51 protein-coding genes, 2 rRNA genes and 2 riboswitches (1 of these 55 running past the window's edge) are annotated in these 57,671 nt (G+C 38.2%); of the genes, 6 read left to right on the top strand and 47 right to left on the bottom strand.

The window, feature by feature from the left end; genetic code table 11:
* The 3 genes from JIN86_RS20795 to JIN86_RS20785 form a co-directional block, all read right to left on the bottom strand.
* A protein-coding gene (locus tag JIN86_RS20795) for a SpoVR family protein (RefSeq protein WP_202342766.1) crosses the window boundary here: on the bottom strand, positions 1-1,074 show its 5' portion. The gene continues 330 nt to the left of window position 1, outside the view; only the first 1,074 of its 1,404 coding nucleotides appear in the window; its start codon is at positions 1,072-1,074; the stop codon falls past the left edge of the window.
* Between the two features lie 44 nt (positions 1,075-1,118).
* Positions 1,119-2,276: a sporulation protein YhbH gene (gene yhbH, locus JIN86_RS20790; protein ID WP_048394843.1), complete on the bottom strand. Its 1,158-nt coding sequence runs from the start codon at positions 2,274-2,276 to the stop codon at positions 1,119-1,121.
* Between the two features lie 283 nt (positions 2,277-2,559).
* The gene (locus tag JIN86_RS20785) at positions 2,560-4,455 is read right to left on the bottom strand and encodes a PrkA family serine protein kinase (RefSeq protein WP_039884612.1); all 1,896 of its coding nucleotides are present in this window, start codon (positions 4,453-4,455) and stop codon (positions 2,560-2,562) included.
* Positions 4,456-4,667: 212 nt separating this feature from the next.
* On the opposite strand from JIN86_RS20785, the gene JIN86_RS20780 reads away from it, so the two are divergent.
* Together JIN86_RS20780 and JIN86_RS20775 are read left to right on the top strand one after the other, a co-directional pair.
* A complete protein-coding gene (locus JIN86_RS20780) occupies positions 4,668-5,663 on the top strand; it encodes a M23 family metallopeptidase (protein ID WP_004225652.1) in 996 nt (331 codons plus the stop codon).
* Positions 5,664-5,925: 262 nt separating this feature from the next.
* Positions 5,926-7,620 carry a methyl-accepting chemotaxis protein gene (locus JIN86_RS20775; protein ID WP_004225653.1) on the top strand — a complete coding sequence of 565 codons (1,695 nt, stop codon included), beginning with the start codon at positions 5,926-5,928 and terminating at the stop codon, positions 7,618-7,620.
* A gap of 56 nt (positions 7,621-7,676) precedes the next feature.
* On the opposite strand, the gene JIN86_RS20770 is transcribed toward JIN86_RS20775, so the two are convergent.
* From JIN86_RS20770 to JIN86_RS20745, 6 genes are all read right to left on the bottom strand, one after another.
* Positions 7,677-8,351 carry a hypothetical protein gene (locus tag JIN86_RS20770; protein ID WP_202342765.1) on the bottom strand — a complete coding sequence of 225 codons (675 nt, stop codon included), beginning with the start codon at positions 8,349-8,351 and terminating at the stop codon, positions 7,677-7,679.
* A gap of 137 nt (positions 8,352-8,488) precedes the next feature.
* A complete protein-coding gene (locus JIN86_RS20765; RefSeq protein WP_202342764.1) occupies positions 8,489-9,979 on the bottom strand; it encodes a sodium:solute symporter family protein in 1,491 nt (496 codons plus the stop codon).
* Positions 9,980-9,999: 20 nt separating this feature from the next.
* Positions 10,000-10,752, bottom strand: coding sequence for an SDR family NAD(P)-dependent oxidoreductase (locus JIN86_RS20760; protein ID WP_202342763.1), 753 nt, complete (start codon positions 10,750-10,752; stop codon positions 10,000-10,002).
* Positions 10,742-12,493, bottom strand: a complete 1,752-nt coding sequence (locus tag JIN86_RS20755) for a methyl-accepting chemotaxis protein (protein ID WP_202342762.1) — start codon at positions 12,491-12,493, stop codon at positions 10,742-10,744. Before JIN86_RS20755 ends, JIN86_RS20760 begins: the two co-directional genes overlap by 11 nt.
* A gap of 106 nt (positions 12,494-12,599) precedes the next feature.
* A riboswitch (cyclic di-GMP riboswitch) is annotated at positions 12,600-12,685 on the bottom strand.
* 209 nt (positions 12,686-12,894) lie between these two features.
* Entirely contained in the window at positions 12,895-13,089 is a 195-nt protein-coding gene (locus JIN86_RS20750) for a hypothetical protein (protein WP_004225659.1), read from the bottom strand.
* A 141-nt stretch (positions 13,090-13,230) separates the two neighbouring features.
* Positions 13,231-13,725 carry a YehS family protein gene (locus JIN86_RS20745; RefSeq protein WP_202342761.1) on the bottom strand — a complete coding sequence of 165 codons (495 nt, stop codon included), beginning with the start codon at positions 13,723-13,725 and terminating at the stop codon, positions 13,231-13,233.
* A 185-nt stretch (positions 13,726-13,910) separates the two neighbouring features.
* On the opposite strand from JIN86_RS20745, the gene JIN86_RS20740 reads away from it, so the two are divergent.
* Positions 13,911-14,114, top strand: a complete 204-nt coding sequence (locus tag JIN86_RS20740; RefSeq protein ID WP_004225662.1) for an alpha/beta-type small acid-soluble spore protein — start codon at positions 13,911-13,913, stop codon at positions 14,112-14,114.
* Positions 14,115-14,184: 70 nt separating this feature from the next.
* Here the strand turns inward: JIN86_RS20740 and JIN86_RS20735 are convergent, their stop codons facing one another.
* Together JIN86_RS20735 and JIN86_RS20730 are read right to left on the bottom strand one after the other, a co-directional pair.
* The gene (locus tag JIN86_RS20735) at positions 14,185-15,381 is read right to left on the bottom strand and encodes an MFS transporter (protein ID WP_202342760.1); all 1,197 of its coding nucleotides are present in this window, start codon (positions 15,379-15,381) and stop codon (positions 14,185-14,187) included.
* A 303-nt stretch (positions 15,382-15,684) separates the two neighbouring features.
* Complete coding sequence (locus tag JIN86_RS20730) at positions 15,685-17,022, bottom strand: trypsin-like peptidase domain-containing protein (RefSeq protein ID WP_202342759.1); 1,338 nt, start codon at positions 17,020-17,022, stop codon at positions 15,685-15,687.
* Between the two features lie 293 nt (positions 17,023-17,315).
* Here JIN86_RS20730 and JIN86_RS20725 point away from each other — a divergent pair, with 293 nt between their 5' ends.
* Complete coding sequence (locus tag JIN86_RS20725) at positions 17,316-17,636, top strand: YflT domain-containing protein (RefSeq protein WP_202342758.1); 321 nt, start codon at positions 17,316-17,318, stop codon at positions 17,634-17,636.
* Between the two features lie 340 nt (positions 17,637-17,976).
* On the opposite strand, the gene JIN86_RS20720 is transcribed toward JIN86_RS20725, so the two are convergent.
* The 4 genes from JIN86_RS20720 to JIN86_RS20705 form a co-directional block, all read right to left on the bottom strand.
* A complete protein-coding gene (locus tag JIN86_RS20720) occupies positions 17,977-18,132 on the bottom strand; it encodes a hypothetical protein (RefSeq protein ID WP_202342757.1) in 156 nt (51 codons plus the stop codon).
* 313 nt (positions 18,133-18,445) lie between these two features.
* Positions 18,446-19,414: a tRNA dihydrouridine synthase gene (locus JIN86_RS20715; protein WP_004225675.1), complete on the bottom strand. Its 969-nt coding sequence runs from the start codon at positions 19,412-19,414 to the stop codon at positions 18,446-18,448.
* Positions 19,415-19,720: 306 nt separating this feature from the next.
* Positions 19,721-20,704, bottom strand: a complete 984-nt coding sequence (locus JIN86_RS20710; RefSeq protein WP_202342756.1) for a bile acid:sodium symporter family protein — start codon at positions 20,702-20,704, stop codon at positions 19,721-19,723.
* An 11-nt stretch (positions 20,705-20,715) separates the two neighbouring features.
* A complete protein-coding gene (locus JIN86_RS20705; protein WP_202342755.1) occupies positions 20,716-22,101 on the bottom strand; it encodes an FAD-binding oxidoreductase in 1,386 nt (461 codons plus the stop codon).
* Between the two features lie 225 nt (positions 22,102-22,326).
* Here JIN86_RS20705 and JIN86_RS20700 point away from each other — a divergent pair, with 225 nt between their 5' ends.
* Entirely contained in the window at positions 22,327-23,052 is a 726-nt protein-coding gene (locus JIN86_RS20700; protein WP_004225682.1) for a FadR/GntR family transcriptional regulator, read from the top strand.
* A 234-nt stretch (positions 23,053-23,286) separates the two neighbouring features.
* On the opposite strand, the gene rlmD is transcribed toward JIN86_RS20700, so the two are convergent.
* The 16 genes from rlmD to JIN86_RS20625 form a co-directional block, all read right to left on the bottom strand.
* The gene (gene rlmD, locus JIN86_RS20695) at positions 23,287-24,654 is read right to left on the bottom strand and encodes a 23S rRNA (uracil(1939)-C(5))-methyltransferase RlmD (RefSeq protein WP_202342787.1); all 1,368 of its coding nucleotides are present in this window, start codon (positions 24,652-24,654) and stop codon (positions 23,287-23,289) included.
* Positions 24,655-24,763: 109 nt separating this feature from the next.
* Entirely contained in the window at positions 24,764-24,886 is a 123-nt protein-coding gene (cydS, locus tag JIN86_RS23830) for a cytochrome bd oxidase small subunit CydS family protein (RefSeq protein ID WP_004225690.1), read from the bottom strand.
* Positions 24,887-24,899: 13 nt separating this feature from the next.
* A complete protein-coding gene (locus tag JIN86_RS20690) occupies positions 24,900-25,925 on the bottom strand; it encodes a cytochrome d ubiquinol oxidase subunit II (RefSeq protein WP_004225693.1) in 1,026 nt (341 codons plus the stop codon).
* Positions 25,922-27,268, bottom strand: coding sequence for a cytochrome ubiquinol oxidase subunit I (locus JIN86_RS20685; protein WP_202342754.1), 1,347 nt, complete (start codon positions 27,266-27,268; stop codon positions 25,922-25,924). Before JIN86_RS20685 ends, JIN86_RS20690 begins: the two co-directional genes overlap by 4 nt.
* 461 nt (positions 27,269-27,729) lie before the next feature.
* The gene (locus JIN86_RS20680; RefSeq protein ID WP_004225701.1) at positions 27,730-28,644 is read right to left on the bottom strand and encodes a diacylglycerol kinase; all 915 of its coding nucleotides are present in this window, start codon (positions 28,642-28,644) and stop codon (positions 27,730-27,732) included.
* Positions 28,645-28,717: 73 nt separating this feature from the next.
* Complete coding sequence (locus tag JIN86_RS20675; RefSeq protein ID WP_202342753.1) at positions 28,718-29,281, bottom strand: thioredoxin family protein; 564 nt, start codon at positions 29,279-29,281, stop codon at positions 28,718-28,720.
* Between the two features lie 157 nt (positions 29,282-29,438).
* On the bottom strand, positions 29,439-30,866 hold the full coding sequence (gene gatB, locus JIN86_RS20670; RefSeq protein WP_009374262.1) for an Asp-tRNA(Asn)/Glu-tRNA(Gln) amidotransferase subunit GatB: 1,428 nt from the start codon (positions 30,864-30,866) through the stop codon (positions 29,439-29,441).
* Between the two features lies 1 nt (position 30,867).
* On the bottom strand, positions 30,868-32,331 hold the full coding sequence (gatA, locus tag JIN86_RS20665; protein WP_004225706.1) for an Asp-tRNA(Asn)/Glu-tRNA(Gln) amidotransferase subunit GatA: 1,464 nt from the start codon (positions 32,329-32,331) through the stop codon (positions 30,868-30,870).
* 24 nt (positions 32,332-32,355) lie between these two features.
* The gene (gatC, locus tag JIN86_RS20660) at positions 32,356-32,643 is read right to left on the bottom strand and encodes an Asp-tRNA(Asn)/Glu-tRNA(Gln) amidotransferase subunit GatC (RefSeq protein ID WP_004225708.1); all 288 of its coding nucleotides are present in this window, start codon (positions 32,641-32,643) and stop codon (positions 32,356-32,358) included.
* A 233-nt stretch (positions 32,644-32,876) separates the two neighbouring features.
* On the bottom strand, positions 32,877-34,016 hold the full coding sequence (locus JIN86_RS20655; RefSeq protein ID WP_004225709.1) for a CamS family sex pheromone protein: 1,140 nt from the start codon (positions 34,014-34,016) through the stop codon (positions 32,877-32,879).
* A gap of 122 nt (positions 34,017-34,138) precedes the next feature.
* Positions 34,139-36,142, bottom strand: coding sequence for an NAD-dependent DNA ligase LigA (gene ligA / locus JIN86_RS20650; protein ID WP_004225711.1), 2,004 nt, complete (start codon positions 36,140-36,142; stop codon positions 34,139-34,141).
* A 14-nt stretch (positions 36,143-36,156) separates the two neighbouring features.
* On the bottom strand, positions 36,157-38,409 hold the full coding sequence (pcrA, locus tag JIN86_RS20645; RefSeq protein WP_004225713.1) for a DNA helicase PcrA: 2,253 nt from the start codon (positions 38,407-38,409) through the stop codon (positions 36,157-36,159).
* 32 nt (positions 38,410-38,441) lie between these two features.
* On the bottom strand, positions 38,442-39,131 hold the full coding sequence (gene pcrB / locus JIN86_RS20640) for a heptaprenylglyceryl phosphate synthase (RefSeq protein WP_202342752.1): 690 nt from the start codon (positions 39,129-39,131) through the stop codon (positions 38,442-38,444).
* A 111-nt stretch (positions 39,132-39,242) separates the two neighbouring features.
* Positions 39,243-39,563 (bottom strand): YerC/YecD family TrpR-related protein, encoded by a 321-nt coding sequence (locus JIN86_RS20635; protein WP_004225717.1) that lies wholly within the window; start codon positions 39,561-39,563, stop codon positions 39,243-39,245.
* Positions 39,564-39,578: 15 nt separating this feature from the next.
* Positions 39,579-40,634 carry a DUF3048 domain-containing protein gene (locus JIN86_RS20630; RefSeq protein WP_004225719.1) on the bottom strand — a complete coding sequence of 352 codons (1,056 nt, stop codon included), beginning with the start codon at positions 40,632-40,634 and terminating at the stop codon, positions 39,579-39,581.
* Between the two features lie 69 nt (positions 40,635-40,703).
* Positions 40,704-42,425, bottom strand: coding sequence for an adenine deaminase C-terminal domain-containing protein (locus JIN86_RS20625; RefSeq protein WP_004225722.1), 1,722 nt, complete (start codon positions 42,423-42,425; stop codon positions 40,704-40,706).
* 199 nt (positions 42,426-42,624) lie between these two features.
* Here JIN86_RS20625 and JIN86_RS20620 point away from each other — a divergent pair, with 199 nt between their 5' ends.
* Positions 42,625-43,050: a YgaP-like transmembrane domain gene (locus JIN86_RS20620; RefSeq protein WP_202342751.1), complete on the top strand. Its 426-nt coding sequence runs from the start codon at positions 42,625-42,627 to the stop codon at positions 43,048-43,050.
* Positions 43,051-43,156: 106 nt separating this feature from the next.
* Here JIN86_RS20620 and purD read toward each other — a convergent pair whose 3' ends face one another.
* The 16 genes from purD to JIN86_RS20540 form a co-directional block, all read right to left on the bottom strand.
* Positions 43,157-44,413, bottom strand: a complete 1,257-nt coding sequence (purD, locus tag JIN86_RS20615) for a phosphoribosylamine--glycine ligase (protein WP_202342750.1) — start codon at positions 44,411-44,413, stop codon at positions 43,157-43,159.
* An 81-nt stretch (positions 44,414-44,494) separates the two neighbouring features.
* Positions 44,495-46,021 carry a bifunctional phosphoribosylaminoimidazolecarboxamide formyltransferase/IMP cyclohydrolase gene (gene purH / locus JIN86_RS20610; protein ID WP_004225728.1) on the bottom strand — a complete coding sequence of 509 codons (1,527 nt, stop codon included), beginning with the start codon at positions 46,019-46,021 and terminating at the stop codon, positions 44,495-44,497.
* Between the two features lie 113 nt (positions 46,022-46,134).
* Positions 46,135-46,704, bottom strand: a complete 570-nt coding sequence (purN, locus tag JIN86_RS20605; protein WP_004225729.1) for a phosphoribosylglycinamide formyltransferase — start codon at positions 46,702-46,704, stop codon at positions 46,135-46,137.
* A complete protein-coding gene (purM, locus tag JIN86_RS20600; RefSeq protein WP_009374267.1) occupies positions 46,704-47,759 on the bottom strand; it encodes a phosphoribosylformylglycinamidine cyclo-ligase in 1,056 nt (351 codons plus the stop codon). Before purM ends, purN begins: the two co-directional genes overlap by 1 nt.
* An 84-nt stretch (positions 47,760-47,843) precedes the next feature.
* Entirely contained in the window at positions 47,844-49,268 is a 1,425-nt protein-coding gene (purF, locus tag JIN86_RS20595) for an amidophosphoribosyltransferase (protein WP_004225733.1), read from the bottom strand.
* Positions 49,244-51,478, bottom strand: a complete 2,235-nt coding sequence (purL, locus tag JIN86_RS20590; RefSeq protein WP_004225735.1) for a phosphoribosylformylglycinamidine synthase subunit PurL — start codon at positions 51,476-51,478, stop codon at positions 49,244-49,246. The genes purF and purL overlap by 25 nt, the downstream gene beginning before the upstream one ends.
* Entirely contained in the window at positions 51,465-52,148 is a 684-nt protein-coding gene (purQ, locus tag JIN86_RS20585) for a phosphoribosylformylglycinamidine synthase subunit PurQ (RefSeq protein WP_048394895.1), read from the bottom strand. Before purQ ends, purL begins: the two co-directional genes overlap by 14 nt.
* A gap of 2 nt (positions 52,149-52,150) precedes the next feature.
* Positions 52,151-52,399 carry a phosphoribosylformylglycinamidine synthase subunit PurS gene (gene purS / locus JIN86_RS20580; RefSeq protein ID WP_004225741.1) on the bottom strand — a complete coding sequence of 83 codons (249 nt, stop codon included), beginning with the start codon at positions 52,397-52,399 and terminating at the stop codon, positions 52,151-52,153.
* 2 nt (positions 52,400-52,401) lie between these two features.
* Positions 52,402-53,112, bottom strand: coding sequence for a phosphoribosylaminoimidazolesuccinocarboxamide synthase (purC, locus tag JIN86_RS20575; RefSeq protein WP_004225744.1), 711 nt, complete (start codon positions 53,110-53,112; stop codon positions 52,402-52,404).
* Between the two features lie 129 nt (positions 53,113-53,241).
* Entirely contained in the window at positions 53,242-54,537 is a 1,296-nt protein-coding gene (gene purB / locus JIN86_RS20570; protein ID WP_004225746.1) for an adenylosuccinate lyase, read from the bottom strand.
* Between the two features lie 13 nt (positions 54,538-54,550).
* A complete protein-coding gene (gene purK, locus JIN86_RS20565; protein ID WP_004225748.1) occupies positions 54,551-55,675 on the bottom strand; it encodes a 5-(carboxyamino)imidazole ribonucleotide synthase in 1,125 nt (374 codons plus the stop codon).
* On the bottom strand, positions 55,672-56,160 hold the full coding sequence (gene purE / locus JIN86_RS20560; protein ID WP_004225751.1) for a 5-(carboxyamino)imidazole ribonucleotide mutase: 489 nt from the start codon (positions 56,158-56,160) through the stop codon (positions 55,672-55,674). Before purE ends, purK begins: the two co-directional genes overlap by 4 nt.
* A gap of 214 nt (positions 56,161-56,374) precedes the next feature.
* A riboswitch (purine riboswitch) is annotated at positions 56,375-56,473 on the bottom strand.
* Between the two features lie 93 nt (positions 56,474-56,566).
* Positions 56,567-56,761, bottom strand: coding sequence for an NETI motif-containing protein (locus tag JIN86_RS20555; RefSeq protein WP_004225753.1), 195 nt, complete (start codon positions 56,759-56,761; stop codon positions 56,567-56,569).
* A 139-nt stretch (positions 56,762-56,900) separates the two neighbouring features.
* Complete coding sequence (locus tag JIN86_RS20550) at positions 56,901-57,167, bottom strand: hypothetical protein (protein ID WP_004225754.1); 267 nt, start codon at positions 57,165-57,167, stop codon at positions 56,901-56,903.
* Positions 57,168-57,315: 148 nt separating this feature from the next.
* Positions 57,316-57,431: ribosomal RNA gene (rrf, locus tag JIN86_RS20545) — 5S ribosomal RNA — on the bottom strand.
* A 115-nt stretch (positions 57,432-57,546) separates the two neighbouring features.
* Positions 57,547-57,671 (bottom strand): 23S ribosomal RNA (locus tag JIN86_RS20540); the annotation flags it as partial.

The raw sequence follows: 57,671 nt of genomic DNA, 5'->3' as shown, positions 1-57,671 counted from the left end.
CTTCGTTAAATCCTTTGTTAAATAGTTTCGAATAAAGGAAATATCTGATTCTACTTCTCTTACCTCAAAAATCTTTTCACGTCCCGTATTTGGCAAAACACCTAACCGTTTCATTTCCTCAGTAGGGTTATTATAGCGATTTTCAATATCCTCGAAAATTTTAATCCCAAGATAATATGGATTAATCGATGTTTTGGAGGGCTGCACAACCCCCGCATTTAATTTGGCATATTCGATAGTTTCAGCAGTAGTTAACTTTAGCTCCCGCATGATTCGTTGATGCCAGAAAGAGGCCCAACCCTCATTCATTATTTTAGTTTCTAATTGAGGCCAAAAATAAAGCATTTCCTCTCGCATCATTGTTAATATATCTCGTTGCCAGTCTTCCAATTCACGGCTATGCTCCTCTAAGAATAACAATAGGTCCTTTTCTGGCTGAGGAGGAAATTGCTTTAATCTGCGTCGGATTGGTTTATAAACTTTTTCTTTTTCTTCTATACTCCATAAATCATCATACGGTGATTTTGTTGGTGGTTTTTCCTCCTCAAGCTCATCCTCCTCACTCCAGGATAGCTTCGGTCTTAAAATGGATGGATCAATATGTTCTTGGATAGCTAAAACAGCATCTAAAAACTTCTCCACCTCATCTTTACCATACTCTCTCTCATAGCCAGCTATTCGCTCAGCAGTTGCGGTCATACTTTCTACCATATCTCTTCTTGTATTAGAAAAACGTATATTATTTTTGAAGAAATCGCAGTGCGCTAGAACATGGGCAATAATCAATTTATTTTGGGTTAAAGTATTAGTATCGAGTAAAAATGCATAGCAAGGATTTGAATTAATGACAAGCTCATAAATCTGACTAAGTCCTAAATCATATTGAAGCTTCATTTTATGAAATTGTTTTCCAAAGCTCCAATGGGAAAAGCGCGTGGGCATACCGTAGGCGCCAAATGTATAAATAATATCCGCTGGACAAATTTCGTAACGCATTGGATAAAAATCTAAGCCAAAGCTTGAGGCAATTTCGGTAATTTCATCTATTGCTCGATGAAGCTCTTTTGTGTTCATTTTACGCCCCCTCCTTTGAACGTGGTGCTAAGGATACTTCCATGTTACTCTTCACTTTTCTTGAAAAAGCTCTTTAAGGCGTCATAGACATCGCCTTTTTTTCTCAAAATATGGTATCTGAATTTAGGATCATCAATTTTTTTATACGTATACATAAGCGTTGAGAATCGGTTATGCTGATTCACCTCACCATAGCCAAACATGCTGGATACGTCCATTAACTCCCCTACTAGCTTCAGGCACTTTTCATTGTCCATCGATATATTTTCACCGTCTGAAAAATGGACAGGATAAATATTGTAGCGAGACGGATGATATTTATCCTGAATTAATTCCAATGCCTTTTTATAAGCTGAAGAACAAATAGTGCCACCACTTTCGCCCTTAGTAAAAAACTCCTCTTCTGTGACAACCTTTGCCTCAGTATGATGGGCAATAAATTCAATTTCTACTGTTTCATATTTTGACCGTAAAAACTTCGTCATCCAAAAGAAGAAGCTTCTCGCACAATATTTTTCAAATGCTCCCATTGAGCCACTTGTATCCATCATGGCGAGCACTACTGCTTTGGATTCTGGCTTCTCCACTTCATCCCATGTTTTAAAACGTAAATCGTCATTGTGGATTGGCGTTATTTCTGCTTTCCCATGCATCGCATTGCGCTTTAATGCATTTAAAATGGTACGCTTTTTATCGACATTACCCATGAGACCTTTTTTTCGAATATCATTAAACTCTATTTTTTCTGTTTTGATATCTGCCTTTTCTTTCTGCTGTAAATTTGGTAATTCTAGTTCATGAAATAAAACATTTTGAATTTCCTCAATACTGACTTCTGCTTCATAATAATCTTGGCCAGGCTTGTCACCCGCTTCTTTTCCTTTACCGGGAGCCTGATTGGCCTTACTGCCATCGCGCGCCACTACATCTCCAACACTACTATCCCCTTGTCCCTGCCCTACATGCTTAGAATTATCATAGTTATATCGTATTTTATATTCATCAAGTGACCGAATTGGTATCTTAATAACCTCGCGACCATTGGACATCACAATACTTTCTTCGCTAACTAAATCAGGTAAATTATTTTTAATCGCATCTTTCACTTTTTCCATATGGCGTTGTTGGTCCTGGTGCCCTTTACGATGGAGGGACCAATTTTCCTGAGAAATGACAAAGCGTTTATTTTCGTGTTCAGTCATTTTTATCCTCACCCATCTATCAAATTCGCTTTTTCTATACTATGCTTGTGAGCCAAATTTTTGAACTTTTTTCATAAAATCAATTGTATATCTATTAATCACACCTCAATGCGTCCAGATTTTTTTGTCCATGAACGAAAGTTTCTCTTCAAAGTCTCGGACATCCTCTGGAGCTTTTTTGTTGATTCCGTCAAATCAGAAATCTCTCCTCCTGATAATAAAAGGAGTGCCCTAAAATTGGGACACTCCTATCTGACTTGGAACAATGAACATCAAGTTATCGTTATCGATTTAGCAAACTTCCTACATACTGTAGCAACTCATTTGCTGATGTTGTATTATAGCCATGTTCATCAACAAGCCTTGCCACAACCTCATTAATCTTCTTCAGTTGCGATTCATCTGGCATTTTAGAAGAAGTAGTAATTTTCACGATATCTTTCAAATCTGCAAATAATTTCTTCTGAATGGCTTCTCGCAATCTTTCATGAGAATTATAATCAAAACGTTTACCTTTTCGTGCATAGGCAGAAATTCGAATGAGAATTTCTTCACGGAATGCCTTTTTAGCATTTTCTGAAATGCCAATTTGCTCCTCAATCGAGCGCATTAATTTTTCATCTGGGTTCATTTCTTCCCCAGTAAGTGGATCATAAATTTTATTTTTATTACAAAATGCTTCTACATTATCGAGGTAGTTGTTCATCAATGTTTTTGCCGATTCCTCATAGGAGTACACAAAAGCCTTTTGTACTTCGTTTTTAGCAATTTCATCATATTCTCTACGAGCAACCGCAATGTAATTCATGTATTTTTCCCGATCCTCTTGAGAAATAGATGCATGCTGATCTAACCCATCCTTCAATGCTCGTAAAACGTCTAATGCATTTATCGATGGTATCTCTTTGCGGATAATAGCAGAAGAAATACGGTTAATAATATAGCGTGGATCAATACCGTTCATGCCTTCATTCGGGAACTCCTTCTTCAGCTCCTCTAAGTCAACGGAATTAAATCCCTCCACATTTTCTCCGTCGTACAAGCGCATTTTTTTAATTAGATCCACACCTTGTTTTTTCGGAACTTCCAAACGAGTGAGAACCGAAAAGATTGCTGCGGCCTTTAAAGCATGCGGTGCAATATGGACATGGGACATATCGCTCTCTTTTATCATCTTTTCATAAATATGCTCTTCCTGACTAACTTTGAGGTTGTAGGGAATTGGCATAACGATAATTCGAGAATGTAATGCCTCATTCTTTTTGTTCGAAATAAATGAACGATACTCTGTTTCATTTGTATGAGCAACGATTAACTCATCTGCACTAATTAAAGCAAATCTTCCTGCTTTGAAATTTCCTTCCTGTGTTAGCGATAATAAATTCCATAAGAATTTTTCATCTAATTTTAGCATCTCCTGGAATTCCATCATTCCTCTATTGGCCTTATTCAGCTCCCCATCAAAGCGGTAAGCTCGAGGATCCGACTCTGAACCAAATTCACCGATTGTAGAAAAATCAATACTTCCAGTTAAATCTGCAATATCTTGTGATTTAGGGTCTGATGGTGTAAATGTCCCTATACCCACACGTTTATCTTCTGAAAAAGTAATACGTTCAATCATTACATTTTCAATGCGTCCATCGTATTCCTTTTCAAGACGCATTGTATTTAAAGGCGATAAACTTCCTTCAATTCTAATCCCATATTCCTCAAAGAACTCATTACGCAAATGATGTGGAATTAAATGGAGCGGATCTTCATGCATTGGACATCCCTTAATTGCATAAACTGCACCTTCATCTGTTCGCGAATATTGCTCTAATCCGCGTTTTAGTAAGGTAACAATAGTTGATTTACCACCACTAACTGGTCCCATTAATAATAAAATACGTTTTCTAACATCTAACCTGCGTGCTGCTGGATGGAAATATTCCTCCACCAGTCTTTCAATTGCTGTTTCAAGCCCAAAAATTTCTTGTCCGAAAAATTTGTACATTTTTTGCCCATCGCGTTCCTCTACACCAGAACTTTTTATCATATTGTAGACGCGTGAATGGGCTGTTTGAGCAACTTCAGGTCTTTCCCTAATGATGTTTAAATAATCTGCAAATGTCCCTTCCCACTTCAGCCTGTTTTCTTCTTCGCGATAGTTTTTCACTTTATCTAAAATGTTAATAGCCTTCCCTCCATTCAGGGCTTGATTTATAACATAGTATGAAGTTAATGGCATGATGATACCATTACTTTTTCTTTGATGAAGTTTCTTCTTATTATTTCTATTTTTTGGGGCAAAAAAATTGCGGATATATCAACTGTTTTCAAACATAGAACCTTACTGAATGAAGATAAAAATTTCGGTTATTCTAACGTTAGAAAGGAGGTCCATCATTGCATCGCCATTTTATATTTCTTTTCACATTTTTATTTTTAGGGATTATGTTGTACCCTTCTGCCTCTTTTGCTAAGGAGGATCTTACAGAAGAAGAAATTTTACAGCAGCGTATGTCCTATTATGTACAATTCGATGAATTACTCATTCCATGGCATTTTTTAGCTGCTATCGATCAGTATGAGAGAAACCTACAATCAGTTCGTAAAGACATCCCTAAACGAGAAGGCTATTTGGCTATCCAATTTTCTGATGAATACTGGTCAGGTGCATTAAATCCTGTAAAGGAAGACACTTCTCCTGAGACAATTAGCTATTTCGGAGGAATGGGCCTTGATGGTAATCATGATGGAATCGCTAGTCCAAAGGATGATGAGGATGTCATATTTTCGATGGCTAGTTATTTAGGGAAATTTGGAACGACTGATGAGGATTTTAAATTAGCTTTATGGGAATATTACGGAAGCGAAGAAGCAGTCAATCAGATATTTACCATCTCCACATTGTACAGACATTTTAAAACCATTGAACTTGATGCACATACCTTCCCGCTAAATATCCGATCTGATTACAGTTACCGGGGCACTTGGGGCGCCAATCGCGGTTGGGGTGGACGCCGTATTCATGAGGGAACTGATATTTTTGCCAGCTATGGAACACCTGTATTATCTACCTCTTTTGGAGTTGTTGAGGTAAAAGGATGGAATCAATTTGGTGGCTGGCGTATTGGTATTCGCGACAATCATAATTCCTACCACTATTATGCCCACCTCGGTAGCTATCATAAGGAAATTGAAGTAGGTACAATTGTAAAACCTGGTACTGTTCTTGGCTATGTTGGAAGCTCTGGATATGGAAAAGAAGGTACATCGGGCAAATTCCCTCCACATCTTCATTATGGTATTTATAAATTTAATGGAAAAACTGAATGGGCTTTTGACCCTTATCCTTCCCTTCTACAGTGGGAGCGCAAGGCGAAAAATCAAAAACAATAAAGAATATTTTACTTATGGCACTTGAAGCATTTTGCTTCAGGTGCATTTTCTTTCTACATAGGAAATTATACATAAATATTTAAAATAGTTGTTAGACATCTATATATATTTAACTATTAATAAAAGGAAAATAATTATATCATTGTACTAAAAAACTATTTTTAAATATTTCTATCGAAAGGCTTATTAATACGCATAATTAGTTATAAAATAATACTTGTGTTGAAAAAATTTCTCAATGAGATAGTAAAGGGATGGGAAAATGAAAGGCATTATCAAGTTTAAAACACTTAAAACTCGAATTTTAAGTGCATTTATTCTTTTGTTAGTTTTAGTAGTTAGCTTTACAACCTACACTTACAATTCCAATACAAATATGGAAAAACAGGCAAAAGATTTAGTAAAAGAAGATTTAGTTGTTCTAAATGCAAGTAAAAATTTAGCACTCTCTATGAGTGTCCGCCTATCTGCAGCGTTAAATTATGTGTTGACAGGTGACGAAAAATACAAAGAATCATTTGATGAGTATCGCAAAATGGCTGAGGAAAATAACGCTATTCTAGACAAATATGAAAAATCAGATGAACGCGATCAACTTGTATCAATCGCCCGTGATTGGAGTACCCTTGTTAATACAGAGGTATTTGATATCTATCAAAAGGGCAATAAAGAATTAGCTTTAGAAAATTTAATGGATACACATGAACTCGTAACGAAAGTGCGATACGGTTACGAAAAACTGGCAGATGAACGTGCTAAAGCCATTACAGATGTTGGTAACGATGTTGTATCAACTAGCTCGGAGAATCGAACAATTGGTATCGCCTTTAGCTTGATTCTAACGATAGCTGGTATTCTAATTGCCATTATCACAGCCAGTACCATTTCTAAACCTGTTACAGTCGTAGCTGACCGAATGAAAGAATTAGCAGATGGAAATTTACAACTAGAGCCTCTACCTGTAAAAACGCGTGATGAAATTGGAACGTTAATGGTAGCTGCCAATGACATGAACGAAAAATTAAAACAAACGATCCATTCTATCTACACGGTTTCTGAAACAGTAGCAGCTAGTAGTGAAGAACTTGCTCAATCATCAAATGAGGTACAAGCAGGTACTGAGCAAATTACAGTAACGATGCAAGAGCTGGCATCGGGTACAGAAACACAGGCATCTACCACAGGTGATTTGGCAGAAACAATGACAGCATTTAAGCGTAGCATTCACGACACTACACAAGAGGGCATTGAATTAAGCGAACATTCTAGTCATGTTCAGAAATTAACGGTTTCAGGGAAAAGTTTAATGGTTCAATCTACCCAACAAATGGCTACAATAAATGAAATTGTATTAGACTCTGTGAAAAAGGTGGAAAATTTAAATGAACAGTCTGCTGAAATATCCAAGCTTGTGTCAGTTATCGATGATATTTCAAACCAAACAAATTTACTTGCATTAAATGCAGCAATCGAAGCAGCTCGAGCTGGTGAGCATGGCAAGGGCTTTGCTGTTGTGGCAGATGAAGTCCGAAAGCTTGCTGAGCAAGTACAGTTCTCTGTCACAGATATTGCAACAATTGTCCACCGTATTCAAGGTGAGACTGGCAATGTAACATCTGCCCTTCAGACTGGCTATGAGGAAGTAAAAAGAGGAACAACACAGCTAGATGAAACAAATGAAACATTTGAAAAAATTTCTGATGCTGTAGGAGATATGATTGATAATATTTCAACCATTTCAACGAATCTAAATCAGCTTGCTCAAAATTCGGAAACCATTAATGCTTCTATTGATGATATGGCCTCGATTTCACAGGAATCCGCTGCTGGCGTTGAGCAAACAACAGCAACTGTTGAGGAAACCGCCGCTACAATGGATGAAATCGCTAGAAGTGCAAATCAGCTTGCTGGAATGGCCGAGGAGTTAAATACGCAGCTACAGCAATTTAAAATTTAATCATCTAAACGACAAAGGCTATCTCACATTTTTCTATTTTGAGATAGCCTTCTCTCTTATTGCCAATGACTTATTGGCACTCGTTCCAGTTCATGACGTTTAATAATAACACTAATCTTTTGAAACCATTTCTCACAAAGCTCCATGGCTTCTTTATAGTCATCTTCCTCTTTTGATATGGGATCTTCACTATTATCCAAAAACATATATTCTTGAATAGGCTCTGATAAATGATCTACTACTAGCTTTAACGATAGCTGTGAGATTGTATCTTCTTCTACCTCCTCTTCTTCTACTTCCTCTGCTTCAGCAAGTAAGGAACCACTCATTAGATGATTCTTTGTTCTAACCGTAAATACTTCATCTTCCATGATGGCAACCTCATATATTCTGTTAAATGGAACCTCTATTATTTTTAGTTCTTCGTCTAAAGCTTCTCTTCGTGCGAAAATAAGCGTGTTTGTCTGCTCATTTAACAATAAAGCATTTAAAGCATCATTGGAAACTGTACAATGTGTATGAGGAATAGCCTTTATCTCCTCCTCACTAGCATCCGTCATGGCTGTCAAAGTTTGTATGGCAATATAACGCTCTTTTAAATAACGGATACTCCCTAGACCGACTAAAGCCAGCCCAATTAAAAAAAATAGTTGCTTAATAATGACTAATTCAATGGCATTTGCTAGATAAAGATAGACAATCCCTAATAAAATGAAGAAAATATTTTTCATTCAATTCCCGCCTTTATCAAGTTAATCACTAGAAAAATTCAGATGATGTACTAGCAATAGTATTCTTGATTCTATCTTTTCATTCTAATAAAAAACACGAATTCATTGAACTTTTCAATGAATCCGTGCTTTTGCTTTTAACGACCAATTAGCTCTTCTTTACTACTTACGTCGTCTAATGTTTTATCTTTTTCTATTTTGTGCATCTCAAGAACATGCTCAGATGGTGGAACGAGTAAGCTCACCACGATAATTGTGATACCAGTTATAACAACACCCGAAAATACAGGAGCCTGCCATAATTCATTTAATAGACCTATGAAGCCTTCTGATTGTATTGTCAGACTAGGGACGAATGTTAGTGATGTCACAATGTAATAAACCAAGCCAACGGAAATACTTGCCCAAACTGCTGGTGTACTGACACGTTTCCAAAATGGTCCTAAAACGATTGGCCAGAATATTGTTACGAATATAATATCCCAAGCTAAATAAGCTAAATCAATTACTTTTTGGAAGCTTACAGCTAGCACTAAACCTAATAAAGCACTAGCTAGAATAATAGATCGTGAAAATCTTAATAGTTTTTTAGGATCAGGATTATGATTAATAAAATCTAAATAAATATTCTTTGTCACAATCCCTGAAGTCGCTACATAACATGCAGCTACTGTAGACATCCCCATGGCTGCCATGGCTGTTAAGAAAATAGCTGCTAATAAAGGTGGAAAATAACCTTGTGCAAAGGTAAGCATCAATGTTTCCGGGTTTGTGCTCTCAGGATAAATAGACTTAAAGGCTTCCCCTAGCATCCCTGGAATCCAGCTAATTGCAATGACAATAATACCTGCAATAATCATGCTTCGTTGTGCCACTCGCGGACTTTTCGCAGCAGCTACCCTCTGCCCAAGGTCAACTGCAGGGATATCTCCAAGTGCTAGTACAAGATACAAAGTCCAGAATTCTGCTCCTGCTTTCTCAAATAATGTACTGATATTCCACCACTCAGGATTAAATGTAACGTCTGGATAGTAAAACAAAATAAAAATGGTAATACCCAAAATACCTGCCACTGCAAGCGCACCTTGTACGATTTCAGTATAGGCAACAGCCCATAAACCACCAATAACTGAATAAATAGCCGTTAGCGATACAAATAGCAGCGCCGCAGGTATAAAATCAATTTGCAACAATTGCTGAATAATATAAGTTCCACCAACTGTTAACGCCGCTGCATTAAAAACACCAAAAGCAATTGCCATAACAACCCCTGTATAGGCTCCTAGCTTTTTACTGCCATAGCGTAAACCGTAGTAATCTGCTAATGTCCAGCCCTTTAGACGTCGTAATGGCTTTGTCCAAATGAGTGCTCCAAGAATCATACAAGTCCCTAGACCCCCCATTGTTGCCGAACCTTCAAACCCACCACTTGTATAGCCAGAGCCTACCGCTGCAAAAAAGAAGGGTGCTGCTAATAAAGCAGCGACTAAACTACCCGTTACAACGGATAAAGGCATGCTCCAGCCAGCAACAATTAAATCCTCGGCTGTGTTGACACGCTTATAGCCTTTATAGCCAATATAATAGATAAATAATAAGTATAAGCTAAAGATAATAATATTTAACATTATTTACTCCTCGTTCTCCATTATCCGTTCATTACGACCCCACCATTTGGCGTTAATATTTGACCTGTATAGAAGTCAGCATGATTAGAGGCTAAAAATAATACACTTTTCGCAATCTCTTCTGGTTGCGCTAAACGTTTTAATGGATATTTTGCAGATTCTTCCTCCACATAGTTATCGCCAAACTCTTGTAGAATGTCCGTAAATGTTCCACTAGGAGCAACTGCATTGACAAGTATTGAAGGTGCTAATTCTCTTGCTAAAGCCTTTGTAAAAGCATTGATAGCACCCTTCGCAGCTGAATAATGCGTGAATTCTTCACAACCCAAGCTACCAATATCAGATGAAATATTGATGATTTTTCCTGTATTACGTTCCTTCATTCTTTTAGCTGCTTCACGGCAATTATAGAAACAGCCATATAAGTGAACTCTAATCATACGATCCCACTGCTCATCCGTTAATTCTGTAATGCTGGAACCCTGTGCAAATCCAGCGTTATTTACAAGAATATCAAGTTCCCCGAGATGCTCGTCCATAAATTGATGCATCGCCTGTACTTCTTGTGAATTAGAAACATCAGCATGGAATATTAAAGCTTTCCCACCAAACTTTTCCGCTTCTGCACGTACAGCTTCTGCCTCTTGCTCATCCCCAATATAATTAATTAAAATATTGGCTCCATGTTGTGCAAAGCCTAATGCAATGGCTTTACCGATTCCTTTACTAGAACCTGTAATTAAAACATTTTTCCCTGTAAAATTAATGTCCATTATGATTATTCTCCAATTTGAATTTTGCCACAAGACCTTGCAACTCTTCTGCTGTTTTGCCCAGTGATGAAGAGGCATCCTTTACTTCCTGCATGGTAGATAATTGCTCTTGTGTAGATTTCGAGACATTTGAAGAGAACTCTGCTGACTGCTCTGCAGATTGTTTAATATTATTTACAGATGCCGCCACTTCTTCTGAGGATGCAGAAATTTGTTGTGAAGCAGCGGAAATTTCACGTATTTGGCTAGCGACTTCTTCTGAGGAAGTAAGAATTTCTTTAAAGATTTCGCCTACTTCATTAGTAAATGCCATCCCTACCTTAACATCCTCTTTGCCTTTTTCCATAACCGTGATAGAAGCGTTTGAATCAGACTGAATAGAACTAATTAAATTGTAAATTTCTGTTGCTGATTGAGAGGATTGTTCAGCTAGGCGTCTCACCTCATCCGCAACAACGGCAAAGCCTTTACCATGTTCGCCTGCTCGTGCCGCTTCGATGGCAGCATTTAATGCTAATAGATTTGTTTGATCGGCAATAGCAGTAATTAAGCTAACAATTTCACTTATTTTTTTCGTATTAATATGTAGACCATTAATGGTTGTCCCTATTTGCTCAACAGAATCATTAATTAACTCCATTTGAGCAATAACTTGTTGGACAACTTCATTGCCTCGTTCAGAAGCCTGTGATGCTGAAATAGAGGATTCCGCAGCTACATTTGCAGAGTCAGCAATTTGCTGAATACCTGATGCAGTTTCTTCCATAGCAGCAGCAGTTTCCTCTGTCATCGTCATCGAGGCCTCAGCATTTTGTGTAATTTGATTCATGTCTAGTGCAATATTTGTTGAGCTGTTATAAGTTTCACCAGCATGTACCGTTAATTGATTGGCTGCTGAAGAGACGTGATTGGATGTATTGCGTATGTTTAAAATAATATGTTGCAAATTAGCCACCATTGTACGAATGGATTCAGATAATTTACCAATTTCATCCTTCGATGTCTCTAAATCCACATCTATTAATTCACCATTTGCCACTTGATTGGCAACGTTCACTACTTTTTTCAGTGGCTTTAATAGTCGATCTATAATTATGTAAACTAAAACTAATAAAATTAAAATGCCGATAATGGCAATGACAATTTGCTTAATGACACTTGTTTTAATAATCGTATTGATGTAATCAGCGGAGTAATCAATCCCTAATAGGGCAATTTGTTGACCATTATCATCTTTAATAGGACTAAAAACCGTTCTCCAAGAACCAAAAGGATCCTCGAAAATAGCAGTTACCTCTGTACTATTATTTTCAATAGCTAATTTTGCTGTTTCTACATGTTCATCCGCTAAATCAGTAAAAATTTCACCAGCTTCATATACTTCATTTAGATTAGAGGTATAGCCAATTGGATTGACGCCACCCTCATCCTTCACATCCCAAATATAACTCCAGCTCATAATACCTTGCTGGTCCTGAATCATATCAAGTTGCTTTTGGATCTTTGTAAACTTTGCGTTTGTTTCCCCTTTTTCGGACAGCAAATCTTTTACTTCATCACTGTCTAAGTTCATAGCTGTTAATAAACCAACACTTTTTAATTCTTGCTCTAAATCCACATTCATCCGATTATTCAATTCACTTATACTTTGCGTCGTAATAATAGCGATAAGCAGTAATACAACGATAGAGACTGTTAGTAAAAGCTTATTTTTTAATGATGTGTTTTTTAACAACTTCATTTCCCCTTTTCCTCCTTTGAACTTTACTTGCAAAAAAATAGCCTATTTCAAAAGAAATAGGCATAAAAGAACAAAAACTAGAATGAGAATGATACAACTAGCACTCTTTTGCAACCCAGCCGTCATAGCATTTATTGCCTTAGACCTGTAGCTTTGCGTCTCTACTTTTCAGTAAATTTGCCTATATTTCCCTACCAAAATTAACACAGTAGGTAAAAGTAGTCAATGCTCACTAGTTAAAACGCACATATTTTATACTAGCTGTTCCTTCATTAATAATTATATAAATTACTTAATTATGAAGGTTTTCTTCACTATTGAACAAACTAAAACAGCTACAACCTCAATTAGCGTTGTAGCTGTCAACTTTCATTTCACTTACCCCTAAGTGTTTGAATAAATTATACATTTTGTGTGACAAGTAATACGGATGGTATGAAGGATAACGCAAACATAGCGATATACCATACGGAAGTACGACGTAATGAAAAGCGCACTTTTTTTCGTTCTGCATAAAAAATATCTAACATAACTGCAACAATAAAAGGCATTGTAATACATGCAATAGCTACTAATAAGATGTCAAAATAAATCATACAAGCACCCCTTTGTCTGTGAACATTTTTCATCTTTTTTGTGAACATTTTGTGATAAATTTATTGTACACAATTTCGTCACAAATTGTCAACGAGTTTTAAAGAAAAAAATGGCACTTTATGATTGATATCCATTGTGCATTATGCTCTATATTTATATGTTAAGCCCCTTAAAAAATTTCGTACGAATGAATCGCCACACTCTTTATAATTACGATGACTTGGATTTCTTAAAATAGCACCTAATTCACCTTTTGTTACTTTAATGCCGCCGTCATATAAAATTTCAAGCATCTCCTCAGTTGTTAAAGCTAAAGCAATTTTTACTTTCTTTAGTAGCATATTATTTGGGCTTTCTTTACCTGACACAGGTAACGGTCCAACAGCCTGTCCTTCCCTTGGTTTCTGAGGCCCGCGTTTATAAGTAATTAATCCATTTAAAAATGCCTCTAACATTTTATTATTACATTTGATGTATTCTTCTGGTGCTTCTTCCTCATCATTAATCTTAATTAGCATATTTAATACTTCTTCCTTTGTATAATCCATGCCACCAAGTTTGAAAATTTCTACCATATCTACATTTTTTATATCGAACGCATAGCGTAAACGAATTAAGATATCATTATTCGTCATTATATGTTCCTCCTTTAATTAACCTTATATAGTAAAGAGCCAGGCTTAATTATAACAGAGAGTTTGCTGATTATTGCTAGCTTTCCACAAGTTGTTGTTGTTAGCAAATAGCGTGTGCATTTCCTACTTTTTAAATGTATGAAAAGTTTAATCGCAACCATTCTAAGGTCAAGGAGGTGAGAACAATGGCTAACAATAACCGCAGTTCAAATAAACTTCTAGTACCTGGTGTACATGAGGCAGTCAATCAAATGAAATATGAAATTGCACAAGAGTTTGGCGTTCAGCTTGGGCCAGAAGCATCTTCTCGCGCAAATGGTTCCGTTGGAGGAGAGATTACAAAGCGCCTTGTTGAAATCGCTGAAAAACGTTCAAAAGGTTTATTATAATTAAATACTAAAAAGAAAAGAACGAATCCCATTTACATAATTGGAATTCGTTCTTTCGTGCTCTATAAAATTATGCTGTTTGCAATTCCTTCCCTGAGCTCTTTAGCGTTAGCATAACGATAAAGGAAATACAATACAGCGCTGCTAAGTAAATCATCACGACGGTCATATCGTAGCTTTGTAAAATAAAGCCTACAAAGATTGGTGAAAACCCACCTATAGCTCGTCCAAAGTTAAAAATGGTGTTTGTTGCTGTACTGCGAATTTGTACTGGATAAAAGCTACTAATTAATGCACCATACCCTGCGAACATTCCATTAGAGAAGAATCCTACAACCGCACCGCCTACTAATATCGCTACTGCACCTGTTGCAAACGAGTAAAAGAATACAGCACCTGCAGAGGCTACTAAAAAGATCCCGAATGTTCGCTTTGCACCAAAACGATCCATAAATCTACCAAACGTCAGCATTCCAATGATCATGCCAACTGCGGTACTAATTGTCCACAATGCTGAGCTTGAAACCGATAAACCTTGCGATTTCTGTAACATCGAAGGTAGCCAAATCATCAGACCATTATAGCCTGCAATTTGAACAGTAGCCATTAGAATTAGGGAAAGTGTTGTCATGGTGATACGAGGTGAAGCAAATAATTGTGCTAATTTCCCGTTCTCTTGCTTATTATTTTGTTGTTTCTGCGCGGCTAACCATTCTGGTGATTCATCAATATTTTTACGTACGATAAAGGCGAAAATAACTGGTAGTAATCCTACAAAGAATAATGCACGCCACCCTAAAGTTGGTAAAATAATAGCACTTAATAAAGCGGCTAAAATGACTCCATATTGTGCACCTACACTGACATAAGAGGATGCTCTTCCTTGTTTATTCTTTGGCCAAGCCTCCGCCACAAGTGCCATCCCAATACCATATTCTCCGCCAGCACCTAAACCAGCGATAAATCTATAAACATAAACTTGTTCAATGCTTGTTGCTACTCCTGTTAAGGCCGTTCCGATGGCAAACAAAATAATCGTATACGTAAATACTTTTACTCGACCATATTTATCTGCTAACACACCGAAAACAATACCACCCAGTAGCATCCCAATATTTGTGATGGATGAAATCAATCCACCTGTTGCAAGATCAATATTAAATTCTGCAATAATCATTGTCATAGCAAAGGAAATGAACATAATATCCATTCCTTCTAACGTTAGCCCTGCCACTGAAGCGACCACGGTTTTTTTACGATAATCCATTCTTGTTAGCCTCCAATTTTCTAGTTGTCGATCTCTTTTAGTGAATGGATTATAGCTATCTTGTCCATTCTCTTTTGAAGCCTCACAGGACTTCCTTTAAAAGAGGAGTATGAAACAATAATAAAAGCCCTTCCGTCACAGAGGACAAAAGGGCATGACAAAGCAAAGATATTAGCTTAAAAATATCACATAGCCCTTTTCAGCCTCTCTGGACCGTATTAAAGGATTTATATATCGTTCATTTATACCGTTCTACATTCTATAAGATTAAGAAAGAAAAAGCAATGGTCGAATAGTGGAAATTCAACTCGGTAATTCTATAAAGTTTTGAGCAAACTGATAAATTTGATTGGCAGGTACAGCCAAATTAAGGTTTTGACCATCATCGAAGCCTGCAGTAATCAGACCAACCAATCGACCATGCATATCCAATAAGGCACCACCCGAACTGCCATTTGATATAGCGGCTGTAAATTGAATCATAGACATTTGCCGTATATCACGAAAACCAGAAACAATCCCATCAGAAACCGAGTTAAACAATCCTAAAGGACTGCCAATCGCCACAATTTTTTGCCCTCGAACTAATTGTCCATCCATTTTAACAGGTAAAGGGTGGCTTATTCTGTCTACCTTCAAAATAGCCAAATCATGCATATCATGATATTTCACAAATTGATGGGTTATATACTCGTTAGTATCATTTTCATAGAGCACAGAATAATATTTTCCACCACCCACAACATGCAAGTTTGTTAAAATATATCCATCTTGGTGGAGAATAACACCAGAGCCATAGCATAAAACCTTATCATCCTCCCCGAAGGTCTTAATCATCACAACAGATGTGGCTAAGGAGGCTAATTGCTCATAGCTCCACTCTTCTGTTACATTCGTTTTTTGAACAGGAATGTTCAATTGTCTTGCAGTACTTTGAATAGGCAATGTTATTTCCTTTTCATAGAAATGACGACACATATGTAAGGTAGATGAAGCTTCTATTATAGGGTACAAATTAGCAATATCTCCTTTAGGATTCATGTAACAAATATCGCACCCCAGTGACGATAAGAAATATAAAAATAGTAATTCATGCTGCGTAATGTCACCTATAAAAACAATTTTTGGGGACATTGGATTTTCCTCAGAAAAAATTTGTGGTAAATAATAATCCATCCAATACAAAAATTTAACTGCAAAATTTTTTAACAACGTTTCATTAGGATAAGGCTGATTTTCTTTAAATAGTTGAATCATCTGTTTAAATCTTAGCTTTTTTGTCCATTCAAGTTGATCACTCGCTAATGTACTGCACAAAGATAGCTTATCCAGTAATTGCGGGTTTTCAGCAACAGTCTGCCACATTCTCCAACTTTCTGACAATCTATCTACATCTTCCTTATTACGAATGACCTCAAGCTTATGCAGTCGTAAATAAAATAAGCTTTGCTTGGAGAAATACTCCTCCATTTTTAGAATCTCATCTTTATAAAAATCTACCGAATCAGGTATACCGATATAGCGTAGAAAAACTACTTCCTTCGTTAGGGAATGATTGTTGTGATGAATTTGCATAAACTCCTGAAAAGTACTTACTGATTTATTATATTTAATTTTTAACGGTCTAGTTGTCACAATCATCTTCATACAACTCCTATAAGCTCGTCATTACATATAATGGTACTCACTATACAATTCTCTGATGTTTCTCTAAATCCTCTATTGATGCAAACAAAAAAGCCCAACTCTATAAAGAATTAGACGTAGCTTTGGAATAAAGATTTAGAATAACAACTTCCATTGTTTTCGAGTGGTTCACTAGTATTCCATTAGTTGTTCATGCCACTCTAACATAATTAAAAACTAAAAAGATGTTTTATTCATTCAATTTAGTGGAATAGATTGAATGTGAACATATATAGGAGGGATCAATAATGACAGTCAAATTGACAGTAGAAAACGTAGTACAGGCGAAACAAGAAGTGGAGAAATTAGAAGCGCAAGGATATCTTCGAGATAACATTTACATCTTTGCTCACTATGAAGAACGTGAAGATGATATTAACGAAGCACTCGGGACAGAAGAAGCTGGTATTAGCGAGCAAGGGTTCCTGACTTCGTTAAAGAACCTGGTGAATTCCCGTGGTGATGAACTCCGCAATGAATTAGCTTCTGTCGGATTAAGTAAATTGGAAGCTGCTCAATTCGAAAAGGAACTGGATACAGGTAAATTGGTCATAGTTGCCAATAAGTAAAAACAAACCCGGGAAACCAATCCCGGGTTTGTTTTTCATTTTACAAGTCCTCCTCGTATTTCATCGACTCTGTATTCCACAAAGCCTTTCAACCAAGTCAGTATAAAAACTGTCAATGATCTGCTCGAGGAAATTATCATCTTCTTCATTAAAGGGTCTTCTTCAACAATATGGCCCTATTCATAAAGAATGGCGCTTTTCCTTATTACAGAAAAGCGCCCGATTGTTGAATAACTAATTTTTATTAATAATAGCGTTTTCTCAAATATTTCTTATTTAGTAGTTCAATGACTATTGAAGATAATTTCATAAAAAATTAGCACCACAGTAATTTTTATGTCTATTCTTTACAAAAATCGACAAATTTTTTTGCCTGTATTAAGGACATATCTGTTTGTTCTCTCACAAACTTCACCGCTTTAATTTCACCGACGGACTTTATTTTCTCTTTTACTAAGGCAATCAGTTCCTCATTATAGACTTTAGTATAATCCATTTTTCCGACCTCCTCTAATCTATAATACCTTATACGACTATTTTAACCATTTAGTTTCAATATATATTAATACCACTTAAAGAAATTTGTAAAAATAAGGATAAATCAATTGTGAGGGTTCATAATACTAGATAAAAACTACATTTAAACAGAAGAGCATAAAAACAAGCGTCCTTCCCCCCTAGCATTAGAAGCCAAAACCTCAATAGCGATAATTAAAAGGAGCAAAGAAAAGGAAATCTCATCCTCAAATCTTTGCTCCTACTTCTACTGTTATTTACTTGACTTTATTAGTAGTTCCATTATTTCATTGTCATTCAATATTGTTTGATTCAAAGTTGTCTAGCAATACACGCACTTCATCCGTTGATTTTGTGTTCATCAATTGACTTCTTAATTCACCAGCTCCTCTGAATCCTTTGACATAAATTTTAAAGAAGCGATGAAGTCCTGTGATGGAACGTGGCAGTTCTTCCGCATATTGATCTTGAAGATCGAGCTGCAGTCTTAAAAGATTAAGGTACTCTTTACTGCTATGTTCTTTTGGCTCTTTTTCAAAAGCAAAAGGGTTTTTAAAAATACCTCGTCCAATCATCACGCCATCAATACCGTATTGTTCAGCTAGCTGCAGTCCCGTTTGACGGTCAGGAATATCTCCATTGATTGTTAGCAGTGTATTAGGTGCAATACGGTCACGTAGTTTTTTGATTTCCGGAATAAGCTCCCAATGCGCATCTACTAGGCTCATTTCCTTTCTTGTTCGTAAATGAATCGAAAGGTTCGCTATATCCTGCTTTAAAATATGCGTTAGCCAATCTTCCCACTCATTTACATCCTTGTAGCCAAGTCGCGTTTTCACGCTAACAGGCAGTCCGCCCACTTTTGCTGCTTGAATCAATTCTGCCGCAACATCTGGTCGGAGAATTAGGCCACTCCCCTTCCCTCTTGATGCTACATTTGGTACAGGGCAGCCCATGTTAATATCAATGCCTTTAAATCCTAGCTCTGCCATGCCAATACTCATTTCACGGAAATACACAGGGTTATCTCCCCAAATATGTGCCACCATTGGCTGCTCATCTTCTGTAAAGAGCAAACGGCCACGCACACTTTTCTTTCCCTCTGGATGACAGTAGCTATCCGAATTTGTAAACTCAGTAAAAAACACATCTGGTCGACCTGCTTCACTTACAACGTGACGAAACACAACATCTGTCACATCTTCCATCGGTGCCAATACAAAAAATGGCCGTGGTAAATCACGCCAAAAATTATCGTTCATGTTATTTCCAATTCCTCTCACTATGGACATATTGATACATTTACCTCATTACCTAATAGAGGTAGAAGTATTCTTTATCAAGAACTAATGTAAAAATCAACAATGTTTATTTTAACGAAAATCCGTCCTAAATGATATTTTAAAAAATAAAAAAGCAGATGGATAGCTTGTTTCTATCTCATCTACTTTTATTATACCTAATTTTCATTTCTATATTTTTTCGAATGGATCCATTTGTGAGGTGGATTTAAACAAAATAGATAATATGACTGCAGTACAAGCCGTAGACATCGAATATTTACTCTCCTACATTTGAGTTCTTCCGTTATCTTCTTGTATCTGTATATTATGTTGTACCTTTAGTATCTCTGGTTTTTTCGACCAATAGGTAGCGAGAATTGGACCAGAAATATTATGCCAAACAGCCCCAAGTACACTAGGTAAGGCCGCTAAGGGACCGAAGTGGGCAGTGGCTAGCGCTACACCTAGACCAGAGTTCTGCATTCCAACTTCTATTGAAATAGCTCTTCGATTGCTTTCATCGAGGCCTAATAGACGAGCTGTTATATAACCAAATAACAATCCGAATGCATTATGAAGCACTACAGCTGCAAAAATAATGGAGCCTGCCGAAGCGATGGTATCCACATTACCAGCAACAACAGCGGATACAATAATCATAATAGCAACTACTGAAATAAGAGGAATCACATTAATACTTTTTTCTACGATTTGAGGAACAACTCTTCTTATAACAATCCCTAGGATAATAGGGATAATAATTACTTGAATAATTGAAGTAAACATTGCTATTGGATCAACTGGCATCCATTTACCTGCAAGTAATAATAGGATGAGTGGTGTGGCAATTGGAGCTAATAATGTCGAAAAGGATGTCATTGTGATGGACAAAGGTACATTTCCTTTAGCTAAATACACCATGACGTTTGAAGCAGTTCCACCAGGTACAGATCCAAGAAGGACTAGCCCCGCAGCTAATTCTGCTGGCAAGTTCATCATATAAGCAATTAAAAAAGCGGCAAGTGGCATGATAACATATTGAGCACATACACCAATAATGACTGGTACTGGATTCGTTATAACCAATTTAAAATCTACTGCTTTTAACGTCAGACCCATGCCAAACATAACAATGCCTAGCAAAATTGTGATATACCCTCCAAATATTAAAAAGGGCTCCGAAGCTATAAAGGCAATAACAGCAATACAAATAACCCAGATGGCAAAATATTTTCCAGCTATCGTACTAATCGCTTCTAAAATTTTCATAATTCCACTCCCTATATTTTTATTTTCAATATTTTATTCGGATTGAAAAGTGTGTCAGGGTCAAGTGCTTGTTTAATCTTTTCCATCACTAGAAGTGCTTTACCGTGTTCTTTCTCTTGATATTTCTGCTTACCAATGCCCACACCATGTTCTCCTGTACAAGTTCCTCCTCGTTCAAGTGCATACATCACAATCAATTCATTCAATTCATCAGCTTTCTTTATTTCTTTTGGATCATTCATATCAATCATTAATAGTACATGGAAATTGCCATCACCAACGTGTCCAACAACCCCACCTGTAAGCGCTAACATATCAAGTGCTTCTCTTGCATGTTCTATAGCACCTGCTAATTCGGATATCGGTAAGCAAACATCGGTTACCATTAGTTTTTTTCCTGGGTGTCCATGGACATAGGCATAAGCTAAATTATGGCGAGCTTCCCATAGCTGATTTCGGGCTGCATTATCCATCTCAAATTCAATATTTTCACAATTATGAGCCGCTACAATCTCTTTCATAAATTCTACATCTTGCCTTAAGCCAGCCTCATTCCCCTCAAACTCTAAAAATAAGGTTGGTTGTTCCTCATAAGCTGTTTGACTATACAAGTTCACTTGCTTCATTGAGGGTTCATCTACAAGTTCGACTCTTGCAATGGGAATTGCCGCTTGTAGAATACTCACCACTCCTTCCACAGCATCATTCACTGTTTTGAAGGATGCTCTAGCAGCCATTACACATTCAGGAATACCGTAGACTCTTAACGTCAATTCAGTAAAACAACCAAGTGTTCCCTCAGACCCCACGAAAAGCCCATTTAAATGGTAGCCTGATGAAGATTTTTCTGCTAAATTTCCTGTATGAATCACTGTTCCATCTGAGAGAACAACTTCTAAATCTCGAACTTGATCGCGCATAGTTCCATATTTAACAGATGTTGTCCCACTAGCATTTGTTGCCGCCATTCCTCCAATTGTTGCATCTGCTCCTGGGTCTACGGTGAAAAATAATCCATATTTCTTCAATTCTTTATTTAACTGAGAACGCGTTACCCCTGGTTGAACTTTCACAAGAAAGTCCTTCTCTCTAACTTCTACTATTCTGTTCATAAGTGAAAAATCAATCGTTATCCCATGATTATATGGGATGACATGTCCTTCTAAGCTTGTTCCTCTTCCAAATGGCACTATCGGTACTTTGTATTGATTTGCTATGTTAATTATTTTACTCACTTCTTCTGTCTTTGTCGGAAACACCACAATATCAGGAAGACTGGCGCTATGATAGGATTCATCACTGCTATGCTGTTCTAAAATCGTTTGATTGATTGTCACTTCAATTTCTGGAAGAACTCTACGTAGAGCCATCACCAATTCTGCATTCGTAGTAATCATTTTTACTTCCCCTTTTGCTCTCATAGTATTTGGATTGTTTAATTGATAAATTTATATGTCATACCAATTTTCTATATCATTAAAATTGGTCCAACCTTTTTTACATTGTACTAAATATTCAGAAAATATCAACTATTAATTTTTTTCTTAAATTGATAAACATGCTGTATTTCTGTATGATTAAAGCGTTTATAGTACTATGTATTTAAGGTGGTGAGATAGGTAATGCCTCAACCAAAGAAAAAAGCGTATCAAGTTATCGTTGATCAAATAAAGGAATATTTTTTAAATGGTGAATTACAGCCTGGGGATAAACTCCCGACAGAAAGAGAATTAGCGAGTCGTTTTAATGTCAGTCGAACATCGGTGAGAGAGGCACTTCGAAAACTTGAAATAAAGGGATTTATTGAAATTAAACAAGGCAGTGGTAGCTTTATTAAAACAGCTGAATCCCATACTTTAGGCGAAGAGCTTTCCTCTACAATTATAAATACTGAAAAAAAATTAATTTATGAAATGTTGGAGCTTCGCCAAGCACTTGAAGTAGAGTGTGCCTTTTTAGCTTCACGACGAGCTACTTCTGTAGACTTAGAACGAATTAGCAAAGCATTAGATATGATGGATCAAGGTAAAAATGATGTAGAATTAGGAATTCAAGCAGACCTAAGTTTCCATCTTAATATTGTACTTGCTTCACATAACTCAATATTTTTACAATTATTTCAAACCCTTAGTGAGCATATGCAAGACACAATCCGGGCTACCCGCAGACAACGCTTGGAAGATTCGGAACGAACGCAAGAGACTATCGATGAACATAAAAGAATTTACTTAGCCATCGCTTCTGGAGATGCGAACCAAGCTAAGCAACTCATGGAAAACCATATCACGCAAATAAGACGAGAACTGACAGAGTCCCTTTTAAGTCATATTGGAGAAAAAAACAATTAAAACTAGAGAAACACAATTATATATAGTTTATAAGTGATGAGATGTTTTGAATGGTTATTGTCAATGTGAATTGACTCAATTAATGAAGGTTTCAGATGGATGAAATTACATGGAAAAAACTCGGATTCGTTTTTGATCGAATCCGAGTTTTTATTGATAAACAAAAAATTATTTTAAATGAAATATGTCCTAAAACGGTAATTTTTTTATTGTGTAGGTGAGTTTAGTAATGGGTTACTCGTTTAACTTCAACCATGCTACTGCTTCACAATGCGTCGAATGTGGGAACATATCTACTGGCTGGATTTCCTGTGTGTGATAGCCGCCATCCTCTAAAATGCGTAGATCGCGTGCTAGTGTGGCTGGGTTACAGGATACGTAGACCACTCGTTTTGGTCGTTGCTCTAGAATAGTAGTTAGCAATGCTTCATCGCAGCCTTTGCGCGGTGGATCAACTACTAGTACGTCTGCTTCCTTGCCTTCTTTATACCATCTTGGGATAACTTCCTCTGCTGGGCCTGCTTCAAAATAAGTATTTGTAAAGCCATTAAGCAGTGCGTTGCGTTTGGCATCTTCAATCGCTTGTGGGACAATTTCCACGCCCATTACGGTCTTTGCTTTTTGAGCAAGGAATAAAGAAATCGTACCAATTCCACAATACGCATCAATGACACGTTCATCTCCTTGCAAGTCAGCATAATCTAGTGCTTGCTTGTAGAGGACCTCTGTTTGCTCTGGGTTGACTTGATAGAAGGAACGAGCAGAGATTTCAAAACGTACGTCACCAATTGTATCAATAATAACGTCTTTACCCCAAAGGTTGATTGTATCATCACCAAAAATAACATTGGTTTTCTCACTATTCACATTTTGCATAATTGATGTAACGTTTGGTACTAGCTTTTGGATGACTGCAATAGCTGCCTCTTTTTGTGGGAATTTTTGCTTTTTCGTTACAAGGACAACCATGACTTCGCCTGTTGCTCGTGCTTTACGGATAACGACATGACGCAACATGCCTTCATGTGTATGCTCATTGTAAGAGCGAATGCCTAACGTTGCTAATTCCTTTTTCAAGCCTGCAAGAATTGCATCTGCTTCTCCTGTTTGAATTAAACAGCGATCCATATCCACAATGCTATGCGTTTTTGTTTTATAAAATCCTGCAATCGCTTGTCCTGCTTCATTTTCAGAGAAAGGAATTTGGGCTTTATTACGGTAGTGCCAAGGTTCTTTCATACCTTTTACTGGGTGAACAGGTGCATGAATTTTACCAATGCGCTGCATCACATTGCGCACCATATTTTCTTTCCATTTTAGCTGTCCCTCATAGGATAAATGCTGTAATTGGCAGCCGCCACACTGCTTGAAGTAATCACATGGAGCTTCAACACGGTCTGGAGATGGCTTGATAATATCTATTACCTTTGCAAAGCCATAGTTTTTTAATGTTTTTAACACATGGATTTCGGCCGTTTCGTTTGGCAGTGCGCCTTGTATGAATAGTGGATAACCTTCAACCTTTGCGACACCATTGCCATCATGCGTTAGATCTTCTATATAAACTGAAAGTCGTTCATTTTTTTTCACGGGTGCTGACATTCGTACATCCTCCATTTCAATCTCCTTATTGTAGCATGTGTTGGCGAATGAAAAAAGAACAAGACTTGGCTGTTGCGTGTCTCTGCTAATTAACTTGAAAAAAGAGTCGCTATTCGCGACTCTTTTCCTGCTCTTTTGTAATATGATAATCCCTTGGTGCCCACCAAAATGCACACAAGATCCCAAGAATGACGACAATAAAAGGTGCATAAAAAATTAAAAAACTTTGCATATGTGCTTTCCTCCTATGCGTGATTGTCTTCTTTTCCTGTCACATATTTTTTATTGAATAAGAATAGTTTCATCAATAAATAAAGTGAAGGAAGAAGAAGACACAGTCCTAAAATAAATGCGATAACTAAAGCGATCGCCATTTGTGTGCTTGTAAAGCTATCGTAAATGGTTAAATACGGATACAGTAGGTATGGATATTGAGCTATTCCATAAGCAAAGAAGGCTACGGCAAATTGAGCAATCAGAAGCCCAACTGCAAGTCCGTACTTTTTACGCATGGCAATGAGTACGACTGTGACAATAAATAAGACAGCTGAAATCGCAAACATCCACCATAAATTCACCATATGACTGTAGCTCTCTGGGTTGATGGATTTCATTTCATACATAATGCCAAGCGCACTAATCATTAGCGGTGCTGCCCACACAAGAGCATATTTTCTCATCAGTTTCGTTGCTTCGCTATCATTTGCTTTATGTGCGTACCATGTTAAAAATACGGCTGAAATATACAATACAGCAGCGATACTTAGTACCACTATGCTCCAAGCAAATGGACTTGTATATAAAGTCCAGTAGTTCAGTACAGGCTGCCCATCAATTACATCTACATAGCCTCCTCCAGCAATGGCAAAGACAACGGATAAAGAAGCGGGAATTAATAAACCTGCTACACCATATGTCAGTGTATATCCGATATGGCCTCGTGTACCATACGATTCAAAGGCATAGTAGGAGCCTCGAATTGCCAATAGTACAAGCGAAATACTAACGGGCACAAGTAAAATCGTTCCGTAATAAAAAGCGGTTTGCGGGAAAAATCCTACGATTCCTACAAAGAAGAATACTAAAAAGACATTGGTAACTTCCCAAACAGGCGATAAATAACGTTTAATAATATTTGTTAAAATATGATTTTTTCCAATAAGTAGGCTGTATGCATTAAAGAAGCCAGCACCAAAATCGATCGATGCGACAATGACATAGCCAAATAGGAATATCCATAATACTGAAATACCTAAAATCTCTAACGTCATAGGATGTCACCGCCTTTTTCAGAGTGGCGATCTTCAATCTCACGTTCGATTGGGTTCTTTTTAAACATTCTTACCAATACGACAATACTTCCCACTGCTAATACTGCATAGACGCCTGCGAATAAAAGCAGCATTAAATCCACATGGTCGCTCGTCGTAGCTCCCTCAGGTGTACGCATTAGTCCATAAAGTATCCATGGTTGACGTCCAACTTCGGCAAGCCACCAACCTGCTTCAATCGCGATAATTGATAGTGGTCCTCCCGCTACGATAATCCATCTATACCATCGTGAATGAATAAACTGCCAGCCCCGTGCTTTCCCTACAACATAAAGTAATGAAACTAGCACCATAAACATACCAATGGAAACCATGATATCAAAGAGATAGTGAATATAGAGTGGCGGTAGATCCTCTTCCTCAAATTGATCTAAGCCGATTACCTCTGCATTAGGATTAAAATGTGCAAGAATACTTAAAGCATACGGAATTTTAATAGCATATTTAACTTCTTCTCCCTCTAAGACACCAAATAATACAAGAGAAGCCTTACCTTCTGTTTCAAAATGCCATTCTGCTGCGGCTAGTTTTTCGGGTTGATATTCGGCTAAGTATTTTCCTGAAAAATCTCCAATCACAGCGGCTGCAATGGAGAAAATCAAGCCAATTTTCATTAGTAAAAGTAGTGATTTTTTATGGTATACATGCTTCGAGCCTTTTAACATTCTAAATCCTGCAATAGCTGCTAGCACAAATGCCGATGTCATGTATGCTGTCACAAGTACATGCGCAACCTTTGTTGGCATGGCGGGGTTAAACATTGCAAGAAAAGGTTGAATATTAACAAGTTCTCCGTCTACGATATCAAATCCTCTTGGTGCGTTCATAAAAGCGTTAACGATTGTGATAAAGACTGCTGACATCGATGCTCCGACAGCAACAGGGATTAACAGAAGCATATGCTTTTTCTGACTATCAAAGCGATCCCAAGTATATAAATAGATGCCCAAGAATATCGCCTCAAAGAAAAATGCAAACGTTTCCATAAAAAGTGGTAACGCAATTGTTTGACCAGCGAGTTGCATAAAATTAGGCCACAATAATGATAGTTGTAAGCCGATTGCGGTTCCAGTTACCACACCGACAGCTACAGTAATGACAAAACCACGGGCCCAACGTCTTGCCATTAAGATATAATGTTCATCATTCTTTTTATACCCAGTCCATTGAGCAATCATAATCATTAACGGGACACCCACACCAATTGTTGCATAAATAATATGGAACGATAATGTTAACTCCGTTAATGCTCGGCTCCAATAGACCGCTGATTCATTAATCATCTCATTGCCCCCTTAACTTCCAAATATTCTTCCAAGAATAGAAAGTAGCATAATGATTGCAACACCAAAGCTTAGCCATATAAGCTTCTTTTCTTGTGACTTATACAAAGGCAACACTTCCTTTCCCTTATCCATACCCCCATTTTCCACTATTTCAACGAAAAAAACCTTAATAACGGACCGAAATTTCAGTCTATTATTAAGGTTTCAAATTTTGTTCAAGTAATATACGCACATTTGCCAAACATTTTTCTAATTTCATTCACAATCTTACTTCTAAAGCTTCTTTTATGGAATTTAGCCAGTTTTATTCTAGTGATGGAATTTTCGTTAAGAGGATTTGGAACGCTTTTCACTTCCTTTAGAGCGCCACTCCTTCTTTGAGAGCGCTTCAAGCAATCAACCCAAAAATACAAAATAAAGCTCATCCTCAATAAAATCGGATGAGCTTTTCGGGTTCATTAAATACGGTCTTCCTCTCGAATATCTGCGAGTGGAACAAAGATTTCGATGTGACGCTTTAGGTTTTCAAATGTAGCGGGAGCGTCTCCGCCATATTCGCCATCGAGATTAAGGTGGACCTCATTTTCTGTAGTAACTTTGACAACGCTAGCTTTTTTGTAGATGACCCGATCATCATTTAAATGTTCGCCTCTTAATGCCATAGCAGCTAGTTGAATAAATTCAGGAAGACTTACCTTCTTTAGCACTATTAAAGTAAAGTAACCATCATTAATGCTTGCATCAGGAGCTAGTTTTTCAAAGCCGCCTACTGAATTCGTTAACCCACATAGGAACATCATAGCGTCGCCATCAAATACTTCGCCATCATATTCAATGCGCATATGTGAGGCTTTAATGGATGGAATCATCTCAACTGCCTTTACATAATAGGCTAACTGACCAAGCATTGTTTTCATTTTGCTTGGTACTTCGTAAGTTAGCTCTGTTATACGTCCGCCAGCAGCAATATTGATGAAATAGCGTTCCCCATTTAAGAGACCAACATCCACTGGTAATGTGTCGCCTTGAATAATAATGTCTACTGCCTCTTCAATATTTCGAGGGATATGCACGGCACGGGCAAAATCATTTGTAGTGCCCATTGGAATTAGACCAACTTTCGGACGGTTTTCAAATGGACTTACACCTGAAACAACTTCATTTAATGTGCCATCTCCACCAACTGCGATGATGATATCAAAACCGCGTTCTACCGCATTTTTTGCTGCAAGCGTTGCATCACCTTCACATGTTGTTGCGTGACAGGATGTCTCGTAGCCTGCTACCTCTAGTTTTTCCAACACCTCTGGTAGATGTTTCTTAAACACTTCGCGTCCAGATGTAGGATTATAAATGATTCTTGCTCGTTTCATAACATACCTTCCTGCTTCATAAGATTCTACTTCATTCAACGTATTTATAGGTTGAAATGTTGCAATACTCTTGTTATTTTTGTAATGCTTCTGTTACTTGCTTCTTAAAGTCCTCATAAACATATGTCCAATATGTTTGATTGGAGATATTTTCCTCACGAATTTCTGCATAAAGAGTCTTTTGTGCCTCTTCAAAGGTTGGATCTTCTTTATCTGGTAAGCTTGCTCGTTTCGTTACGACGAACTCTTGTAATTCTGGTGCACGTGGTCCCCATTTTCCAATCACATCTCCTGCATCATCTAACAATAGATAAATCGGAATTGCACGGCCACCGTTTGTTAAATAACGATCAATTAGCTCTGTATCAGCATCACGGAAAACGGTACGCATATCTAATCCTGCCGCTTCAGCAATACGACGAATAATTGGATTATTTAACATTGCGTCTCCGCACCAATCCTCTGTAATTGTTAAAATTTTAGGTTGTTTTTCTTTTAATAACCCGATAACACCATCGTTTGTTGGTACTTCAAAGCCATCATAAATACGAAAGCTTTCTTCTTTTAACGTCGTCATGTTCTCCATATATTGTTGTATTGATATAGCTTCATTAAAATACTGTTGTTCTGTTTTCATTGGCTCGTCCCCCTTATTACTGTCTATTCTATATTTTGCTATGAATACTCTTTTTAAACAACTATTAAGTTTCGTAAAATGCAAATTTGTTACATTTTTGAAAATTAATAGCCGAGGGAGCAATGAAGCTCTCTCGGCTATTATGTTACAACGAGTATTATCGTTTGGCAATTTCTTGTTGTAATAATTTATTAACCATTGGTGGGTTAGCTTGACCTTTTGTTGCCTTCATAATTTGACCAACTAAGAAGCCAATCGCACGGTCTTTACCATTTTTGAAGTCCTCGATAGATTGAGCATTGTTATCTAAAACTTCTGTTACGATTGCTAGTAATGCACCTTCATCAGAAATTTGCACTAAGCCTTTTGCTTTCACTATATCCTGCGCAGAGCCGCCATTTTCTACTAATTCAGCAAATACTTTTTTACCGATCTTAGAAGAAATTGTACCGTCCGTGATTAATTTCACCATTTCAGCAAGGTTTTCTGGTGTTAATGCAGTATCTTTTAGATCTTTTTGCTCTGCGTTTAAATAAGCAGAAACATCACCCATTAACCAGTTAGCAGAAAGCTTAGCATCTGCCCCCTTTGCTACCATTGCCTCAAAGAAGTCTGAGATCTCTTTAGAGATAACAAGAACTCCAGCATCATAAGGTGTTAAGCCTAGTTCTTCAACATAGCGTTTTTTACGAGCATCTGGAAGCTCTGGAATTTCAGATTTCACACGCTCTAACCATGCATCATCAATTGAAAGACGAACTAAGTCTGGCTCTGGGAAGTAACGGTAGTCATCTGTTCCCTCTTTAACACGCATTAAAATTGTTTTACCTGTTTTTTCATCAAAACGACGTGTTTCTTGCTCAATCACGCCACCAGATAATAATACATCTGCTTGACGTAATTCTTCATGCTCTAAACCACGACGAACATAGTTGAAGGAGTTCAGGTTTTTAAGCTCTGTTTTTGTACCAAATTCTTCTTGACCATAAGGGCGAAGAGAAATATTGGCATCACAACGTAGTGAGCCTTCTTCCATCTTACAATCAGATACGTCAGTATATTGAATAATCGATTTTAATTTTTCAAGATATGCATATGCTTCGTTTGGTGTACGAATATCTGGCTCAGAAACGATTTCAACAAGCGGTGTTCCTTGACGGTTAAAGTCAACTAGTGAATGGTCACCAGCATGTGAAAGTTTACCAGCGTCTTCTTCCATATGAAGACGCGTGATACCGATACGTTTTGTATAGCCGTCTACTTCAATATCGATCCAGCCGTTTTTACCGATTGGTTTATCGAATTGTGAAATTTGATAAGCTTTCGGATTATCTGGATAGAAGTAGTTTTTACGGTCAAACTTTGTTTCTTGCTCGATTTCCATATTGAGTGCCAGTGCTGCACGCATAGCGAAATCTACTACATTTTTGTTCAGGACTGGTAGGACCCCAGGATAGCCTAAATCGATTACTGTTGTATTTGTATTTGGTTCAGCACCAAAGTGAGCTGGTGCTGGTGAGAAGATTTTTGAGTTTGTCTTCAACTCAACGTGTACTTCTAAACCAATGACTGTTTCAAAGTTCATGTTATTTTCCCTCCCACATTTGAGGAACTTCTTTATGGAACTCAGTAGCTTGTTCAAAAGCATGAGCCACACGGTAAATAGTTGCTTCATCGAAATATTTACCAATTATTTGTAAACCTAGTGGTAGACCGTTTTCAAAGCCACAAGGAATTGAAATTGCTGGTACACCTGCTAAGTTCATCGGGATTGTTAAAATATCGTTTGCATACATTGTCATTGGATCATCAACATTTTCACCAATCTTGAATGCTGGTGTTGGAGCTGTTGGTCCAATGATAACATCAAAGTCTTCAAATACTTTATCATAGTCTGCTTTGATCAGTGTACGTGCTTGTTGTGCTTTTTTGTAGTACGCATCATACGTACCTGCACTTAGTGAGTAAGTACCTAACATGATACGTCGTTTTACTTCATCACCAAAGCCTTGAGCACGTGTTTCTTTATAAAGGTCCATTAAATTTGTCACGTTTTCTGCACGGAAACCATAGCGGATACCATCGAAACGAGATAGGTTAGAAGACGCTTCAGAAGAAGAAAGGATATAGTACGCAGCTAGTGCATATTTTGAGTGAGGAAGTGATACCTCTTCTACAGTAGCGCCTAAGCCTTTTAATACCTCTAATGCTGCAAGCACTGATTGACGAGCTGCTTCACCAACGCCTTCACCAAGGAATTCTTTTGGCACAGCAATACGTAAGCCCTTAACATCACCAGTAAGAGCTGCAGCGTAATTTGGCACCTCAACATTCGCAGAAGTCGAATCATTTGGATCTAATCCAGCGATAGCTTCTAGTAATAGCGCATTATCTTCAACATTGCGTGTAATTGGTCCAATTTGATCTAGAGAAGATGCGAATGCAACGAGACCAAAACGAGATACACGACCATATGTAGGTTTCATCCCTACAACACCACAGTAAGCTGCAGGTTGACGGATTGAACCACCTGTATCTGATCCAAGAGAGAATGGTACTTCACCAGCTGCTACAGCTGCTGCAGATGCACCTGAAGAACCTCCTGGTACGTGGTTTAAGTTCCATGGATTTTTTGTTGTTTTATAGTATGAGTTTTCGTTTGAAGAACCCATTGCAAATTCATCCATGTTTAATTTACCAACTGTAATCATGCCAGCTTCACGTAGCTTGTTGACAACAGTTGCATCATAGATTGGCATAAAGCCTTCTAGAATTTTAGAGGCACATGTTGTTTCTAAGCCTTCTGTTACGATGTTGTCTTTCACACCGATCGGTAGACCGAATAATGGTCCACGCTTTTCAAATGGTACTTTATCCATTTCAGCAGCTTGAGCAGTTGCTTTTTCTTCGTTTGAAGCAAGGAATGCTTGTACATCGCCATCAAGCTTTGCAATACGCTCGTATGCTTCTTTCGTTAAGTCAGCGATTGATAAGTTACCCGCTTTAATTTCTGCTTGTAACTCCTTAGCTGAACGTTCAAATAGCGTCATGAGGAATCCTCCTATGTTTTAGTATTACATGATAGCTGGTACTTTTACTTGACCATCTTCTTGTTCTTTTACGTTTAACATCATTACTTCTCGGTCTAAACCTTTTACTGCTACATCTTCACGCATTACGTTCACTAATGGTAAAACGTGCGTTGTTGGTTCAACATTTGTTGTATCCAGTTCATTTAACTGCTCCGCAAAGTCTGTAATTTTGCCAAGCTGTTCAGCAAATTTCTCTGCTTCTTCTTCTGTAATTGCAAGACGTGCTAAATTTGCCACGTGCTTTACTTCTTCTTTTGTTAATTTAGCCATTTTTCACACCTCCGAATACTTGTTCAATTCATTGTTTTTATTGATAACAATAGGGTTGAATAAAGTTAACCATGCCAATAATCATAACATTTTTCATTTTAAAAATCACAACTTTCACTAAAAATATAGAAACTTTCACTACTATAACAAAGTGTTGTCTCTATCATCCTGTTGTGTTCCTCTATTTCAATCCATTACCATAAAAAATATAGTCAGCACAAAGGCTGACTATATTAATCATAGATATGCACGTAAGGGTCCTTGTCATTGGCCTTTTTGATGATTAATGCCTCAGGACCATTCACTGAAGTAACACTCACTTCCACATGAATATTATCAAATTGATTGATTAAAATCCCTGTTAAATATTGCGTAAATCCTATTATCTCTGCTTTGCCGAAAAATTGGATTGGGATTTCAATCGAAAGATTTTGTATTTGTTTATTACGATAGAAACCAGTACCGATCACACTTGTATAGTTAGAAAAATATTTATCAACATCTTGTTTGAAGTTCTTGAAGTTATTGTTGACATCTCGGTATACATCTTGTGAATCATCTGTTGGGAACAAGACGTAATTTTCATCTATACCTTCCCAATCAGCGATGCTGTTCTGCCCAGCTTTTGCTACACCATAGCTAAAGTATGTCCCTGGAATAATTTGATTACGGGCTTGCTGCTTAAACAAACCGACCACAATCGGTACATCCTTTAACTCTTCACGTGAACGTAAACGAGAAACGATTTCAGCAGCCATTTTTTTGCCTTGCTCAATAAGAGTAGACTCTGAAATTGGTTCCTCGTAATATTCCCCATACTGTTCTTTTTGATAATAATAGATAGAATTTAAGGCAAGACCGATTGAAATCCCACCTAGTTTCACTTTATTATCCTTCGTTTTTGTTAAGTAGTTTTGCTCTACAATATGGGATAAATAAACTGGAGCCTTTGTTGCTCGCTCCTCAGGTGTCATTGTGTCTGTTGTCGGTGGATTTAATCCATCCTCTGTTTGTGAACTACGAGCAAGCCAAGAGCTTACTGTACTTTCAGCTAAATATTGACCTTCTTGGAAGTAGTAGTTTTCTGTGTCGAACTCATTTTGAGATAAACGCATTAAACCTGATTCAACTTCCTTCATATCATATTTCGTATAAATGTTAGAAACCACTAGACCTCTACTTGCACTCTCTTTATAAGGGATAAGCGTCTTATAATAAGATTCATCAATTTGTATGCTTGGAATAATTGTTGTTTCAGCTTTTTCTTTCTGTTGCGTTTCCTGTGTAAGCTCTGTCTCCTTCTTGTCAGAAGGCACACAGCCGACTAGCATTGCAGCAGCTACGATTGCTGGAATGAGTCGAAAAGACTTCATTATTTAGTGCTCCTTTACTAATAGTCAATTTTAGGTCGACGAAACTACTCGACGCCTTGATGTAACGATTGTGCACCAGATATCGCTTCCTATTCATAAAAAGGGAGGATATCATGCACTTATTAGATGAGGTTAAGTTGTTCAATTAAGTTATCTTCAGTCCAAACTTCGATACCCAATTGCTCAGCCTTTGTTAGTTTAGAGCCTGCATCCGCACCTGCGATCACTAGATCTGTTTTTTTGCTGACACTACCCGTGACTGTACCACCTAACTCTTCTATTTTCGCTTTTGCTTCGTTGCGTGTCAATTGCTCAAGTTTACCAGTTAAGACAATTGTTTTACCTGCAAAAGGACTATCACCTATCGCCACTTCTACTTTTTTACCTTTGTATGTCATATTCACGCCTGCATCAGCAAGACGCTCAATGACTGCTCGTGCATCTTCATTTGAGAAATACTCCACTAACGATGAAGCCATTTTATCTCCAATTTCATAAATTGCCACAAGCTGCTCCTCTGTTGCAGCCATCACGGCTTCCATTGAACCAAATTCCTCTGATACGATTTTGGCTGCTTTTTCACCAACATGACGAATTCCTAGTCCAATTAACAAACGCTCCATCGAATTTTCCTTCGATGCTTGAATAGCATTTACTAAATTAGTTGCTGATTTTTCGCCCATACGTTCCAATTCCACAAGTTGCTCCACCGTTAAATGATACAGGTCAGAAACATCATGTATTAAATCTGCACGCAATAATTGCTCCACTACTTTATCCCCAAGACCGTCAATATTCATCGCGTTTCGAGAAACAAAATATTTTATGCTTTCTGCGATTTGCGCAAAGCAGGCAGGATTTACACAGCGCAAGGCAACTTCGCCTTCAATACGAATCAATTCACTATCACAAACAGGGCAATTTTTTGGCATGACAAAAGGGACTGAATCCTCAGGACGTTGTTCTATAAGCACACCTACAACTTGGGGAATAATGTCACCAGCTTTTCGAATAATAACTGTATCTCCAAGACGAATATCCTTATCTCGAATTAAATCTTCATTGTGTAAAGAAGCACGTTGAACCGTCGTTCCCGCTACTTGTACGGGGGTTAAAATCGCTGTAGGCGTAACAACACCTGTACGACCTACTGTTAAATCAATATCAAGTAAAGTTGTAACAACTTCCTCTGCCGGAAATTTGTAGGCAATTGCCCAGCGTGGACTCTTTGCTGTATAACCTAGTTCATCTTGCTGAGCATAACGGTCAACTTTAATAACAATTCCGTCAATCTCGTAAGCTAATTTTGGACGGTTTTCTGTCCAATGTTCTATAAAGGCCATTACCTCTTCAATCGTAGAGCATCGTTGGCGTTCTTTATTTGAAGGGAAGCCTAGGCCTTCTAAATAATCAAGCATTTCTGCATGACCGTCGATACCATATACTTCACCGTCTCCACCAATGGCATAGATAAACGTTGATAATTGGCGACTGGCCGCAATTTTAGGGTCTAATTGACGTAATGAGCCAGCAGCAGCATTACGAGGATTAGCAAACAACTCCTCACCATTGTCAGCACGTTGGGCATTTAAGTTTTCAAAAGATTTTTTCGGCATATATGCCTCACCACGTACTTCAATCGTAATGGGTTCCTTTAAACGAAGGGGAATCGCACGGATTGTCTTTAAATTGGCGGTAATATCTTCTCCTACCACACCATCTCCTCTTGTAGCCCCTTGTACAAACATGCCATTTTCATATTTTAATGAAATAGCCAAACCATCTATTTTCAGCTCACATACATAAGAAAATTGATCTCCGATAGCCTGACGTACTTTACGATCGAATTCTCGTAAATCTGCTTCATTAAAAGCATTTGAAAGACTAAGCATCGGGTAATCATGCGTCACTTTTTTAAAGCCCTCTACCACTGCCCCACCAACACGCTGCGTAGGAGAATCAGGGTAAATTAGGGATGGGTTTGCTTCTTCTAATGCAATCAGTTCCTGTAATAGCTGGTCATAGACACTATCAGCTACGACAGGTTTATCTAACACATAATAGGCATAACCATATTCATGCAATAATTTATTTAACTCCGCTATACGCTGTTCTATTTCGTTCATTTACGTTCCTCCGCTTACGCTTTTTCAATAGGTGCAAATTGAGCAAGTAATCGCTTTATACCAATTGGTTGTGGGAATGCGATATCGAGCTCTGTACTATCACCTTCACCTTTTACACTAACAACCATACCTGTTCCCCATTTTTTATGAATCGCCTTATCTCCAGCCTTCCATCCAAATTGATCTCCGCCCGTTGCTTGTAAACGTGCGGTGGCAGGTTGTGTTTGCTGAATAGCACCAAGTGTACGCTTTTGATGGCCACCGGTTGAACGATTGTTAGTAGCAAATGGTACTGTTGATGTTGTCCCTGCCTTAGAAATTGACTCTGTAATATCTTGAGAAATTTCACCTAAAAATCGGGAGGCATTATTAAAGCTTGAGCGACCAAAAATCGTACGGCTTTGGGCACAGGTTAAATATAGACGTTCCTCAGCACGAGTCACACCTACGTACATAAGGCGGCGTTCCTCTTCCATTTCATCTTGATCGTCTAGTGAGCGGGAATGTGGGAAAATGTTTTCCTCCATACCGATAATAAAGACAACTGGGAACTCTAAGCCTTTAGCTGCATGCATCGTCATTAAAATAATATTGCCCTTGGATGCATCCTCTTTGTCGAGTGCATCAATATCAGCTATAAGGGCTAAATCGGTTAAAAAGGCGATTAAGCTTCTATCATCACTGCGCTCTTCAAAAGCCTTTGTGACAGATAAAAACTCTTCAATATTTTCTAAACGGCTTTCTGCTTCAATTGTTTTTTCGTTTTGTAACATTGCTCGATAACCCGATTTATCAATAACTTGCTCCACAATTTCAGTGACAGACAGATATTCCTGCATTTGTGTAAAGCCTTTAATCATGGCATAAAATTGCTCAGCCGAATTTGCTGCTTTCCCTGATAGTCCCATGAAAACAAGATCATTCATCGCGTCAAAAATCGAACGATCCTGATCTATTGCATAACGTGCCATTTTTTCAAAGGAAGTTGCACCAATACTGCGCTTTGGCTCATTAATAATACGTGCTAGTGATAAATCATCATCATTATTGGCAATAAGTCGTAAATATGCTAGTAGGTCCTTTATCTCTTTTCGATCATAGAACTTTGTTCCACCTACTATTTGATAGGCCATATTGGACTTAACAAGTACTTCCTCCATTACACGAGATTGAGCGTTTGTACGATATAAAATAGCAAAGTCATCAAAGGAACGATTTTCTTTTTCAATTAACTGTTGAATCGTTTGTACAACAAATTGCGCTTCCTCTTGCTCGTTATAAGCTTTATATAGTGCAATCTTTTCACCTTCTGAATTTTCTGTGCGTAATTCTTTTGGGTAACGTGTTGTATTATTTTGAATGACGTCATTGGCTGCTTGTAGGATGCGTTTAGTTGAACGATAATTTTGCTCTAACATAATCACCTTTGCAGTAGGATAATCCTTTTCGAAGGATAGGATATTCCCAATATCTGCACCACGCCAACGATAAATGGACTGATCGGAATCACCTACAACACAGATATTTTTAAATTTCTTTGCTAGTAACTGTACAAGTAAATACTGAGATTTATTGGTATCTTGATATTCATCGACATGAATATATTGAAATTTATTTTGATAATATTCAAGCACTTCAGGTACACGTTTAAACAACGTAATCGTCGTCATAATCAAATCATCAAAATCAAGGGATTGGTTGCGGCGTAATCTTTTCTCATAGCCTTTATAGACACGTGCAACTGTTTGTTCATAAGGGTTTTTATCATTCATTTGTCCAGCGTAATCATCCGCTGCTATACACTCGTTTTTTGCCGCACTAATAGCATTTAAAATTGCTCGTGGCTCAAAACGTTTTGGGTCAATATTTTCTTCCTTCATCACATTTTTGATGACTGAAAGCTGATCCGTAGAATCTAAAATAGAGAAATTACGAGAAATGCCTAGTTGATCGATATTACGACGTAAAATCCTTACACACATGGAGTGGAAAGTCGATACCCACATACTATCGCCAGTACCATTGCCAAGAATGCCATCAATACGATCTCGCATTTCTCGTGCTGCTTTATTTGTAAATGTAATCGCTAAAATTTTAGAAGGATATACTTCCTTTTCGATAACTAGGTAAGCAATACGATGTGTTAAAACTCGTGTTTTTCCTGACCCAGCACCTGCCATAATGAGTAATGGTCCTTCAGTTGTTTTAACTGCTCTTTCTTGTTCAGGATTCATGCCTGCTAGTAAATTTTTTGTTAACTGTTCCATTTCGCACCGCCTTACAAACATTTGTTCTAAAATTATAACGTATTTTTAACAGCCTTAACAGTCGCAAGTGCAGCTTTTAAATCTTCGTAAATAATATTTCCAACTACTACCGTATCAGCAACGCGTGCCATTACCTCTGCTTGCTTTGCAGATGTTATGCCACCACCGTAAAAGAGTTTGGTATGCTTCAGTTCGTTTTTCACAGCACTGACTACCTCTAAATTGCCATACATTCCACTGTACTCTAAATAAAAAACAGGCAGTTTAAAGAAATTCTCTGCCATGCGTGCATAAGCTACCACATCATCAATCGTTAAATCTGTTTTCGCACCCGTTACATGGGCTACTTTACAATCAGGATTTAAAATACAATATCCTTCCGCTACTAATTCATCCCATACCATAATATCACCGTATTCTTTAATAGCCTCATGATGTAAATTTTTAATCCATTTTGGATCATCACTATTTAATACCGTTGGGATGAAATAATAGTCGTAACCTGGTGTTACCGCATCAATCGTAGAAATTTCAAGCGCTATTGGCACCTCAAAACGACGCACTCGAACAAGTAAATCTAATACCCCATCCAACGTTACATTATCTGTTCCCCCAACTAAAATAACATCTGTCCCCGACTCGCAAATTTTTTCTAATGCTTCATCGGAAATGTCCTTCGCTGGATCTAGCTTGAACACATGTCTCCATTCCAAATAATCCATCTATGTTTACCACCTATCATTTTCTATCTATTCGTTTACAAGTATAGCTTATGATTCACGACAAAAAAATGAAAAAGACCGAGTAGAACTTCTACTCAGCCTTTTTTCTGACTATTCTTTTGGTGCTTGGAATGGTTTTTCATCTGGATACAAACGACCTAACATTTCATCATATGTATCATTCCCATAATCGAAGCAGCGACGCACGCGCGAAATAGTTGCAGTACTTGCCCCTGTTTCCTTTTTAATGGATTCGTAGGTTTTCTTTAATCGTAATAAATGTGCAACCTCAAAGCGTTGTGCCAACGATTGAATTTCGCTAATCGTACATAAATCATCAAAAAACTTATAGCATTCCTCGATGTCCTTCAACTCTAACACTGCTTTAAATAATTGATCTGTTTGATGCCCCCGAATTTTTTCGATTTGCATGCAATTTTCCTCCCTTTAAGGCTGCGTTTTCACCATTGCTTGTAACCCTGGCGAAGATGGTACGAAATGAACCCACGACTTTCCTGGTACAAGCTTTACAGGATCCCCCGTTTGCTCTACAGCCATTGGTATTCCATTAACATTAGCCCACTTGACTTCCCTCAAATAGCCATTTTGAAATACATACGCATTTCCACCAGACGTTAAATCAATTGCTTGGCGACCAATATCATCGATTGTTTGGTGATCCATTTCGAAAAATAGAACATTTGCCAATGACACTGTTTCGCCTGTTAACATATCTTTTGTGTCCACGCTAGCCGATTGTCGTTCATAGTGATTAGTTTGATGATCATACACATACGCGTTATGGAAATCTTCATTATTTCCGTAATAAATGTCAATTTGACTTGTTTCAATACCTATTTTACCACGTTCATCAGGTTCATAAAAAGCCTGAAGTACTTTTTCACTGTAATTCATTGAAGCGCCTACCATTTCAGCACCTTTTAGAATGTTGTCTGATGTAATATAGGAATTGTGTGGCGCAACGCGGTCGTTAGAACGTTTAAACAGAATACCATCATAAGCCATACCGTTGATATTGTCGACGATACGATGATCAAGCATTGTTTTCGCCTCCGGACTATAGCCATGTGCTACATAAAAGGCATCAAATCCCTTGGCCATATCGATAAAATAAGAGCGTGCACTACGAACCGGCCCAATATTTTCAGGCAGTTCACTTTGGTATACTGCTAAAAAGCGTGTCACATTACCTTCTGCAAGCATTTCATAAATAATATCAGCCGCAGCTAAGCCTGACTGTGGACGTGCCGCTGGATGATTATTAATGGTTACGATAATTGGTCGCTGTGTAATTTCTTCTTGTACAGCCTCCCCAGTAAGTGGTGCAACAAAAGCTGGTTGTTGCACAGGCTCCTCCACTACTGCTTCTTCCTCTACAATTGGTTCTTCATCCTCTTTGACTTTTGGTGTATCCTTTGAACATCCCCCGATCACCAAAGCACTAAATGCAAAAGCAATCCATAATTTTTTCGATTTGAACACAAGCATATCTCTCCTTTGAACAATTACACATATTTGTAATTGTTTAAACAACTGAAACACTTTCATGAATTAGCGCATAACAGCAGGTAATAATAACTTATTCTTCATCACATCGAAAATTCCTTGTGGTGTTATACGAATATATGGTAAATGAGTAGATTGTAAAAATAATAATGTATAAATGGCATCTCCTAATTGATAGCCTCTATCTGCTAAAGCTTGTTTTAAAGCCTTTTCTTTCTCTGTTAAAGTGAATACATCTCCATCATATAAAAGTCCACCAATTGTTAATGGTATATCCGCTATAACTTCTCCTTTTTCGACGAGAACAATACCACCATTCATTGCCTTCATTTCTTCGAAGGCTTTCATCATATCGTCTTTATTTTTTCCAATTAACAATATGTCACCCGTGTTCGAATAAGAGGATGCAAAGCCTTGGACATCTGTTGCAAATCCTTTAATCATTGTATTTACATGCCAGTTGCCTTTTCGATTAATGAGCATTAAATAGCACTCATCATGATTTGCCAATTGCCCTTCTTTAGCAATTAAAGAATTATAAGGCTTTGTAATCACATCATTAACTAATTGAATCCCAAACGGCATAGAAAACTGAAAATCCTGTGAATCTAATGAGAAATCTAAATCTAGAGCTGGGATGGCAGAATAATCAATTGTCGACATTCTATGCACCCGATCCCCATCACGCTTCAACCAGACACCCTTTGATAAGACACTTTCTGGAACAGGATGATACTCATCTTGTAAAATATTGAGTGAAGCAAAACGCCCTGTTGCGATAAAACCATGTAAATTAGACATGTTGTAATAACGTGCTACATTATAGGAAGCCATTTGGTAAGCATCAATAGGAGATACCCCTGCATCTAAAGCTACTTGAATGCATTTATCCATCACACCATCCTCATGGAATGAAGGTGTTGAACCGTCTGTTGTCATCATTAAATGATCAAAGATTGGAAGTTCTTTTTCTACTATTCCTTTTAGTAGATGTGGTAAATCTGGTCGAATGGAAGAATGACGTAAAGTTACAGCATAGCCCTGCATAATACGACGCTCTACCTCTTCTACTGTCATTGCCTCATGATCACCATCAGCACCAAGCAGTTTCATGCGTGCCAATGTTCTTTCTGAAGCTCCAGGGAAATGTCCTTCAATTTTTTTTCCCAGTCCCTTAGCCATTTGCATACGATAAAGCATTTGATCGTCACCATGCAACAGCTTAGGCCAACCTGTCAACTCTCCACCAAGTAAGACATCACTTCGCTCTAACCACTCTAATATAGAAGTATTAGAGAAAACCTCTTCCTCTTGCTCCAATTCAGTTTGTGAGTCAAAGCGAGTCCACCAATAAAAAGAAAACGGTAGCTTTTTCAAACTCTCTAAAATTGAAAACGCTTTCTTATTTTCTAAATTTAAAACAAAGCTTAAATTATCCGAAATAAAAGTTGTTGTCCCAAGCTGACCACAAAAATCTGCAAATGACTGTGGATGATAAAGCTGGAATGGGTGTACATGTGGCTCAATATAGCCAGGTACGATTGTTTTTCCTGTACAATCCACCACTTCTGTTCCTTCTAATAAAGGAGGCATTCTGTCACCAGCATAGACAATGCGATCTCCCAAAATCCAAATGTTTCCTACTATGAATTGCTTTAACATACTATGCAAATAACGTGCATTCTTCAGCACGATATCTGGTGCCTTTTTCCCATCGATTACTGCTAATTGTTGACGTAATTTTGTTATTTTCCATACTGGATCCATGCTATTCGCTCCTTCCTAAATTACGTAATTTTTCATTGTGTAAATCCAACTTGAAATCACATACTACTACTGCATAAACGCATATTTTCATAAAAATTATGCTTTATGCAATCATCTTGTTTCAATCGTAACACAGCACTTTCATAAAGCAAAGTGCACCTCGCTTATTTTTTCCACAATGACTAAAGGAGGAAGTATGATGATGCAGCAAGCAAATTTAAGCGAAAAGAATGCATTTTGTCGTTTTGCCATGGGGACGAGTTTGACCGCATTTGGTATCGCTAAAGTTTCTAGAAATCCTAATTGTACAAAAGGTCGATTAATGATTGCATTAGGTGCCATGAAAATGGCCGAAGGACTTTTTAAATATTGTCCAACGAAAGCAGTTTTAAGCTCCAATATGCAGAATGCCATGAACACCTCTATGCAAAGTATGTTCAGCGGGCAAAATTCTATGTCTACTGAACAAATCGATAAGCTCATGAAGGATTTTTCCTCTGCTATAGCTGGTAATTCTTCAAGTTCACAAGCCACTGTTTCAAAACAATCTGACACCAGCACTTCAACTCAAAATTCCTTAAAGAGTAGCGATTCTTCAACGAATAAAGCTCAGAATCCTTCTTAGTCAAAGGAGCCGTCCCAATCTATTATTGAGACGGCTCTTACCTCTTACGTTTTGAAACAACAAGAGGTTTCAAAAGACGATAAAAAATATTTAGTGAAGATAATAATTACTTAAATGTACGCCAGCCAATATCTTTACGGAAGAAAAAGTGATCCCATGTTTCCGTTGCAATACCTTCATAAACCTTTTCCTGTGCTTCTTGTAAAGTAGCTGCTTTTGCACCAACTAACAGTACACGTCCACCATTACCAACGAATTGACCGTCTACTAATTTTGTACCTGCATGGAAAACTGCAAGAGATGTCGAAAGTGCCTCTAAATTTGGTAATACCTTACCTTTTTCAACGTCTCCTGGGTAACCCTCTGCTGCAATGACTACACCAAGCATTGCTTCTTCTGACCATTGTAAATCAAAAGGCTGTTCATCCATTAACGCCATCATAAATGCACCAAAATCTGAAACCATACGTGGCAATACAACTTGCGTTTCTGGATCACCAAAACGAGCATTAAACTCTATAACCTGAGGACCTTTCTTCGTTAAAATTAACCCTGCGTATAAAATACCTGTAAAGGAAGCACCATCTGCCTCCATCCCTTTAACAGTTGGTTCTACAATAGTTTGAAATGCAATATCTACTACCTCTTGTGGAATTTGTGGTACTGGTGAATAAGCACCCATACCTCCTGTATTTGGTCCTTTATCACCGTCATAAGCTCGTTTATGATCTTGTGCAATAACCATCGGATAAATTTGTCCTTTGTGTACAAAAGACATAAAGGAGAATTCTTCACCGTCTAAAAATTCCTCAACGACAACTCGTGAAGAGGATTCACCAAAACGTTGGTTTCCAATCATATCCTCTACAGCTTCAATTGCTTCTTCCTCTGTCATTGCCACGACAACGCCCTTACCAGCTGCTAAACCATCAGCCTTAATGACAATAGGTGCCCCTTGTTCTTTAATATAGGCTATTGCTTTTTCTGCTTCAGTAAATGTTTTATGTGCTGCTGTAGGAATATTATATTTATTCATAATTTCTTTCGCATAGGATTTACTGCTTTCTATTTGAGCAGCAACTTTTGTAGGACCGAATATACGTAAACCTCTAGCTGTAAAGAAATCGACAATGCCTTCAGCAAGCGGCTGTTCTGGGCCAACAAATGTTAATGCAATATCATTTTCCTTGGCAAATTGAGCGAGACCTGCGAAATCCATTGTATCAATAGCAACAACTTCTACTTCGCCTTGCATCCCATCATTTCCTGGCGCTACGAACACGTTGTTTACTGATGGAGAAATGCTAAATTGTTTAGCGATTGCATGCTCACGGCCACCGCTTCCGATTACTAATACATTCATTTTAGAGAATCCTCCTCTTTGTAAGTAAGACCGAGATGAACCAACATCTCGGTCTGTTTTCATTTCTATATAATTCAACAATTAATGTTTAAAATGACGTACACCTGTGAATACCATTGCAATGCCGTATTCATTTGCTTTATCAATGGAATCTTGATCTTTAATGGAGCCACCTGGTTGAATAATTGCTGTAATTCCTGCAGCTGCTGCCGCCTCCACAGTATCGCTCATTGGGAAAAATGCATCTGATGCTAATGCAGCACCTTTCGCTTTTTCTCCAGCTTGTTCAAAGGCAATTTTAGCTGCACCTACACGATTCATTTGCCCTGCGCCAACCCCAAGTGTCATTTGAGAATCTGTTACAACAATCGCATTCGATTTCACATGTTTGACAACAGACCAACCAAGTTGCAATGCTTCCCATTCTTGCTCTGTTGGTTCTCGATCTGTCACCACTTTAATATCCGCATTGCCAAAGCCATAACGATCTGGCTCCTGTACAAGAAGGCCACCCTCAACTGATACTACATTGAATGCATCCTGTTTCGCTTGCTCGAAAGGAATTGTTAGTAAGCGGATATTTTTCTTTTTCGTTAAAATATCTAATGCTTCTTGTGAGAAAGCAGGTGCAATAATAATTTCTAGGAAAATATGACTTAGCTTCTCAGCAGTTGCAGCATCCACTTCCATATTTAATGCGATAATACCGCCAAAAATAGATGTTGGATCTGCTTCATATGCTTTATCGAATGCTGCCTCTAACGTGACACCAGTGCCAACACCACATGGATTCATATGTTTCACCGCTACAGCAGCTGGCATTTCAAATTCTTTTACAATTTGCAATGCTGCATTACCATCTTGAATATTATTGTAAGATAATTCTTTCCCGTGTAATTGTGTAGCATAAGCTAATGAAAAGTCAGAGCCAAGACGCTTTTGGTAGAAGGCCGCTTTTTGGTGAGGGTTTTCGCCATAGCGTAAATTTTGCTTTAACTCATATGTCATCGTTAAGCTCTCTGGGAACTCTTCTTCAGTCAGGTAGTTCGAAATATAAGAATCATAAGCGGCTGTGTGACGGAAAACTTTCGCAGCTAGTTTACGACGTGTTTCAATTGTTGTGGCACCGTCTGCTTTAAGTTCCTCTAATACTGTTGCATAGTCATTGCTGTCCACGATTACTGTAACATATTGATGGTTTTTTGCAGCAGAACGTAACATTGTTGGTCCACCGATATCAATGTTTTCAATTGCATCATCCCAAGTTACATTAGGCTTTGAAATTGTTTCAACAAACGGATAGAGATTAACACAAACAATTTCAATTGGCTCAATTCCATGCTCATTCATCTGTGCCTGATGAGAGACATCATCAAACTTTCCTAATAGACCACCGTGAATCATTGGATTTAAAGTTTTCACACGACCATCTAAAATTTCAGGAAACTTCGTAACTTCATCTACTGCTGTTACAGCTACCGCATTATCCTGTAACATTTTTTTTGTACCGCCAGTTGATAAAATTTCATAACCTAATGCTACTAATTCCTTTGCAAATTCTAAAATACCATCTTTATTGGAAACACTGATTAATGCACGTTTTGTCACAACAATATCCTCCTAATTTTTATCGTGCTGTCCACGAACTGACTTGCTTCAATAGATTAATAGAGTTAGGTCTTACTTGTTGAGTAGGATTCTCGACCTAACTCCTTTTTCAGTTACTGTAATAATTGCTGTAATGCCTTTGTATATAATAAATGCTCTTGTTTATGAATTTCAGCTTCTGTTGCTTCGCGATTTCCTTCAATGACAGGTACCGCTGCCTGAGCGATAATTGGTCCCGTATCCATTCCTTCATCAACAAAATGCACTGTGACACCTGTTATTTTCACACCATGATTAATGGCTTGTCCAATAGCGTCCTTTCCAGGAAAGGCAGGCAATAGGGACGGGTGAATATTAACAATTCGCTGTGGAAAGGCTGCTAATAATACGTCACTGATTAAACGCATATACCCAGCAAGCACAATCCATTTCACATCACACTCATGTAAAGCTTCGATAATTGCTGTCTCATAAGCTGACTTTGAGACAAACTCTTTTGGATTCAATGCTAACACTGGAATCCCAAAGTTTTCAGCACGCGTTACTACAAATGCTCCAGGCTTATCTGTGACCACTAGTGCGACCTTTGCATGGAGTTCACCACGTTCAATGGCCTCTTGAATGGCTTGAAAATTGCTACCGCTACCTGACGCGAACACGGCTATTTTTGTTGGTGCAGTCATTACACTAAACTCCCATCATGTGAGCCATTAAATACTACTCCGTCACCTTTAATAACACGTCCGATTGTATAAGCCTTTTCACCATTTGCTTCAACTGCAGCGATTACTTTATCAGCTTCAGTTTCTGGTACAGCTATTACAAAGCCAATACCCATGTTAAACACATTATATAAATCTTTATCTTCTAGCTGACCCTTATCTTTTAGGAATTCAAAAATACGTAATACAGGCCAAGAACCTAAGTCGATTTCCGTTGCTAGTCCCTCTGGCATCATGCGTGGTAGATTTTCATAGAAACCGCCACCTGTAACATGTGCACAGCCATGTACATCTGCTGCCTTTAAAGCTGCTAGCACCGGTTTAGCATATAGCTTTGTTGGCACGAGAAGCGCCTCACCGATTGGGCCTAGATCTTCATAGCCTTCTACAATAGCATCCACAGCATATTGATGATCTGCAAAGACAATTTTACGCACTAAAGAATAACCGTTTGAATGTACACCACTTGATGCAATCCCAATAAGTACATCGCCTTCTACGATTTCTTCACCTGTTACGATAGCAGACTTTTCACAAGCACCTACCGCAAAGCCAGCTAGATCATATTCATCTTCTTCATAAAGTCCAGGCATTTCCGCAGTTTCGCCACCTATTAGGGCCGCACCTGATTGCACACAGCCATCTGCAACACCTTTGACAATTTGTTCGATTTTTGCAGGCTCTGCTTTTCCAAGAGCTACGTAATCTAAAAAGTACAGCGGTTCTGCTCCTTGAGCAACAATATCATTTACACACATTGCTACACAGTCCACACCGATTGTATCGTGCTTGTCTACCATGAAGGCTAGCTTTAGCTTTGTTCCAACACCATCTGTCCCCGAAATAAGAACAGGTTCTTTAAGATTCAGTTCTGACAAGTCAAACATGCCACCAAAACCACCAAATGTCCCCATTACACCCAGACGGTTCGTACGTTCAACATGAGACTTCATTCGTTTTACGGCTTCATAGCCCGCTTCAATATTTACACCTGCTTGTTCATATGCCTTTGACACGCAGAGTTCCTCCTTATCATCCAAGTCGCCTAAGTTTCCTAGATAGAAATGACTGTAAGACACTAATTTGTTGCGATGTTATTCTTAACGTAATAATTCTTTTTCATGTGGCAAAATCGTATCCGGGAAAATCTCTGTTGGATATTTGCCTGTAAAGCATGCAAGACAAAGTCCTCGGTTTTCATCTTCGTATGGTCGTGCAATTGTTTCTACCATCCCCTCAACAGAAAGGAATGTCAGAGAATCTGCACCAATTGCTTCACGAATTTCATCTACATTATGACTAGAGGCAATTAGTTCTTCATGTGTTGATGTATCAATGCCATAATAACAAGGGTTTGTCATCGGCGGCGATGAAATTACAACATGAACTTCCGCTGCACCAGCATCTTTTAGCATTTTGACAATGCGACGAGATGTTGTACCCCGAACGATAGAATCATCAACCATTACTACTTTTTTTCCTTTTACGACTTGAACAACAGGCGAAAGTTTCATTTTCACACCACGTTCACGTAACTCTTGTGTCGGCTGAATAAACGTACGACCAACATAACGGTTTTTAATAAGACCTAATTCATAAGGGATTCCACTTTCTTCTGCAAAACCAATCGCTGCGGAAATACTTGAATCAGGAACACCTGTTACAACATCTGCCTCAATATGCGCACACTCCCGAGCAAGCTGTTTACCCATACGTTTTCGTGCCATATGAACGTTAATACCATCAATATCCGAATCAGGACGTGCTAAATAAACATATTCCATCGCACACATCGAACGTTTATCCATATCAGCAAAACGATCTGATTTTACGCCCTCATCATTAATAATGATTAATTCACCTGGTTCTACCGAACGAACAAATTCTGCACCAATTAAATCGAATGCACAAGTTTCAGAAGCTACCACCCAGCCATCTCCTAGCTTTCCAAGAGATAGTGGACGTAAACCATGTGGATCACGTGCAACAAGCATTTCATCCTTTGTCATAATTAAGAAAGAATAGGCACCCTTTAAAAGAGATAGGGCATTTTTTACCTTCGCACGGAATGGTGAATGCGAACTTTTCTTAATAAGATGCGCCAACACTTCTGTATCAGAGCTAGAGTGAAAAATGCTACCTTGTCGCTCTAAATATTGCTTTAAATGTGTCGCATTGACTAAGTTACCGTTATGGGCAATTGAAAGGCTACCAGTTGAGGAGTGGAATAATAATGGCTGTACATTTTCAATACCGCCACCACCAGCAGTCGTATAACGAACATGCGCAATAGCTGCTTTGCCGTTCACTGCTTTTAATTTATCTTCGTTGAAAACATCATTAACTAGTCCTTCGCCTTTCACCGCGCGAAGATGCTGTCCGTCTGAAACGACAATTCCAGCGCCTTCTTGTCCACGGTGTTGAAGAGCATGAAGCCCGTAATAGCTAAGGTGTGCTGGATTTGGGTTACCCCAAATACCAAACACCCCACATTCTTCGTTTAAGCCTCTGAGTTCAGCAAGCATGGGATTGCTCCTTTCCAATTAGAACGGAATTCCTCCACTGTACCTTCTACAAGCACACCTTTGTCCCCGTTGATTTTCACAAGTGCATCGTTTGTTACGACACCAATTTTTTGAGCATCTTTCATGATTTCTACAAATGCTGCTGCATTTTCTTCTTTAACTGTGACAACAAAACGAGATTGACTCTCACTGAATAGCGCAGTTGTTGCAGAGCCTGTTAATGTTACATCCACACCAAGACCGTTAGCACCAAATGTTGTTTCAGCAATCGCCACAGCTAGACCTCCCTCTGCTACATCATGCGCAGATTGAACAAGACCTGCTTTAATCGCCTTTAATAAAGCTTGCTGACGTGTCGCTTCAACCTCTAAATCAATAGCTGGCGCTTTCCCTGAAATAACACCATTATTTAAAAGTTTTTGAAGCTCTGAACCACCAAATTCTGTTTTTGTCTCACCAATGACAAAGACAAGATCTCCTGCTGCCTTTACATCCTGTGTCGTTACATGCGCTAAGTCTTCAATAAGACCAACCATACCAATTGTCGGTGTTGGATACACCGCTTCACCTGAACGTTCATTATAAAGAGAAACGTTACCTCCGATTACTGGAGCATTTAATGCCGTACAAGCTGCCGAAATACCATCCGCAGATTTTTCAATTTGCCAGAAGATTTCTGGTTTCTCTGGATTACCGAAGTTTAAGCAGTCTGTAATCGCAAGTGGCGTACCACCAGTTGCCACGATATTACGAGCTGCTTCGGCTACTGCGATAGCACCACCCACTTCTGGATCTAAATAGATATAACGTGAGTTACAGTCTGTTGTCATTGCCAACCCTTTATTTGTGCCACGTACTCGAATAACAGCAGCGTCAGAGCCTGGTTTAACAACTGTTGATGTACGTACCTGATAATCATATTGATCGTATACCCATTCTTTAGAAGCAATTGTCGGTGCTTTTAATAAAGCAATTAGTGTTTCTTTGTAATCAGTCACAGCAGGTTCAGTGTTTTCGATTGCTTGGAACTGAGCATAGTATGCAGGTTCCGCAGATGGTTTATGATAAACAGGTGCATCTTCTGCTAATGCGTCTGCAGGTACCTCTGCCACTACTTGTCCTTTGTGTAGCAGACGAAGCATTTTATCATCTGTAACGCGACCAATCGCTACTGCATCTAAATCGTATTTATCGAAAATCGCTTTAATTTCCTCTTCGCGACCTTTTTTCACCACTAAAAGCATACGTTCTTGAGACTCAGACAACATCATTTCATACGCTGACATTCCTGTTTCACGCTGAGGCACTAAGTCTAAGTTCATTTCTACACCAGAACCAGCCTTTGAAGCCATTTCTGCTGAAGAAGACGTAAGACCAGCTGCACCCATATCTTGAATACCAACTAGAGCATCCGATTTTACAACCTCTAAACAAGCTTCAAGTAAAAGCTTCTCCATAAATGGATCTCCAACTTGTACTGCTGGACGTTGGTTTTCTGATTCCTCAGTTAATTCCTCAGAGGCGAATGTTGCACCATGAATACCATCACGGCCTGTTTTCGCTCCAACATACATCACTGTATTACCTACTCCAGCTGCAATGCCTCGTTGAATATCCTTATGATCAATTAAACCAACACACATAGCATTCACAAGAGGATTACCTTCATAGCAAGGATCAAATTGAATTTCGCCACCTACTGTTGGGATTCCGATACAGTTACCATATCCTGCGATTCCCGCTACTACTTCTTCAAATAGATATTTACCACGTGCTGACTTTAATTCACCAAAGCGTAAGGAGTTTAACATAGCGATTGGACGTGCACCCATTGAGAAAACGTCACGGATAATACCACCCACACCCGTTGCAGCCCCTTGATAAGGTTCGATTGCAGATGGATGGTTATGTGATTCCATTTTAAACACTACTGCTTGTTCGTCACCAATGTCAACAATACCTGCACCTTCACCTGGTCCTTGTAATACCTGAGGCCCTTTAGTAGGGAATTTACGTAGTACTGGCTTTGAATTTTTGTACGAGCAGTGTTCAGACCACATTACTGAGAAAAGACCTGTCTCTGTCCAGTTAGGTAGACGTCCTAAAATACCTTCTACCATTGCAAATTCTTCGTCTGACATCCCCATTCCAGCGTATAGCTTCTCATCTTTAATCTGCTGTGCTGTTGGCTCAAACTTAGTTGTTGACATGATTTTCCCTCCACTGCTTCACGATTGATTTAAATACTGCTAGACCGTCTGCGCCGCCCACCAGTGCATCAACAGCTCGCTCTGGGTGTGGCATCATCCCTAATACATTGCCGCGCTCGTTTATAATCCCTGCGATATCTTCTAAAGAACCGTTTGGATTGTCACCTGAGTATGTGAATACGATTTGATTATTATCTTTTAGTGATTGTAAAGTTTCCTCGTCACAGTAGTAGTTACCTTCACCATGTGCGATTGGAATATTGATGATTTGACCTTGCTCATATTGATTTGTGAATAATGTATTGTTGTTTTCAACTTTAAGCTGCACTGTACGGCACATAAATTTTAAGTTTTTATTGCGCAATAAAGCTCCTGGCAATAAACCTGCTTCTGTTAGGATTTGGAAGCCATTACATACACCTAATACAGGTTTACCAGCATCTGCTGCCTTCTTAACTTCTGTCATAATGTTAGATTGATTAGCCATTGCACCACAACGAAGATAATCCCCATAGGAGAATCCTCCAGGTACTAATACACCATCAAAACCACTTAGATCTGTTGCTGTATGCCATACATATTCTACTTCTTCACCTAGCTCGTCTTTAATCGCATGATACATATCGATGTCACAGTTTGACCCAGGGAATACGAGTACTGCGAATTTCATGATTAAATAGCCTCCTCGACTTCGTAACGGTAGTCTTCAATTACAACGTTCGTTAAAACCTTTTCACACATTTCTTTTACTAGAGTATCAATGTCACGTTCTGAATCTTTAATTGATAGTTCAAGATATTTACCGATACGTAAATCTTCTACTTCACCGTAGCCCATCTTCGCTAAAGAACCTTGTACTGCAGAGCCTTGAGGATCAAGAATGCTCTCACGTAATGTTACATAGATTTTTACTTTTTTCATTGTTATTTGCCTCCGAGTCTAGAAAGTATAATAGTATAAACTTCAGTTAAATTACCAAGGTCACGACGAAAAACATCTTTGTCTAACTTTTGCTTCGTTGTTGCATCCCAAAGTCGGCATGTATCTGGTGAAATTTCATCTGCCAATAATACATGACCATCCATATCACGGCCAAACTCTAATTTAAAATCAATCAATGTCACATTGACATCTGCAAAGATCGGCTGTAGCACTTTGTTAACGGCTAATGCACCATCATAAATAGCTGTTACTTCAGTTGGTGTGGCAAGTCCAAGAACATCAATATGTTCTGTCGTAATAAGTGGGTCGCCTAAATCATCGTCTTTATAATAAAATTCAACGATTGGTCGTTTTAAAGGTGTCCCTTCTTCAAGACCTAGACGCTTTGCTAAACTTCCAGCAGCAATATTACGAACAACTACCTCAATCGGAATAATTTCTACTTTCTTTACAAGTTGTTGTGTATCGGATAATTGTTTTACGAAATGTGACGCAATTCCGTTAGCTTGTAATTTTTCGAAAATTAATGAAGTAATGCGATTATTTAAAATGCCCTTACCTTCAATTTCCTCTTTCTTTTCACCATTGAATGCTGTTGCACTATCCTTGTACTCAACAAGTAGCACATTTGGCTCCTCTGTTGTGAACAATTTTTTTGCTTTACCTTCATACAAAAGTTGACCTTTAGTCATTTCGTTTTCCCCCTGATATTATGAGATACGCTTGTAATAATGTTCAGAATTGAACCGTATCTCTACGATTCAACTCTGAAACTTTTTACTGGTGGCTCTAACATTTATTAGTAGGTGGCTAAATAAATATTAGTTAAGTCCTAGTCGTTCAAAAATCATATCAACATGCTGTAAGTGGTAGTTGTAATCAAAACAATCATCCAACTCTTCTTTTGTTAAATAAGATGTGATTTTTTCACTTGCATCGACTAATGTACGGAACTGAACTTGCTCGTCCCAAGCCTGCATTGCTAAAGGTTGTACTGTATCATAAGCTTCTTCACGTACTAGTCCTTTATCAATCAATGCTAGTAAGATGCGTTGAGAATAAATAAGACCAAATGTACGATCCATATTACGTTTCATGTTCTCGGGGAATACTGTTAAGTTTTTCACAATATTACCGAAGCGATTTAGCATATAGTTCAGAGTAATAGTTGCATCCGGTAAAATAACACGCTCTGCAGATGAATGTGAAATATCACGTTCATGCCATAAAGCGACATTTTCATAAGCAGTCACCATATAACCTCGCATTAAACGAGACATACCAACCATGTTTTCAGAACCGATTGGATTACGCTTATGTGGCATTGCTGATGATCCTTTTTGACCTTTTGCAAAAGCTTCCTCCACTTCACGTGTTTCAGATTTCTGTAGTCCACGAATTTCTGTTGCGAATTTTTCAATTGAAGTAGCGATTAAAGCTAATGCACCTAAATACTGAGCATGGCGGTCACGCTGTAATGTTTGTGTTGAAATCGGTGAAGCTGCAAGGCCTAATTTGTCGCAAACATATTGCTCAACACGAGGATCGATATTGGCATATGTTCCAACAGCTCCAGACATTTTTCCTGTTTCAATTACTTTGGCAGCTGCTTCAAAACGTTCAAGGTTACGCTTCATTTCCTCATACCATAAACCAAGTTTCAAACCGAAAGTTGTTGGTTCAGCATGAACACCATGTGTGCGTCCCATCATAACTGTATGTTTATGTTCTTTTGCCTTAGTAGCAATAATATCAATGAAATTCACGATATCTTTTCGTAAAATATCATTTGCTTGTTTGATTAAATAAGAAAGTGCTGTATCTACTACGTCCGTAGAAGTTAAACCATAATGTACCCATTTGCGCTCCTCTCCAAGTGTTTCAGAAACAGCACGAGTAAAGGCTACAACGTCATGACGAGTTTCTTGTTCAATTTCTAATATACGATTCACATCAAATGAAGCATTTTCGCGAATTTTAGCAACATCCTCTTTTGGGATATCCCCTAACTCTGCCCATGCTTCACAAGCTAAAATTTCAACCTCTAGCCAAGCTTGGTATTTATTTTGTTCTGTCCAAATTGCGCCCATTTCGGGTCTTGTGTAACGTTCAATCATCGCGTATCTCCTTCTATTCTGACCAAATGCCAGAACTCTCGATTTGTTGTAGTGTAGCTTCTAAGTCTTTTGTCATAATCGTCACATGGCCCATTTTACGGTTGACCTTAGCTTCAGCTTTCCCATAAAGATGTATGGACCATTCAGGATATTTAGCAATTGAGTTACTGAGTGGCACGACATGCTGCCCTAATACATTGACCATAATGGATGGTGCCCATAGTTGTGGCTTACGTAACGGCCATCCACAAACAGCACGAATATGCTGATGGAATTGTGAAACATTACATGCTTCAATTGAATAGTGACCAGAATTATGAGGTCTTGGTGCTAATTCATTGATAACAATACTACCATCTTCTAATACAAACATTTCTACCGCTAGCGTTCCTACTAAATGTAAATAATCTGCAATTTTCAAAGCTTCCCGTTCTGCAGCTTGAGCTGTGCTTTCAGTTATGCGAGCAGGTACTATTGTCTCGTGAAGAATATGATGAACATGAATGTTCTCTCCAACTGGCTGGCAATACGATTCACCATGACCATTTCTTTGAACAATGACCGATACTTCCTTTACGAAAGGAACAAATCCTTCTGCAATACATTGCGAATGCGTGAATAATTCTTTCGCTAAAGGCAAATCTTCAGTTGATTTTAAAAGCTGCTGTCCCTTGCCATCATAACCACCTCTTGCTGTTTTGACTATACAAGGATAACCAATCGAATCAATATTGGCTACTAATTCTTCATAAGTTTTTGCAACAATATATGGTGCTACTGGGCAACCAGCTTTCACAATAGCTTCTTTCTCTGTTATACGGTTTTGTGTAATACGTACCAACTCTGCTCCTTGAGGAACATAAGCCATTTGTGATAAACGCTTTAAGCCTTCATAATCAATATTTTCAAATTCATATGTGATAATATCACTTACTTCTGCAAGTTCTTCTAAAGCAGCTTCATCATCATATGGAGCTACAATGCGAATATCTGCTACCTGCCCACAAGGTGAGTCCATTGCTGGTTCAAGAACAGCCACTTTAAAACCAGACTCCTTTGCAGCAAGTGCCATCATTCGACCAAGTTGTCCTCCACCGATAATGCCTATCGTTTGTCCAGGATAAATAATCTTCGTCACACTAAGTCACCTGTACTTTCTAATACTTGCTGCTTTGTTGCTTCACGTCTAGCATCTAATTTATTAGCAAGCTCGGCATCTGTTGTTGACAAAATTTGAGCTGCAAGTAACCCTGCATTCGTCGCTCCTGCTTTGCCAATCGCTACAGTTGCTACAGGCACGCCACCAGGCATTTGAACGATGGATAATAGTGAATCAAGTCCATTAAGTGCACGTGATTGAACAGGTACACCGATGACAGGTAGTGTTGTTTTAGCTGCTACCATTCCTGGTAAATGTGCGGCACCGCCTGCTCCAGCAATAATTACTTGTATTCCTCGCTCGCGAGCTGCCTCTGCATATTCAAACATTAAATCAGGTGTACGATGTGCAGATACAACTTTCTTTTCGTACGGTACTTGTAATTCATCTAAAATATCACATGCATGTTTCATTGTTTCCCAGTCACTTGAACTACCCATAATGACACCGATTTTCGGATTCATAAATTGTCGCTCCTTTTAAACGATAGAAAAATGATCAATTATTTATTGTGCTAGCCTCTATTTGAATAGCTACTGCAATTCTTATTTACAAAGAAAATCCCCAAATAAACTACTCTCTACCGGTACACGTGAAAGCAGTTTACTTGAGGATTATTCGGACAAGGTCGTCTCCATGTACATAGAACATAGCTGTACAAAGACCTTCTCACCATACGCCAAAAGTGCTTTCCCGCATAGTCCAGCATTTACGGTGCCGGGTAGAGACACTAGAGCCAATCCTCTAGCATATATGTGGGATCTATTTGTTTTTCCTTCTCACATTTTAACAAGGGATTGTCTTATCGTCAATCCAAAAATGCGAACATTTTTTATTAGGTCGAAAAAAATGTTCGGTTTTTAGTCAAAATCATTCGATATCTTGAGCAGGTATACCTTTAAACTGAATTTTTTGGCGCAGATAAGCTGGCTCACCATCTACGATATGAAAAAGTGGCTCTTCTTTTCGTCCTATGACCATAAAGCCTTCTTTCCGCATTCTTGCCAAACAATCCTCGATTGACTCGTTTTCCTGTACCTCATACCAAATTTGCTTTTTTCCCAACTTTTTCTTCCTTTCCATTGTACATATTCATTCACAATCAATTTGTAATTCATTATACCTTTTGTTGTTTACAGAAGTATGTAAGAACTTAAATAAATAGAAAAAACTGCAGATTCCTCTCCGCAGTTTTAATGAATGCTCATGGAACATAAAATGCCTTTAAATAGATACAAAAAAATAATAGCATTAGGAACAAATGAAGGACAACAAGAACCGTACGATATCCTTTGATGCCAAATAGGGCACTGGTGATGCCTACACCACCTAAAATAAACGGTATAAACATATTTACACGATAGAGAAATGTAAAAAGATTTCCATACCATTTGGTTGAATCGTAGCCAAACATAAAGAATATAAGTAGTAGACTTGTGATCGAAATCGCAGAAAAAATGTTCTGCCTCATTTTGATTCCTCCATTATTAAATCCAGAATGTATCTAGGTGAAAGAATTTTCGTTTAAATCCACTTGAAAATATTAAATATATTATAGCATTTTATGAATAGTTCACAAAATAAAAAAAGTCATGGAATAGATCCATGACTTTATAATTGCCTAGCGACGTCCTACTCTCACAGGGGGAAGCCCCCAACTACCATCGGCGCTAAAGAGCTTAACTTCCGTGTTCGGTATGGGAACGGGTGTGACCTCTTTGCCATCATCACTAGACTTTTATTCGACCTCCAATACACGGCGTATTACGGCGTCTTGAAGCTCTCTTTTTTGTTGAAAGAATTATTCTTTCAAAACTGGATAAACGGTGCATTGAATGTTTCAAACTTTTTTGGTTAAGTCCTCGATCGATTAGTATTCGTCAGCTCCATGTGTCACCACACTTCCACCTCGAACCTATCTACCTCATCGTCTTTGAGGGATCTTACTTACTTGCGTAATGGGAAATCTCATCTT

The organism is Lysinibacillus sp. HST-98 (genome assembly GCF_016757845.1).
Taxonomy (GTDB): domain Bacteria; phylum Bacillota; class Bacilli; order Bacillales_A; family Planococcaceae; genus Lysinibacillus; species Lysinibacillus capsici.
This window is presented reverse-complemented; position numbering and strand designations above follow the sequence as displayed.

Bases quoted from the DNA above. Each gene is read 5' to 3' on its own strand.
- yhbH (WP_048394843.1), bottom strand. From the start codon at position 2,276: ATGACTGAACACGAAAATAAACGCTTTGTCATTTCTCAGGAAAATTGG.
- JIN86_RS20775 (WP_004225653.1), top strand. From the start codon at position 5,926: ATGAAAGGCATTATCAAGTTTAAAACACTTAAAACTCGAATTTTAAGT.
- JIN86_RS20770 (WP_202342765.1), bottom strand. From the start codon at position 8,351: ATGAAAAATATTTTCTTCATTTTATTAGGGATTGTCTATCTTTATCTA.
- JIN86_RS20765 (WP_202342764.1), bottom strand. From the start codon at position 9,979: ATGTTAAATATTATTATCTTTAGCTTATACTTATTATTTATCTATTAT.
- JIN86_RS20760 (WP_202342763.1), bottom strand. From the start codon at position 10,752: ATGGACATTAATTTTACAGGGAAAAATGTTTTAATTACAGGTTCTAGT.
- JIN86_RS20755 (WP_202342762.1), bottom strand. From the start codon at position 12,493: ATGAAGTTGTTAAAAAACACATCATTAAAAAATAAGCTTTTACTAACA.
- JIN86_RS20750 (WP_004225659.1), bottom strand. From the start codon at position 13,089: ATGATTTATTTTGACATCTTATTAGTAGCTATTGCATGTATTACAATG.
- JIN86_RS20745 (WP_202342761.1), bottom strand. From the start codon at position 13,725: ATGACGAATAATGATATCTTAATTCGTTTACGCTATGCGTTCGATATA.
- JIN86_RS20740 (WP_004225662.1), top strand. From the start codon at position 13,911: ATGGCTAACAATAACCGCAGTTCAAATAAACTTCTAGTACCTGGTGTA.
- JIN86_RS20735 (WP_202342760.1), bottom strand. From the start codon at position 15,381: ATGGATTATCGTAAAAAAACCGTGGTCGCTTCAGTGGCAGGGCTAACG.
- JIN86_RS20730 (WP_202342759.1), bottom strand. From the start codon at position 17,022: ATGATTGTGACAACTAGACCGTTAAAAATTAAATATAATAAATCAGTA.
- JIN86_RS20725 (WP_202342758.1), top strand. From the start codon at position 17,316: ATGACAGTCAAATTGACAGTAGAAAACGTAGTACAGGCGAAACAAGAA.
- JIN86_RS20720 (WP_202342757.1), bottom strand. From the start codon at position 18,132: ATGGATTATACTAAAGTCTATAATGAGGAACTGATTGCCTTAGTAAAA.
- JIN86_RS20715 (WP_004225675.1), bottom strand. From the start codon at position 19,414: ATGAACGATAATTTTTGGCGTGATTTACCACGGCCATTTTTTGTATTG.
- JIN86_RS20710 (WP_202342756.1), bottom strand. From the start codon at position 20,704: ATGAAAATTTTAGAAGCGATTAGTACGATAGCTGGAAAATATTTTGCC.
- JIN86_RS20705 (WP_202342755.1), bottom strand. From the start codon at position 22,101: ATGATTACTACGAATGCAGAATTGGTGATGGCTCTACGTAGAGTTCTT.
- JIN86_RS20700 (WP_004225682.1), top strand. From the start codon at position 22,327: ATGCCTCAACCAAAGAAAAAAGCGTATCAAGTTATCGTTGATCAAATA.
- rlmD (WP_202342787.1), bottom strand. From the start codon at position 24,654: ATGTCAGCACCCGTGAAAAAAAATGAACGACTTTCAGTTTATATAGAA.
- cydS (WP_004225690.1), bottom strand. From the start codon at position 24,886: ATGCAAAGTTTTTTAATTTTTTATGCACCTTTTATTGTCGTCATTCTT.
- JIN86_RS20690 (WP_004225693.1), bottom strand. From the start codon at position 25,925: ATGACGTTAGAGATTTTAGGTATTTCAGTATTATGGATATTCCTATTT.
- JIN86_RS20685 (WP_202342754.1), bottom strand. From the start codon at position 27,268: ATGATTAATGAATCAGCGGTCTATTGGAGCCGAGCATTAACGGAGTTA.
- JIN86_RS20680 (WP_004225701.1), bottom strand. From the start codon at position 28,644: ATGAAACGAGCAAGAATCATTTATAATCCTACATCTGGACGCGAAGTG.
- JIN86_RS20675 (WP_202342753.1), bottom strand. From the start codon at position 29,281: ATGAAAACAGAACAACAGTATTTTAATGAAGCTATATCAATACAACAA.
- gatB (WP_009374262.1), bottom strand. From the start codon at position 30,866: ATGAACTTTGAAACAGTCATTGGTTTAGAAGTACACGTTGAGTTGAAG.
- gatA (WP_004225706.1), bottom strand. From the start codon at position 32,331: ATGACGCTATTTGAACGTTCAGCTAAGGAGTTACAAGCAGAAATTAAA.
- gatC (WP_004225708.1), bottom strand. From the start codon at position 32,643: ATGGCTAAATTAACAAAAGAAGAAGTAAAGCACGTGGCAAATTTAGCA.
- JIN86_RS20655 (WP_004225709.1), bottom strand. From the start codon at position 34,016: ATGAAGTCTTTTCGACTCATTCCAGCAATCGTAGCTGCTGCAATGCTA.
- ligA (WP_004225711.1), bottom strand. From the start codon at position 36,142: ATGAACGAAATAGAACAGCGTATAGCGGAGTTAAATAAATTATTGCAT.
- pcrA (WP_004225713.1), bottom strand. From the start codon at position 38,409: ATGGAACAGTTAACAAAAAATTTACTAGCAGGCATGAATCCTGAACAA.
- pcrB (WP_202342752.1), bottom strand. From the start codon at position 39,131: ATGGATTATTTGGAATGGAGACATGTGTTCAAGCTAGATCCAGCGAAG.
- JIN86_RS20635 (WP_004225717.1), bottom strand. From the start codon at position 39,563: ATGCAAATCGAAAAAATTCGGGGGCATCAAACAGATCAATTATTTAAA.
- JIN86_RS20625 (WP_004225722.1), bottom strand. From the start codon at position 42,425: ATGGATCCAGTATGGAAAATAACAAAATTACGTCAACAATTAGCAGTA.
- JIN86_RS20620 (WP_202342751.1), top strand. From the start codon at position 42,625: ATGATGCAGCAAGCAAATTTAAGCGAAAAGAATGCATTTTGTCGTTTT.
- purD (WP_202342750.1), bottom strand. From the start codon at position 44,413: ATGAATGTATTAGTAATCGGAAGCGGTGGCCGTGAGCATGCAATCGCT.
- purN (WP_004225729.1), bottom strand. From the start codon at position 46,704: ATGACTGCACCAACAAAAATAGCCGTGTTCGCGTCAGGTAGCGGTAGC.
- purF (WP_004225733.1), bottom strand. From the start codon at position 49,268: ATGCTTGCTGAACTCAGAGGCTTAAACGAAGAATGTGGGGTGTTTGGT.
- purL (WP_004225735.1), bottom strand. From the start codon at position 51,478: ATGTCAACAACTAAGTTTGAGCCAACAGCACAGCAGATTAAAGATGAG.
- purQ (WP_048394895.1), bottom strand. From the start codon at position 52,148: ATGAAATTCGCAGTACTCGTATTCCCTGGGTCAAACTGTGACATCGAT.
- purS (WP_004225741.1), bottom strand. From the start codon at position 52,399: ATGAAAAAAGTAAAAATCTATGTAACATTACGTGAGAGCATTCTTGAT.
- purC (WP_004225744.1), bottom strand. From the start codon at position 53,112: ATGACTAAAGGTCAACTTTTGTATGAAGGTAAAGCAAAAAAATTGTTC.
- purB (WP_004225746.1), bottom strand. From the start codon at position 54,537: ATGATTGAACGTTACACAAGACCCGAAATGGGCGCAATTTGGACAGAA.
- purE (WP_004225751.1), bottom strand. From the start codon at position 56,160: ATGAATCCGAAAATCGGTGTCATTATGGGTAGTTCAAGTGACTGGGAA.
- JIN86_RS20550 (WP_004225754.1), bottom strand. From the start codon at position 57,167: ATGAGGCAGAACATTTTTTCTGCGATTTCGATCACAAGTCTACTACTT.